Consider the following 57671-nt stretch of genomic DNA (forward strand, 5'->3'; position numbering starts at 1 on the left):
GGGTTCGGGGGAGTCGGTGGGGTGAAGGCCTTGGCAAAAGGATCGTAAGACTATACGGTCGGACGAGGTCCTGTCTGTTCAGTCATCGTGTGACTGGTTCGCGGATGGGGCCTTGGCCTTCCAACTCGGATCGTCCGGCACGTTCCTGCCGGTTGAAAGGGTGTACCTCACCATGGCTGGTGTTACTTACGAAGCTGCGTCCTGCATCTACCCGGGCGCCGAGCGCCCCGCGGTCGATCAGCTCAACCTCGACATCCAGGACGGCGAGTTCCTCGTGCTCGTCGGTCCGTCCGGATGCGGCAAGTCCACCTCGCTGCGCATGCTGGCGGGCCTCGAGGAGGTCACCTCCGGCGAGATCCGCATCGGCGAGCGGGACGTGACGAACCTGCCGCCGAAGGACCGCGACATCGCGATGGTCTTCCAGAACTACGCGCTCTACCCGCACATGACCGTGGCCGACAACATGGGCTTCGCGCTCAAGATCGCGGGCGTGCCGAAGGCCGAGATCCGGACCAAGGTCGAGGAGGCGGCGAAGCTGCTCGAGCTGACCGACTACCTCGGCCGCAAGCCCAAGGCCCTGTCCGGCGGTCAGCGCCAGCGCGTCGCGATGGGCCGCGCCATCGTGCGTGAGCCCAAGGTCTTCCTCATGGACGAGCCGCTCTCGAACCTCGACGCGAAGCTGCGTGTGCAGACGCGTACGCAGATCGCCTCGCTCCAGCGCCGTCTGGGCATCACCACCGTGTACGTCACGCACGACCAGGTCGAGGCCATGACCATGGGTGACCGCGTCGCGGTGCTCAAGGACGGCCTGCTGCAGCAGTGCGACACCCCGCGCCACATGTACGAGCGGCCGGCGAACGTCTTCGTGGCCGGATTCATCGGCTCCCCGGCGATGAACCTGATCGAGGCCTCGGTCGTCGACGGCGGCGTGGACTTCGACGGCGCCGTCGTGGCGGTCGACCGCGACGTGCTCAGCCGGGCCGAGGGCGGCACGGTCACCGTGGGCGTGCGGCCGGAGTCCTTCGACTTCGTCGCCGACGGCTCCCGCGGCGGCATCAAGGTCCAGGTCAACGTCGTGGAGGAGCTGGGCGCGGACGCGTTCGCCTACGGCACCACCAAGACCAACGGCAAGGACGTCGACGTGATCGTCCGCGTGGACGCGCGCAACACCCCGGCCAAGGGCGAGGACCTGTACGTCGTGCCGAAGGCGGGCGAGACCCACGTGTTCTCGACCGAGAGCGGCCTGCGCATCTCCGAGTGAGATAAGAAGCGCTGAACACACCGGCGGCGCCCCTTCCGAGGAATCGGGAGGGGCGCCGCTGTGTGTCGGTCAGGTGCCGCTGGGCTGCGCGGGGTCCGCAGTCCGCCGAGAGGTCAGAGCCGGCCGGCCCGCTGGCGGCGCTGGGCGACCTCGTAGAGTGCGATGGCCGCGGCCACGCCGGCGTTGAGCGACTCGGTCGCCGCGGCGATCGGGATGCGCACCGTCAGGTCGCAGGTCTGCTGCACCAGCCGGGAAAGGCCCTTGCCCTCCGAGCCGATGACCAGCACCAGCGGGTCGGTGCCCGCCTCGAGCTCGGCCAGGTCCATCGTGCCGCCGGCGGCGAGGCCCACGACCACCAGGCCCTGCTTCTGGTACGACTCGAGCGTCCTGGTCAGGTTTCCGGCCTGGGCCACCGGGATCCGCGCGGCGGCGCCGGCGGAGGTCTTCCAGGCTCCGGCGGTCATGCCGGCGCTGCGCCGCTCCGGGATGACGACGCCGTGGGCGCCGAACGCGGCGGCGGAACGGATCACGGCGCCGAGGTTGCGCGGATCGGTGACGCCGTCGAGGGCGGCGATCAGCGGGGTCTCGGATGCGTCCTCGGCCAGCCGGAGCAGGTCGTCGGGGTGCGCGTAGTCGTACTGCGGGATCTGCAGCGCGACGCCCTGGTGGATGGCGCCGTCGGTGAGCCGGTCCACCTCCTGGCGGGTGACCTCGAGCACGGGCAGACCGCGCTGGGTGGCCAGGGTGATCGACTCGCGCACCCGGTCGTCGATGTCGATCAGCGCGGCGATGTAGAGGGTGGTGGCCGGGATCTGCGCGCGCAGCGCCTCCACCACCGAGTTGCGGCCGGCGATCAGTTCACTGATCTGCCGGTTGGCCTTGTACGGCACCTTGGGACGGCTCGTGCCGCGCCCGCCGGTGGTGCCCTGGGTCCGGCGGGTGGCCGCCACGGCCCGCTTGGCCGCCGGGTGCTTGGCCCGCTCGGTCGCCTTCGGGGTTGGGCCCTTGCCCTCGAGGCCCTTGCTGCGCTGTCCGCCCGAGCCCTTCATCGCGCCCTTGCGCGAGGAGCCCGACTTGTTGCCGCGTCCACCGAGGCCGCCGCCTTTTCCGCCTGCCATGTCAGCGGCCTTTCCGTGTCATTTGCGTGTGGGTCTTCGTCTCGCCACGTGTGTACGTGTCGTGCGTGGAGCTGCGCCGTCCGCGGGTGCGTCCGGTCGGCTCCGGGTCAGCTCAGGTTCCAGCGCGGGCCGGCCGGGGTGTCCTCGATCAGGACCCCCGCCTCGCCGAGCCGGGTCCGGATCTCGTCGGCTGCGCCGAAGTCCTTGCGGGCGCGTGCGGCCTGCCGCTGCTCGAGCGCGACCGCGACCAGCTTGCCGACGGTCTCGCGCAGCTCGGCCGCGTCGCCCGCGCCGGCCTCGGTCGTCCACGGCTCGGTGAACGGGTCGAGGCCGAGCACACCCAGCATCGCCCGGGTCTCGGCCAGCCGCGCACCGGCGGTCTCCTTGTCCCCGGCCGCCAGGGCCACGTTCCCGGCCCGCACCGTCTGGTGCAGCACCGCGATCGCCTGCGGAACGCCGAGGTCGTCGTCCATGGCCTCGGCGAACGCGTCCGGCACCCGCTCGTCCGCCGGCACCGGGCCGGCCAGCTCCACCGCGCGGGTGAGGAACTGCTCGATCCGAGCGTACGCCGTCCCGGCCTCCTCGATCGCCTCCTCGGAGTACTCGACCATGGAGCGGTAGTGCGGGCTGGCCAGGTAGTAGCGCAGCACGACCGGACGGTGACGCTTGGCCACCTGCTCGACGAGCAGGGCGTTGCCGAGCGACTTGCCCATCTTCTCGTTCTTCACCGTCACCCAGGCGTTGTGCAGCCAGTACTGGGCGAACGCGTCGCCGATCCCCTTGGACTGGGCGATCTCGTTCTCGTGGTGCGGGAAGATCAGGTCGAGTCCGCCGCCGTGGATGTCGAACGCCTGGCCGAGGTATTTGTGCGTCATCGCCGAGCACTCCAGGTGCCAGCCGGGACGGCCCGGGCCCCAGGGGCTCTCCCAGTACGGCTCGCCCGGCTTCGCACCCTTCCACAGGGTGAAGTCGCGCGGGTCGCGCTTGGCGTTCTTCGGGTCGGCGTCGTCGGCGCTGAGCATCTCGACCAGGCGCTGGCCGGAGAGGGCGCCGTACTCGGCGAAGGAGCGCACGTCGTAGTAGACGTCGCCGTGCGCCGCGTAGGCGTGGCCGCGCTCGATCAGCTCGGCGGTCATCGCGATCATCTCCGGGATGTGCCCGGTGGCGCGCGGTTCGACGGTGGGCGGGATGCATCCGAGCAGCGAGTAGGCCTTGGTGGCCTCGCGCTCGTACCTGCTGGCCACCCGCCAGTACTCGACGCCCTCGGCCGCGGCCTTGCGCAGGATCTTGTCGTCGATGTCGGTGACGTTGCGGCAGTAGGTGACGTCGAACCCGCGGTAGGTGAGCCAGCGCGTGAGCACGTCGAAGACGAGGCCGAAGCGAATGTGCCCGACGTGAGGCGCGCCCTGGACAGTCAGCCCGCAGCCGTAGATCGAGACCTTGCCCGGGACCAACGGGACGAAGTCGCGAACGCTGCGCGTGGCGGTGTCATAAAGGCGGAGAGTCACAGTCATAAGGCTACCGGGAGATCACCGCTGCTTTCACTCGAAATGGTGCGCACAGGCGCGCGAGGGGCCTACGGCAGGCGGTAGCGGCTGTCCGCGGTGCGCACTGCGAGGCCGTCGGTGAGCAGACCCTGCAGGGCGCGGCCGCGCTGGGCCTCGTCCGGCCAGGCGGCGAACAGGGTTTCCGCCTCGACCGGAATGTGCGCGGCGCGCAGGACGGCGAGCAGGGCGCCGCGGCACTGGCGGTCGGTTCCGGCGTAGGACTGGCCGCGGCGGGCCGGGCCGGTGTGCTCGGGGTAGCCGGACTCGCGCCACTTGCACAGCGCGGCCACCGGGCACTGCTCGCAGCGCGGGGCCTTGGCCGTGCAGACCAGCGCGCCCAGCTCCATCGAGGCGGCGGCCCAGGCCGCGGCGTCGGAGGCCTGCTCGGGCAGTATCCGCTTGGCCAGCTCGCGCTCGGCGGCGCTGACCGTGTTGGCCGGGTACTGCGCGCCGGAGTACGCGCGGGCCAGCACCCGGCGCACGTTCGTGTCCAGGACGGCGTGCCTGCGGCCGTAGGCGAAGGAGGCGACGGCGGCCGCGGTGTAGTCGCCGATGCCGGGCAGGGACCGCAGTTCCTCGTAGGACGCGGGCACCACGCCGCCGTGCCCGGTGGCGATCGCGGTGGCGGCGGCGTGCAGGCGCAGCGCCCGGCGCGGGTAGCCCAGCCGTCCCCACGCGCGCACGGCCTCGCCGCTCGACTCCGCGGCCAGGTCGCCCGGCTTGGGCCAGCGGGCGAGCCAGAGTTCGTAGACGGGCAGGACGCGGGAGACCGGGGTCTGCTGGAGCATGAACTCGCTCACCATCACGCCCCAGGCCCCTGCTTCGGGGTGGCGCCATGGCAGATCGCGCTTGTGGTCCCGGTACCATCCGACGGTGAGTTCGATCACGGACATGACCACATTGTCCCATTGTCGAACACGCAGGCCGACCAATCCTTCGTAGTGTGTCTCCGATGCCTTAAGGTGACGTCCCGTGGGTACCTTCCGCCACCCGGTAGGTCCGCTGCCTTCCTCGGTGTACTGGCGGCGGCGTCTCGTGGTGCTCGGGGTGCCCCTGTTCGTCGTCCTGCTCGTCGCCTACGCGTGCAGCGGCAGCTCCGGGTCTCCGCAGAACACCTCCGGGGCCATAGGGACGCACGGCACTGCGAGCCCGAGCGGTCCCGCGATCATCACACCGGCGCCGAACCAGACCGAGTCGGGCCCGGCCGAGGGCTCCTACCCGGGCGCCGGCCCCGGCGGGAACACCTCGGGCGGGAGCGCGACCGGGACGGCCGGCGCGACCGGCTCGGCGGCGGCCGGGTCCGTCGGCGGCGCCGCGGGCGGTACGGGCGGCAGCACGGCCGCCGGGACCGGCGGCGGTGGCAGCGGCTGCGTGCTCACGCTGAGCATCGCGCTGGACCGCACCTCGGCCTCGGGCCCGGTGACCTACCCGGCGGGCACCTTCCCGACCTTCAAGATCATCGCGACCGACTCCGGCACGGCCAACTGCACGGTGGACGTCTCCGGGCGCACCCTCGTGGTCACGGTCGCGGCTCAGGGTTCGAGCAACTCCGAGTGGACCTCGGCCACCTGCTCGGGCCAGAGCGATCTGCGTGTGCTCGGGCCGAGCGACGCGGCGACCTTCCCGGTGCAGTGGAAGCGCTGGGAGTCGCAGGGGCAGACCTGCCCGGTCTCCAAGCTGCCGACGGTCTCCCCGGGCGGCTACACGGTGAGCGCGACGGTCGACGGGGTGTCGGCGACGCCGGTCTCCTTCGTCCTGGATTGATTCCCACCGCCCCAAACCACTTGTATGACGACCTCGTCATAGGTCTATCGTGTCGGTGTCTACGCACGTTGGTAGGCCATTGAGTACACCGACATAGGGTTGGGGAACGGGTGTCCAATACGCGCCGCTCAGCGGCGGCCGGCCTCGCGCTGGCTATTTCAGGAACCTTCATCGCAGTGCCGGCCCAGGCCGACGCCGCCGCGACATCCGCGCACGTGGTGGCCAAGACCGCCACGACCAGCGCGCGGGCCACGCCCGCCGAGGGCGCGGTGCAGTCGAACTACAAGTCCTTCAGTTCCACCGCCAAGACCCCGGGGCAGACCCGGACCGCCACCGGCGGACGGTCGATCAAGGCGAACGCCTCGTCGAGCTCGACCATCTACGTCGTGGCCGACCCGGACCACTGCACGTCGGAACTCGGCACCGGTACCGCGGCCGACCCGTACTGCCTGCTGCAGTCGGCCATCAACCACGCCGTCTCCGGTGACACCATCGAGGTCTCCCAGCAGGACGACGAGCGGACCGCGTACGACGAGGTCCTGAGCATCACCGGCAAGTCCAACATCACCATCGTCGGCGTGGGCGACGGGGTGGGCGACTACGGGGACATGGCCTACGGCAGCGCCCTGTCCATCACGAACTCCTCGAACATCACCATCCGCAACATGATCTTCGAGACGTACGAGGGCAGCACGCTCGCTCTGACCGGCGGCGACAAGAACATCACGCTCGACGGCGACTACGTCCTCGAGGACTACGGCACGGCTCCCACCTTCGAGGTGACCGGGGCCAACTCCGGGATCGACATCACGCACACCTCGATCTCGGGCGGAAGCAGCGGCTCCTACGGCCTGCAACTCGCCGCGGGCTCCTCGAACGTCGTGCTGGCCTCGGACATCATCTCGGCCTACCTGGGTGTGTCCACGGCCGGTGACACGAACGTGGACATCGTGGGCAACACGATCCAGGCCAACTGTTTCGACGTGTCCGTCACGGGCACCTCGACCGGATCCTCGGTCGAGAACAACGTGTTCGAGCCGGCTCTGAGCTCGGCCGCCAACTGCACCGGTCAGGCCACGGCGGTCGAGCCGGACGTGATCGTCGACGCGACCGCGGCGGCCGGCGTCACGTCGGGCTACAACGACTTCACCTTCGCCGCCGGCAGCACCGCCGCCTACTCCTGGGCGGGCACGCCCTACGCGACGCTGGCCGATTTCCAGGCCGCCGTCACGCAGGGAGCGCACGACGCGGTCGACCCGACCGCCGACGCCAAGGTGTTCCTGGCCCCGGCGAACGTCAACGGTTCCGGCACCGCTCTGACCATGGACGCCCAGCCGGTCAGCACCTCGCTGTCCATCGGCACGGCGAACACCAGCGCTCCGGGCGCGCTCGCCACGGACTACTACGGCCAGGGTTCGTACACCGACCGCGGCGCGATCAAGTATGTGGCTCCCGCACTGGTCGCGGCGCTGGAGGTCTACCAGACCGGCGCGCGTACGGTGGAGGCCTATGCCGAAGGCTCCGTGGCTCGCAACGCGTACGCAACCTACACGTACAGCTGGGGTGACGGCACGACGACGGCTTCGACCACGGATGCCATTGTCACGCACGTCTACGCGCACCCGGGCACCTTCAGCGTGTCCGTCACGGTGACGGACGTGTTCGGTGACACCTCCACGGCGACGGTCTCGGCTCCCACCGGCGGCAGTGACTACGTGCCGGTGACCCCGACCCGTGTCCTCGACACCCGCAAGGGCCTGGGCACCGGTGGCAATGTCGCGGCGATCGGCCCCGGCAAGACGCTGGCGCTGACGATTGGCGGCGTGGGTTCGATCCCGAAGGCGGCGACGGCGGTCGCGGTGAACATCACCGCCACCGATGCCACCGCCGGCGGTCACATCAACGCCTATCCGGCCGGAAGCACCGCGTCCATCGCGTCGAACCTGGACTTCACCAAGGGTAAGAACGTGGCCAACATGGCCGTCGTGACGCTCAGCACCACCGGCGTGGTCGATTTCCTCAACGGCAGCGCGGGTACGGTCGATCTGATCGTGGACGTCTCCGGGTACTTCGTCACCGCGCAGGCTGACGGCTACAAGCAGATGGTTCCGTCGCGGATCCTGGACACCAACACCAGCACCGGCGGGCACAAGGGCGCGTTGACCCCGAGTGCCCCGATCAAGCTGAAGGTCGCCGGAGTCGGCGGGGTGCCCGCGGATGCGAAGGCGGTGGAGGTCAACCTGACGGTGGCCGGGCCGACGAAGTCCTCGCTGGTGGTGGCCTACCCGGACGGCGGCAGCGAGCCGACCGTCTCGAACGTCAACTTCTCCTCCGGCCAGACCATCGCCAACGCGGCGATCGTGCCGATCGGATCCGACGGCTACATCGACATCCGCACGCCGGTCGGCTCGAACCGGATGGTCGTGGACGTGGACGGCTACTTCAGCGCCAACCTCACCGAAGCCCCCTCCGCCTATGAGCCCTCGTATCCGTTCCGGGACCTGGACACCCGTGAGGGCGGCGGTCCCCTGCCGGGCTACTACTACGAGTGGCTGCCGCTCGGCCTCGACTGGTGGGGCAACCTGTACCCCTCGCCCGTGACCGGCATCGTCACGAACGTCACGGTCACCCAGGTGCTCGCGAACGGGGTCCTGACCGCGTTCCCTGACAACACCATCAACGGCTACCTCGACGTCCCGAACGCCTCCTCGCTCAACTTCACCAAGGGCTCGACCGTGGCGAACCTGGTGTTCTCCACGCCGGGCGGCGACGGCAAGGCCGACTACCTGAACAACAGCCCGAACAGCCTCCAGCTGATCGTGGACGTGTTCGGGTACTTCCAGTCCTCGTGATGCCGCGTCACCTGCACGGATAAAGCGCACAGACAGACAGCGAGGCGCCCGCCGGATCCACCGGCGGGCGCCTTCGCCTGTCAGGCCGTCAGACCGTCAGGTCGTCACGTCCTCGACGTCGGAGCGTCAGACGTAGCGCTCGAGGATGGAGGACTCGGCCAGCCGGGACAGTCCCTCGCGCACGGTGCGGGCGCGGGTCTCGCCGACGCCCTCCACCGCCTGCAGGTCGGCCACCGAGGCGGCCAGCAGCTTCTGCAGGCCGCCGAAGTGCTCGACCAGCCGGTCGATCACGGCGCCGGGCAGGCGCGGGACCTTGGCCAGCAGCCGGTAGCCGCGCGGCGAGGCGGCGCTGTCCAGGGCCTCGGCGCTGCCGGAGAAGCCCAGGGCGCGGGCCACGGACTGCAGCTCGAGCAGGTCGTTGCGGTCGAGCGCGTCGAGCTCGGCCAGGGTCTCGGGCACGGTGCGGGACTTGCGGCCGCTGCGCTCGATCAGGTAGTCCCGGGCGATCAGCTCGCGGTCCGTGTCCACGCCCGCGACCAGCTCGTCCAGCTGGAGTTCGAGCAGCCGCCCGTCCACGCCCAGTTGCACCACGTAGCCCTCGATCTCCACCGCGATCCGGCGGACCATCTCCAGGCGCTGCGCCACCTGGGCGACGTCGCGCACGGTCACCAGGTCCTCGATCTCCAGGGCGGAGAGGGTGCCGGCCACCTCGTCCAGGCGCAGCTTGTAGCGCTCGAGGGTGGCCAGGGCCTGGTTCGCCTTGGACAGGATCGCGCTGGAATCCTCCAGCACTATCCGCCGGCCCTGGTGGTAGAGCGCGATCAGCTGCATGGACTGGCTGACCGAGACCACCGGGTAACCGGTCTGCTTATTCACTCGTTCGGCGGTACGGTGCCGCGTTCCGGTCTCCACCGTCGAGATCGCCGGGTCCGGCACCAGCTGCACGCCGGCGCGTACGATCCGGGAGCCGTCCTTGGACAGCACCACGGCGCCATCCATCTTCGACAGCTCACGCACCCGGGTCGCGGAGAACTCCACGTCCAACACGAATCCGCCGGTGCAGATCGATTCCACCATCTTGTCGAAACCGAGCACGATCAGTGCTCCGGTGCGCCCGCGCAGGATGCGCTCAAGGCCCTCCCGCAGCGCGGTGCCGGGGGCCAGTCCGGCCAGCGTGGACCGGTGCAAGTCCTGGCCCGCGGGGTCGTTGGCTGCCATGCTCGACGCTCCGTTGCTTTCGGGCTTTTGCGGGTACGAAGTACTTTGCGGGTACGAAGTACCACGAGAGTCGGAAATTCTCTTCGGATTCTACCGGCTGATCATCTGATTCCGCGGGCCGGAATCCGCCGCGCGCCCCCGCTGCGCCCCGTCCGCCGTCGCGGTGAGGTCGTGCAGGGCCACGAGCGCGTCGGCGATGTCGGAGACCTCGATCACCCGCATCCCCTCCGGAGCCTTGGGCGACTCCCCGCCGGGCGAGGGCCGCGGCACGAGGGCGATCCGGAAACCCAGCCGGGCCGCCTCGGAGAGCCGGCGGCCGAGCCCGGAGACCGGGCGCACCTCCCCGGCCAGGCCGAGCTCGCCGAACGCCGCCACCGTCGGCGGCAGCGGGGCGTCGATCGCGGCCGTGGTCATCGCCAGCGCCACGGCCAGGTCCGCCGCCGGATCCACCAGCCGCACCCCGCCCACGGTCGCGGCGAACACGTCGTTCTTGGCCAGCGGCACCCGGCCGCGGCGTTCGAGCACGGCCATCACCATGGATACCCGCGAGCCGTCCAAGCCCGAGGTGGCCCGGCGCGGCTGCGGCAGCGGGGAGGGCGCGACCAACGCCTGCACCTCGCACACCAGCGGCCGGCGGCCCTCGAGCGTCACGGTCACGCAGGTGCCGGGCACCGCCTCGCTGCGCTGGGACAGGAACAGCCCGGACGGGTCGGGCAGGCCCTTGATGCCGGACTCGCGCATCTCGAAGCAGCCGATCTCGTCGGTCGGGCCGTAGCGGTTCTTCACCGCGCGCACCAGCCGCAGCGTGGAGTGGCGGTCCCCCTCGAACTGCAGCACCACGTCCACCAGGTGCTCGAGCACGCGCGGTCCGGCGATGTTGCCGTCCTTGGTGACATGCCCGACCAGGATGGTGGCCAGGTCGCGTTCCTTGGCCACCCGGATCAGCGCCGCGCACACCTCGCGCACCTGCGTGATGCCGCCGGCCACGCCGTCCACCTCGGCCGAGGCCACGGTCTGGACCGAGTCCAAAATGAGCAGGCCGGGCTCGACCGCATCGATCTGGCCGAGCACCGCGGCCAGGTCGGTCTCCGCGGCCAGATACAGCTCGTCGTGCAGCGCGCCGATCCGGTCCGCCCGCACCCGCACCTGCGCGGTCGACTCCTCTCCGGTCACCACCAGCGCCGGGCGGGACGAGCCGGGCCGCCCGGTCGCGGCGTACGCGGCGGCGACCTCGAGCAGCAGGGTGGACTTGCCGACGCCGGGCTCACCGGCCAGCAGCACCACGGCGCCCGGGACGAGGCCGCCGCCGAGCACCCGGTCGAGTTCGTCCACGCCGGTCGGCCTGGCCTTGGCCATCGTCGCGTCCACCTGCGCGATCGGGCGCGCCGGGGCGCTGACCGGGCCGGCCTTGACGGTGCGCGGCTTGGGCACGCCGAGCTCCTCAAGGGTGCCCCAGGCCTGGCACTCGGGACAGCGGCCGAGCCATTTGACCGTGGAGGCGCCGCACTCCGCGCAGCGGTAGCCGGGGCGGGCGGACTTGGTCGAGTTGGCCATGGCCGACACGGTAGCGGCAAGGACCCACAGCGCGGGGCGGGGCCTGCCGTGACGGACTCCACCGAATCTTTCTGGGCAAATCAGTGCGAATCAGGCGAGCGCGGTAACAGTTGGCACCGCTCAGTGGATTTCCAATCTGGTGATGGCTTAGCGTCCTGTGCCGTGAGCGACCGGGATTTGGTAGCCGCCCTTCGGGCGGGAGACCGGCTTGCCGCCGGGCAGGTCTACGACATTTACGGCACGAGGCTGTACGCGTACTGCCATGAACTGCTCGCCGATCCGAAACTCTCCGCGGACGCGTTGCGAGACACGTTCATCGTCGCGGTCAGCCGGATCCGAGAACTGGGTGAGCCCGAGGAGTTCGGGGCCTGGCTTTACGCGTTGGCACGCAACGAGTGCATACGGGTCGGTATCAGTGACGACGCCCCCGCCGACGCGGCCGGCGCGGCCCGTGGCGACCGGCTGGCCCGGCTCGCGCTGGACTGCTACTCGATGCTCGAGCCGGACGAGCGCGAGCTGCTCGACCTGGCCTACCGCCACCGCCTGGTCGACTCCGACCTGGCCCTGGTGCTCGGCCTCGACGAGTCGCAGATATCCAGCAAGGTGACCACGGCGCAGGCCGGCCTCGAGACCTCGCTGCTGGTGGTGCTGGCGGCGCGGACCGGGGACCCGAAGTGCGCCGAGGCGGCCGAGTTCGGCCGCCGCTTCGACGACATCGACGGCAAGGGCGTGCCCGGCTGGCTGCAGGGCGCCGCCCGCCACGTGGAACGCTGCACCATCTGCGGCGACGCCGTGCGCAACCGGCGTCCGCTGCGCCTGTTCGAGGAGCTGCCGCACTCGTTCATGCCGCCTGGCGTGCGCTCCCGGGTGCTCGAGGCGCTGCGCGACCCGGCCGGCACCGCCTTCGCCGAGCAGATCGCCGAGCGCGGCGGACGCTTCGACGAGGCGGGCTTCCCGACCGCCGGCGGCTCGAAGATCTCGCGCGGGCGCAAGTGGGCGCTGCCGCTGGGCGGAGTGGTCGTGGCGGCCGCCGCCGTGGCCGCGATCATCATGTTCCTCAACGGCAAGGGCCACCCGGCCGACGCCGCGGACACCATCCCGACCGGCACCTCCACGGTCAGTACGCAGGTCTCGGGCACCACGAGCGCGACCTTCAGCGAGCTGAGTCTCCCGAGCTCGAGCGCGTCGGGCAGCGCGTCGGCCTCGGTGTCGGCGAGCTCGTCCTCGCCGGTCGCGCAACAGCAGCAGAGTTCGAGTGCGCCGCAGCAGCAACAGAGTTCGAGTGCTCCCGCGCAGAAGACGACCCCGCCGACTCACACTCCCACGCCTACGCATTCGACGACCCCGCCGCATTCGGCGACTCCTTCGCCGCCTGCGTCCACCAGTTCGTCTCCGGCGGCGAGTGCGACACCCAGCTCTTCATCTTCTTAAAGCATTTCCGGATTTCCGGGGTTACGCCTCAACGGCGTCTTTCACTCGAACTGATGAGACGTCACCCCGGGTCCGGTCACTCGTGCGGGTGATTGCCGGTTAATACGGACGCGTATGTTCTTGACCCCGGCCTAGCGTCGGTCGGGTGAACGCTGACACTACTGGTAGAGGGCGTGCCGTCCTCGGCGGCGTGCTCGGCGGGACCGCGGGCGACGGGTGGGGTCGGGCCGCCGCGTACGACGCCTACGCGGACGGGCTGCACACCTACGGGCTGTGGTACCTGCGGGACCACGACGCGGCGGCGGACGCCGTCTACTGCGCCTTCGTGGCGGCCGACCGCAACCACACCACCCTCCAACAGCCCGAGCAGATCCAGCCGTGGCTCTACGCGCTGCTGCGCCGGGAGTGCCGGCTGCGCGCGGCCGAGCCGGACTCGCCGACGCCGGCCTCCGGGCGGCTGCGGCCGAAGGCCGACGGGCTCGGCGACTCCGGGGTCGGCGCCTCGCTGCTCCAGCTCGAGGGCAACCTGCGGCGGGCCGAATTCCACTCGCTGGCGTGGCCGGACGCCGAGGGGCTGGCGCCGGCGCACCGCGAGGTGCTGGAGCTCACCATCCGGCACGGGCTCGACAGCCGCGGGCTGGCGCTCGTCCTGGGGCTGCGCGAGGGGGCGGCGGGACTCGCGTCCACCCGCGGATTCGGGCTGCTGGCCGACGCCTGGCGGGAACTCGAACGTTCACTCGCCGCGGCGGCGGTGGCCGGCTCAGGGCGGGACAACTGCGCCCAACTGGCCGAGCTCACCTTCGGCTGGAGCGGGAGGCTCAACGCGACGCTGCGGGCGCCGTTGACCGAGCACGTGGACCGCTGCTCGCGCTGCCAGCACTACCTGCACACGGTGATCGGCACCCCGTCCGCGCCGACCATCCTGCCCTTCGTCGCGGCGCCGCGTGCGCTGCGCGACATGCTGCTCGGCGAGCTGTCGGACACCGACGCGGCCGCGGCGGCGGGCGTGGACCTGGTCGCGCTGGGACGGCGCTGCGGCTCCTTCGGCCCCGAGGGCTTTCCGGCCCGGGTCGATCTCTCCTACCACTCCGCGACGGCCGCCGGGGGGACGGCCGCCGCGGGGACAGGCGCTGCGGGGACGGGCGCAGGGTCGGTGCGCCCGCCTCGACGGCGGCAGGCGTCGGCACGTCCGCACCGGGCTCCGCGTGTGAGCCCGGCGGCGGACGTGCCGACGAAGGGCGCGGGCGACGCGCGTCGTCCCCAGCCTGTGGACGACGCGGCACGATCGGGCGGGCAGCAGGAGGCGGCGCAGACCAGGGCCAGGGTCGAGGCTGCGTCCCGGCCGGGCTCGCAGCCCCAGCAGCAGCCCCTGCCCCAAGCGCAGTCTCAGCCCCAGTCCCAGCCGCAGCCGTTTCCGGAGCCTCGGCCGACCTCGTCGCTCACGCCCATGCCCGGCACCCGCTCGACGCCGCGGCCCCCGGACGCCGAGGACCTGTTCCGGGCCAGCGGCAGCTGGGCCGAGCGGGTGCTGCCGCCGCGTGGCGGCCTGGGGCAGCGGTCCGAGGAGACCGGGCTGTGGCGTCCCGAACCCCCGGCCGTGGAGCGCGCGGCCGGGTTCGTCCAGACCGCCTCGGGCCGCTTCGCCACCCGGCTGCCGCTGCTGCCGCCGCTGAACCCGTCGAGACCGTCGAACCCGCAGAACCCCGCGAACCCGACGGCTCCGACGCCTCCGACGGCAGCGCCCGACGCCACCGGCGTCGACGCGGCGGCGACCGCGTCCGAGCCGGCCAAGGCCCGCCGCGCCCACCCCGGCGCGAACCGGCTGCCGCGTTACGCCAGGAACGGCGGCGGGTCCGCCGGGGCGCGGGCGCGGCACAAGGCGAGGCCGATGCGCCAGGCGGTCGTCTCGGCCATGGCACTGGGCGCGATCGGCGCGGTGGCGGCCGCCGCGGCCGCGCTGCTCGGCGCCGGCGGCGATCCGCACACGAACGCCGCGGCCCTGGACAACACCCAGCCCAACGAGGTCGTCGGCGGCGTCGGTACGCCCTCCGCGGCCGGGAGCGCGAGCCGCAGCGCCCTGTCGGTCACCGTGGCCACGAACGGCGGCGGCGCGGACCGCTCCGCCGGGCTCGGGCTGCCCGGCTCGCCGCTCGGCACCGGGTCCTCGCCGGCCGGTGCGGCCTCGCCCACCGCGGCGGCCGCGGGCGGCTTCTACGTGTCCGTGAACGAGCGCGACGGCGACCCGTACAGCGTGCAGATCCTGCTGCGCAACGCCGGGACCGCGCCGCTCGACTGGTCCGCCGCGCCGAGCGTGTCCTGGCTGACGCTCAGTCAGCGCTCCGGCACCCTCGCGCCCGGGCAGAGCCTGTCGGTCACCGCCACGGCCACCTCGGCCGCGCCCAGCGGGCAGTGGACCGCGCAGATCACCTTCCAGCCCGGCGGGATCGTCGTCACCGTGCACGGCGGCGTCGCGGCCGCGTCCTCGAGTACGCCGACGGTCGTGCCCAGCGGGGCCTCCTCGTCGAGCACGTCGGGTACGTCGGGCGCGTCCAGCTCGCCGAGTACAAGTGCGAGCGCGAGCGCGAGTGCCAGTGCGAGCCCCAGCGCCGGCGCCACGACGGCGCCCACCGGCTCCGCGTCCACGTCCTCGGGCACCTCGGCCGCGCCCGCGTCCGCCTCCGCCAGCGCGGCGACCTCGGCGTCCTCAGCCTCGGCTTCGGCCTCGGCCGGTTCCCCGAGCGCGTCGGCCCCGGTCCATCACCCTCGTCACTCCAGGACGCGGTAGAGCACGAAGGTGTCGGCCGCGGCCACCTGCTGGGCCGGGAAGCCGGCCGGCAGGGTCTCGTCGGACAGCAGCAGGACCCAGGTCACGTGGTACCGGGAGATCAGGGCCGTGCGTGCGGCCGCGGTCGTGTTCGGGCTCAGCAGCGCCTTCATGGCCGACGCGCGGACCTCGTCCTGCGACTCGGTGATCTCGGGCAGGTACCACGGGCTCGAGACGTTGTACGCGCCGTGCGCGGCGACCTCGGACTGGGCCAGCGGAATGTCCGCGAGCACCACGTCGGACGGCTTGAGGTAGCCGTCCAGCCAGGCCGCGTGCGGCAGCTGCTCGAGTCCGGCGTGCTGGCCTATCACCTTGACCGCCTCGTTGCGCACCGCCGTCGGCATCGCGGCCAGGAGTATCCCGGTCTGCGCCCACAGTCCCATCGCCGTCGCCAGGGCCACCGGCGCCATCCAGGCCGTCCGGACGCGGCCGCGCGGCAGCTCGGCGACGTGGATGGCCACGGCCGCCTGCGCGGTGAACATGACCATCGGCCAGCTGCGGCCGAAGGACCAGTGGCCGCTGAGCCAGCCCAGCACCACGACCGCGGCGACGCCGGCGAACATCAGCACCAGCGGGTCGGTCCGGTTGCGCCGCAGCCGCAGCGCGAGCGCCAGCAGGCCGGGGGTGGCGTACAGGTACCAGGTGTCGATGTGCGTGTAGAGCACGTGGTGGATCGGGTCGAGCAGGTGCAGCTGACCGCCGCCGACGCTCCACAGGTGGTAGTACGGCCAGATCGCGATCACCACCGCGCACACCGCGAGGGCGAGCGCCACGCCCCGCAGCGCGGCGCGCTCACGCAGCTCGCGGTGCCGGGAGACGAGGATCGCGGCGCAGCCGACCGTGGCGCTGATGCCGGTGAACTGGTGCACCAGCAGCAGCACGCCGAGCAGCGCGCCGAGGCCCGCGAGCCGGCGCGGCCGCAGCGTGCCCTTGTTCAGCCCGGCCCACAGGTGCAGTGCCAGCGCGGTGCCGATCGTGCTCGGATACGCCGCGCAGTCGCAGAACGAGTCCAGCGACAGGTAGCCGCTGAAGGTGATGGCGGTCGTGCCCCACCACAGCAGCATGCCGATCAGCGCCAACGGCGGCGCCCACCGCGCCTGGCTCAGGGTTCGAATGAACCGGTAGAGCCCGGACATCAGCAGCAGGCCGTTGGCGAGCATGGCGAAGCGGTACAGCGCGATCGGGCCGAGCCCGAACGGCTTGCCCAGCAACGCCAGCAGGACCGTGTAGGGGCTGTAGTAGGCGCTTCCGCCGCCCATCTGCACCACCGGGTTGCCCGGGTGCAGCGGGTTCGCGAGCAGCCGCCGCAGTACGGCGATGTGCAGTGTCAGGTCGTCGCCCCACGGCATCGGCCGCATCACGGCCAGCAGCAGGCCGGTCAGCAGCGCGCAGCCGATCACGTAGGGACGTTCCCGCTGGACGAAACCCGAGACCCGAGCTGTTATTCGAGGCCTGGGATCGGTGTCGGCGGGCGGTACCGGGGGCTGGGTGGCGGTCGACGTCGAAGAGACGGTGGTGGTCACTAGGGCGTACCCATCGGTGCGTCGGCTGCGGCCGTCTCCGGGCAGCACGACGGCAGCGGGCGCGCGGCCTCCCGGAGGCGTTCTGGATTGGGGCAGCCTACTACCGGCACCTGGGTCGCGATGCTCGGGTTCTGTATCGACCTCGTTACCGATCCCACCGGTCTCCGGCATGTCGCGCTCCCCTCCGGCCTCAGGCCTCGGGGTCCGCCGGGTGCACGGCCAGCGGCCGCGGCCGGGCGGCCAGGTACGCCTCGCACAGCTCGGCCAGCTGGTCGTAGGCCGGCTGCCCCATCAGCTCCACCAGTTCGGGCCGGTAGGAGAGATAGACCGGTTCGAACGCGGTGTGCGCCTCGGTGTTCCCGGTGCACCACCAGTTCAGGTCGTGGCCGCCCGGGCCCCAGCCGCGCCGGTCGTACTCGCCGATGCTGATCTGCAGCACCCGGGTCTCGTCCGGCCGCTCGATCCAGTCGTAGGTGCGCCGGATCGGCAGCTGCCAGCACACGTCCGGCTTGGTCTCCAGCGGGTGGCGCCCCTCGCGCAGGGCCTGGGCGTGCAGCGCGCAGCCGGCGCCGCCGGGGAAGCCCGGCCGGTTCAGGAAGATGCAGGCGCCGTCCACGACCCGGGTCTGGCGCTCGCCGTCGTCGTCGGTCTCGACCACCGCGAGCCGCCCGCCGCGGCGCACCCCCTGGGCGTGGAACTGCCAGGTCTCCGAGGTCAGCTGCTTGGCCGCCTCCTTCACCCGCTTCTCGTCGTCGGTGTCGGAGAAGTGCGCGCCGAGGGTGCAGCAGCCGTCGTCGGCACGGCCGGGCCGGATGCCCTGGCACCCGGACCCCCAGACGCACTGCCAGCGGGAGCACAGCCAGGTCAGATCGCAGTGATAGATCTGCTCGGAGTTGTCCGGGTCGGGAAACTCCACCCAGGCGCGGGGAAAATCGAGGGCTACTTCAGGCACAGCCCTAGAGCATAGGGGGCCTTGCGGCCAAAGGACCCCAAACCTCCGCGCGCGCCGGGTATACGCCACTGGTCGGCGGCCGTGGACCCGGCGGGTCGCGGCCCGGTGCACTAGTTTCGTGAGCATGCGATTGGGAGTGCTGGACGTCGGCTCTAACACCGTGCATCTGCTCGTCGTGGATGCCCATCAGGGTGCCCGCCCGCTGTCCGCGTCGTCACACAAGACCGAACTGCACCTGGTCGACCTGATCGACCAGGACAACCGGATCGTGGACGAGGGCCGCGAGCGTCTCGAGGCCTTCGTGCTCGAGGCGCTGCGCATCGCCGAGGACAAGGGCGTGCAGGAGCTGATCGCGTTCGCCACCTCGGCCGTGCGCGACGCGGAGAACGGCGAGGAGGTGCTGGCCGGCATCCGGGCTCGCACCGGGGTGGAGCTGAAGGTGCTGCCCGGACAGGCCGAGGCGCAGCTGACCTTCCTGGCGGTGCGCCGCTGGTTCGGCTGGTCGGCCGGGCGGCTGCTGGTGCTCGACATCGGCGGCGGCTCGCTGGAGATGGCCTCCGGCTTCGACGAGATGCCCGAGGTCGCCCGTTCGCTGCCGTTCGGCGCGGCCCGGCTGACCAAGGAGTGGTTCCTCACCGACCCGCCGGACGAGACCGCGGTGCGGGCGCTGCGGCGGCACGTGCGCGCCGAGATCGGCAAGGTGGTCGGCGACCTGGTGCGCTACGGCCGGCCGGACCGGGTCTGCGCGTCCTCCAAGACCTTCAAGCAGCTGGCCAGGATCGCCGGGGCGGCGCCGAGCACCGAGGGCCTCTACGTGCCGCGGCGGCTGTTCCGGGCGGACCTGTCCGAGTGGATCGGCAAACTGGCCCGGATGTCGAGCGCCGAGCGCTCCCAGCTGCCCGGAGTCTCGGTCGGCCGGGCCAAGCAGCTGCTGGCCGGGGCGATCGTGGCCGAGGCGGCGATCGACCTGTTCGAGTCCGAGGTGGCGGACATCTCGCCGTGGGCGCTGCGCGAGGGGATCATCCTGCGCCGGCTCGACGGGCTGCCGGAGGAGTGGATCTGACCGGGCGGATGTGATCTTGGACACGGCTCGGACGTCGGAGCGCACCTGAGCTACGCTCAGAGCGTGACATGGGCAGTGAGCGGCAGCGGCGCGGTGGAGCAGGTGTCCATGCCCAAGGTTGCGCTCTCCACCATCTCGGTCTACCCGGAGAACACCGCCACCGGCTTCGCCACCGCACAGCGGCTGGGCTACGACGGGGTCGAGGTCATGGTCACGAACGACCCGGTGAGCCAGTCCATCGACTCGCTGCGGCGGCTGCGCGACGGACTCGGAGTGCCGATCCTGGCCGTGCACGCGCCCTGTCTGTTCTGGCTCAACCTGCAGCGGGTCTGGGGTACCGACCCGTGGGGCAAGCTGGTCAAGGCCCGGATGGTGGCCGAGGAGCTCGGCGCCTCCACCGTGGTGGTGCACCCGCCCTTCGTCTGGCAGGGCAAGTACGCGAACGAGTTCGTCACCGGACTCAAGCGGATGCAGACCGAGACCGGCATCAGGTTCGCCGTGGAGAACATGTACCCGTGGCGGGCGAGCGCGCCGCTGGTGGGCGAGCGGCGGGTGGAGGCCTACTCCCCGGGCTGGGACCCGACCGAGGAGGACTACCCGCACTTCACCCTGGACCTGTCGCACTCGGCCACCTCGCGGGTGGACACGATGGGCATGCTGGGGCGGATGGGTTCGCGCCTGGCGCACCTGCACCTGGCCGACGGTTCGGGCTCGAACGCGGACGAGCACCTGGTGCCGGGCCGCGGGCGCCAGCCCTGCTCCGCGGTGCTCGGCCTGTTGGGGCGCAACGGTTTCGACGGCAACATCGTGCTCGAAGTCAACACCCGCAGAGCGGTGGACCAGGAGGCCAGGGACGCCGACCTGCGCGAGGCCCTGGTGTACGCGCGCCGGCACCTGGTGCTCGGCGGGGTGGGCGACGGGCGCGAAGCGAAGCAGATCACTGTTTAGGGCAGGCCGTAGCCGGACGGCCGCGCACGGCCGCCGGGACGAGGACGAACGGGAGCGGTACATGGGTCAGCGGATCGCCGTGCTCGGCACCGGGAAGATGGGCGAGGCCCTGGTCTCCGGCGTGCTCCGGGCGGGCAAGCCGGTGGACGAGGTGCTGGTGACCACGCGCCGGGCCGAGCGGGCGGCGGAGCTCACCGCGCGCTACGGGGTGGCCGCGGTGTCCAACCGCGAGGCGGCGAAGGAGGCCGACACGCTGATCCTCACGGCCAAGCCGCAGGACATGGGCGCGCTGCTGGCGGAGCTGGCCGGGCACGTCCCGGCCGACCGGCTGGTGATCTCCGGCGCGGCCGGGATCACCACCGGGTTCGTCTCGCAGCACCTCGGGGTCGAGGGCGCGGCCGTGGTGCGGGTGATGACCAACACGCCGGTGCTGGTGGACGAGGCGATGTCGGCGATCTCCGCGGGCCCGCACGCCGGCGAGGAGCACCTGGCGCGCACCGAGGAGATCTTCCGGCTGGTCGGCAAGACGATCCGGGTGCCCGAGGCGCAGCAGGACGCGGTCACCGCACTCTCCGGCTCGGGACCGGCGTACTTCTACTTCCTGGTCGAGGCGATGGTGGACGCGGGCATCCTGCTCGGCCTGCCCCGGGCCACCGCGCACGAGCTGATCGTGCAGTCGGCCGTGGGCGCGGGCGTGATGCTGCGCGACTCCGGCGAGCACCCGGTGAAGCTGCGCGAGGCGGTGACCTCGCCCGCGGGCACCACGATCGCGGCGATCCGCGAGCTCGAGCGGCACGGAGTGCGCGCGGCCCTGCTCGAGGCGCTCGAGGCGGCGCGCAACCGCTCGCAGGAGCTGGCCTCCGGCAGCTGAGGGCCTCGTGCGGGGCCCGGTGGCCTGGCCCCGCGAAGGTCAATATGAACCAGGGATCACATTTGGATGAAGCCTCTTCCGCCTGGTAGCCCAACGTGCGTACGCTGACGCGACCGGCGAGCAAGGAGGCACGAAGGTGGCGAAGACGGAGGCATCGGCGTCGACGCCGAGCGCGGGGGCGATCGCCCCGGTGCTGCGGCGCGCCCGAGTGGCCGGGTTCGTGGCCTTCGGGGCCCAGGGGTTCGCGTTCTCGCTGCTCACCAGCGAGGTCGCCAACATCCAGAGCAGGCTCGGGATCGACGACGGGACGCTCTCGATCCTGCTCGCCGTGGTCCCGGTGATCGCCGGGGTCGGCTCGGTCACCGCCGGGTTCCTGGTCGGGCGCTACAGCTCCTCCACGGTGCTGCGGGTGGCCCAGGTGCTGGTGCCGTTTTCCATACTGCTGGCCGGCTACGCCTCCTCGTTCGGCGTCATGCTGCCGGTGCTCGCACTGTTCGGACTGACCGTCGGCGCGGTGGACGCGACCACCAACATGCAGGCGGTGGCGCTGCAGAAGCGCTACGGCCGCTCGATCATCCTGTCCTTCCACGGCTGCTGGGCGCTCGGCGCGTTCGTCGGCTCGGCCGCCGCCTCGCTCACCGCGCGCTTCGACGGCAAGGTCTACAGCAACCTGTATCTGGCCTCGACCATCCTGGTGGTGCCGGTGCTGCTGGCCTTCGGGCCCCGGCTGCTGCGCGGCATCGGCGACGAGACGCTCACCGCCGAGGCCAAGACGATCAAGATCCCGTGGAAGCCGATGGGCGCGATCTGCGTCGTCATCGCACTGGCCTACCTGGGCGACTCCACCGTCTCGAGCGCGGGCGGGGTGTACATGGAGAAGGAGCTGATGGCGCACGGCTGGCAGTACACCGCCGTCTACGCCGTCTACTCGGTGCCGCTGATGATCGGCCGCTTCTCCGGTGACAAGCTCACCGACCGCTTCGGCGGGGTGCTGATCGCCCGGATCGCCGCGGTCTGCGCGGTGCTCGGCTTCCTGCTGGTGTGCGTGGCGCCGGACGCCTGGGTGGCGCTGGGCGGATTCGCCGTGGTGGGCCTCGGCATCTCGGTCATGGCCCCGCTCACCTTCGCCGCGGCCGGCCGGCTCGACCCGCACGAGACCGGGATCGCGGTGGCCCGGCTGAACGTCTTCAACTACGTCGGCTTCCTGCTCGGCGCCCCGCTGCTGACCAGCCTCTGGCAGGCCGGACTGCCCTACCGCCCGGGCTGGTTGATCCCGGCGGTTCTCGCGGTACTGATGTTCGTGTTCGCCTACGGCTTCGACACGCGGCGCACGGTGGCGTAGCCCACAGTCCGGCTTCCCCGGTCATCCCGCCGCGCCGCGCGCGCGGCGGCTACAGTCGGAAGCATGGACACCGTGGACCGCCCCGACCTGGTCCGGCACCTTGTGCACAGCCGGATCGCGGGCGAGGTGGCCACGCCGCGGGAGAACAACCTGCTGCACTACCGCCTGATGGCCGACCGCGATCCGCACTACCTGCTCGGGCTCGACCCCTCGCCCGGCTGGAGCGCCGAGTCCGTACTCGAGCTGATGGTCCGCCGGGTGGGCGTGGGCGCAGACCCGCGCCGCCGCTTCGGCGTGGACACCATCGACCCGGAACTGGTGGCGGACGCGCTCGAGCGCTACGCCGACCGGCTGGCCGGCGCGGCGCTGCGGCGCGAGACCGTGCTGCTGGCCACCGGGCACCCGGCCAGCCTGGCACGGGCCTACCAGAGCTTCGCCGACGCGCTGCGCGGCTACGGCTGCCGGATCCTGTGCGCGGGCGCCGGCTGGTCCTACGAGGCCCCTGGACGCTACGGCCCGCGGCGGCTGACCGTCGGCTACACCGGCGACGTGGCCGCGCTCGAGGACGCCGAGGGCCCGGTGCACAGCCACTCCCCGCGCCCGATCCGGGCCACCTTCGCGGCCCTGGCCGAGGCTGGGCACTGCCTGCCGGACCTGGTCATCGCGGACCACGGCTGGTGCGGCGGGGCGGCGCAGGCGGGCGCCGACGCGGTCGGGTTCGCCGACTGCAACGACCCGGCGCTGTTCGTGGGCGAGGCCGAGGGCGTGGTCCGGGTGGCGGTGCCGCTGGACGACGGACTCGCCCCCGAGCTCTACGACCCGCTGGCCGACTATGTGCTCGCCCGGGTGGCCCGCGCCGTACGCGTCGTCACAGGATCCTGACCAACCAGACGCCCACGAAGGGTGCTGAGATCGGCTCCGGCAACACCGATTCGCCGGTAGTGCAACGGTTTCACCTGATTGCCGCTCTGCCGAAAACCTCCCTTTTTCTGCCTAAGGCCTCCCCTTCCACACCTGACCCAACTACGCTTAGGAACGACGCGCACACGTGGGGGTCACCGCCCTCCGGTGCGGATTGCGCAAGTTCTGCGATGCCTACGACGACAGCCACGAATGTGGAGCCCCTATGACCGATTCAGACACAGCACGCACCAACCGGCCGATCCTCGGCGGCGACATCGACCTGAGCGACATGGCCTTCCTCACGGTGGCCGAGGTGGCCGGGGTGATGCGGGTCTCGAAGATGACGGTCTACCGGATGGTCCACTCCGGCGAACTCCCCGCGGTGCGAGTGGGCCGATCCTTCCGAGTGCCGGCCAAGGCGGTGCGGGAGTACCTCTCGGCCGCCTACGTCGAGACCTCCTGAGCGGTTCGGAAGGAAGCTCCCTCGAGCTCTCTCCCCTCTTTCTGACCTCTTCCTGAGCTCTCGCTTTCCCAGCAGTGGCTGCGGACGGGTACCCTGGTCTCCCTGTTCCATGTCCGCAGCACCTGCTGCTCGAAGTTAAGAAGTGAGCGAGGGACCCCCGTGGGCTCTGTCATCAAGAAGCGCCGCAAGCGTATGGCCAAGAAGAAGCACCGCAAGCTGCTGAAGAAGACGCGCATCCAGCGTCGCAACAAGAAGTAGCCCGGCGCTCGGCGCACGATGACGGCCGCACGCACACTGCTGGTGACCGGAGCCGCCCGGCGGCTCGGCACTGCGGTGCTGCGCGACCTCGCCGCCCGTGACGGCGCGAACCGCATCCTCGCGGTGGACCTGGTCGACCCTCCCTCCGAGCTTCGGGTGGACGGGGTCGAGCACGTCCACGTGGACCTGCGCGCCCCGGCCATCGCCACCCTGATCGCCAAGGCCCGGCCGGAGACCGTGTTGCACCTCGACGTGCTCGCCGCGCCAGGCCTGGCCGGCGGGCGTACGGCGATGAAGGAACGCAACGTCATCGGCACCATGCAGCTGCTCGCCGCGTGCCAGCGGGCGCCGTCGGTGCGTCGGCTCGTGGTCACCTCCTCGGCCGCGGTCTACGGCTGCGCCCCGAGGGACCCGGCCCACTTCAGCGAGGACACCCAGCCGCACCGCCCGCCGCGCGCGGGCTTCGGCAAGGACTGTGTCGAGGTCGAGGAGTACGTGCGCGGTTTCGCCCGGCGCCGTCCGGACGTGTCCGTGACGGTGCTGCGCTTCGCCGAGCTGCTCGGCCCCGGGGTGACCGGGCCGATGGCCGACTACCTGGCACTGCCGGTCCTGCCGGCCGTGGCCGGGTTCGACCCCAGGCTGCAGTTCCTGCACATCGACGACGCGGTACGGGCACTGCGGGTGGCCGCCGACGGCTCCCATCCGGGCGTCTACAACGTGGCGGGCGCGGGATCGCTCACGCTCTCCCAGCTCGCCCGCCGACTCGGCCGGCCCACCGTGCCCGTGCCGCGCTTCGCCGCGCCCTGGCTCGGCCGGGGGCTGCGCTCGCTCGGGGTGGCCGATCTGACCGCCGAGCAGTTCGAGCTGCTCACCTTCGGCCGGGTGCTCGACCTCGCCCGGATGGCCGAGCACCTCAGGTTCCGCCCGGCCCGCTCCTCGGCCGAGGCGGCGGCCGACCATGCCCGCGCGGCCGAGATCAGCCCCTTGATCGACCCGGACCGGGTACGCTCGGCGGAGCGCGGGCTCAGGGAGCTGCTCGACCGGTACGCGGCGACCGCGCGGGAAGCCGGAGGCGGCCATGGCCCGGGTGCAGCGCGCTGAGGTCGACGGTGTCTGACACACCCGAGTGGGAACGCCGCGCGGCGCGCGGCCTGGCCTTCCTGCGCCGCCGGATCACCGGTGAGTACGAGGTCGACGAGTTCGGCTTCGACGAGGACCTCACCCACCACGTGCTGCTCAACCTGGTGCGCCCGCTCTACGAACGCTACTTCCGGGTCGAGGCCCGGGGCCTGGAGCGGGTGCCGGCCGAGGGCGGCGCCCTGATCGTGGCCAACCACTCCGGCACGCTGCCGCTCGACGCGCTGATGACCCAGGTCGCCCTGTGGGACCACCATCCGGCCGGGCGGCACCTGCGCATGCTCGCCGCCGACGTCGTGTTCACCATGCCCTACGTCGGCGAGTACGCCCGCAAGGCCGGGCACACCCTGGCCTGCAACCCGGACGCGCAGCAGCTGCTCGCGCAGGGGGAGGTGGTCGGGGTGTGGCCGGAGGGCTTCAAGGGCATCGGCAAGCCCTTCGCCGAGCGCTACCGGCTCCAGCGCTTCGGCCGCGGCGGCTTCGTCTCCGCCGCGCTGCGCACCGGCACGCCGATCATCCCGACCGCGATCGTGGGCGCCGAGGAGATCTATCCCAAGATCGGCGACCTCAAGCCGCTGGCCCGGCTGCTGAACCTGCCCTACTTCCCGCTCACCCCGACCTTCCCCTGGTTCGGGCCGCTCGGCCTGGTCCCGCTGCCGTCCAAGTGGTACATCGTGTTCGGCGAGCCGATCGACACCTCCGGCTACGACCCGGCCGCGGCCGAGGACCCGATGCTGGTGTTCAACCTCACCGACCAGGTGCGCGAGACCATCCAGGACACCCTCTACCGGGTGCTGCTGCAGCGCCGGTCCGTGTTCTTCTAAGCCTTCTTCCGGACCCGGGTGGACCGGGTGTGGACCGGGTGCGACCGAACCGGTGTGGTGGAGCATCATCCGGGTGTGAGATTACTGTCGAGCCCGACTGCGGAGCTGTCGGCCGTGGACACCGAGGACTTCCAGGCCTTCGTGCTCATGCGGGGAACGCATCTCTATCGGACCGCCTGTCTGCTCACAGGCGGTGACAAGCACCTGGCCGAGGATCTCGTGCAGGAGACCCTCGGCCGCATGTTCGCCAAGTGGGGCAAGCGCGACCGGATCCAGAATCCGGCCGGGTACGCGCAGACCGTGCTGGTGAACACCTTCATCGCCAATCGGCGCAGGAAGTCGAACGCCGAGCGCCCCACGGCCGAGTTCCACGAACTCGCGGCCCGCGGCACAGACCAGGACCTGCGGCTGACCCTGTTGGCCGCGCTCGCCCGGCTCGACACGCGCGACCGCGCCGTGTTGGTGCTGCGGTACTGGGAGGACCAGAGCGTGGAGGAGACCGCCAGGCTGCTCGGCCTGTCCATATCCGCGGTCAAGTCCCGTTCGCTGCGGGCGCTGGCCCGGCTGCGCGAGCAGCTCGGCCCCGACTTCCTCGCCAGCCCAGAGAGCTGAGGTGTCCATGTCCATCCCCAATGAGGAAGAGGGCTTCGCGGCCGCGCTGCACCAGACCGCGGCCACGATGCCGGTACCGAACCCGGAGTTCCTGTACGAGGGCGCGGTGCGCCGCGGCCGCACCATCCGGCGCCGCCGCCAGGTCGGCGCGGGCGCGGGCGCGGCCTTCGCGCTGTGCGCCGCGGTGACGCTGGCCTTCACCCTGCCCGGCTTCGACTCCGGCGGCCGGGCCCTGTCCGTGGCCGCCACGGTGAGTCCGTCGACCGGGCCGAGCGAGGCGGTGACGGCGGCGGCGAGCCCCGTCCCGTCGATGGCGACGGCCTCGGCGCAGCCGGGCAGCCCGAGCCCGTCGACGGTCGCGAGCGGCAGCGCGTCCGCGAGCGCGTCGGCGAGCCCGTCGGTGAATCCGAGCACGACCGGTGCCGCCGGAGCCACCGGCGTGACCGCGGCGCAGCTGCTCCAGGACTTCGAAGGCATGCTGCCGTCCGGCGCGGTCGTGCTCCAACGCGGCGGCGACGGCGGCCCGAGTGCCACCACGCCGGCGAAGGACCTGGTCAGCGGGCTGTGGGACACGCAGATCGAGGTGACGCTGCAGAGCCCGGGTAACGGCAGCTACGTCATCTTCAGCCTGTACGACGGGGCCTGGGCGCACTCCTGCGCCACGGCCGAGAACCGGACGGGGGTGAGCGGCTCGTGCACCACCACGTCGGTGGCGGGCGGCTCGCTCTACACCATGACGCAGTCGGGCACCTCGGGCATGAACCCGGGCGTGTGGTACGTCTGGCTCAGCCCGAGCGGGTACTGCACGGAACTGTCGATCTCGGACAAGTCCACGGCCGACTTCCAGCTGACGCTCACTCAGGTCGAGGGCATCCTCACGGCCTCGACCTGGGGTCCGCTGGCCCCGCGACTGGCCGGCTGAACGCCGGGCCGGCCGAGGCCGGTCCCCACCACACGGGCCCCGACGCCGCGGCGTCGGGGCCCGTTCGCGTGCTGCCGATCGGCGGCTACTGCCCGGCCGTCGGGCTCGAGCTGTCGTCGCCTATCCCCAGATCGATCGCGGGCAGGCCGAGCAGACCGGGGACGGTCACTCCTATCGTCGGCAGCGGCAGCGGGACGCTGACCCCTATGGTCGAGCCCGCACTCGCCGAGGCCGAGGCCGCCGCGCTGCCCGAGGACTGCGCCGCCGCGCTGCCGCTGGCCTGCGGGGCGGGCGTGCCGCTCGCGGTCGCGCTCGCGTCCGGGCCGGCCGCACCCGTCGTGGCCGTGTCCTGACTCCCGGCCGGGCCGCCCGCGCCGGCCCCGCCGGTCTGCGCGCCGGCGCCCGGGCCCTGGGCGTTGTGCCCGGCCTGGGCCGCCTGCTGCGCCGCGGCCTGCTGCAGCTGCCGGTTGAGCCGGTCCATCAGAGCCACGATCTGCGGGGGCTGCGACTGCAGGAACGGCGGCAGCCGCCAGCTGAGGTCGGCCACCCGCTGACGCTCGGTCAGCAGGAAGTCGGCCAGGGCGTGCAGGGCCGTCTGGTCGCCGTCCGCGCGCACCTGCCCGATCAGCAGGTTGCCGCCGTTGGCGATCATGGTGCGCAGCTCGTTGACCGTCTGCTGCAGGTACGCCTGGGTGGGCGAGCCGGCCAGGTCCACGTCCGGGCGCTGGAGCAGCGAGTCGATCTCGCCGAGCCGGATGTCGGCCAGGCGCAGATAGTCGCGCCCCTGGTCGGTGGGCGAGCCGGAGAGCGAGAGCTGCAGCGACTCGAAGATCTTCTTGGCGTTGTACAGCGGGTCGCCGGGTTCCGCGCCGGCCGAGGCGATCGCGATGCCGCCGACCGAGCCGGTGGCCACCGCCACCCCGACCCCGGCCGCGAGCAGCCGCCGCCGCCAGGCCGAGGAGAGGCTGCCGAAGCCGGGCCTGGTACGTCCCTCGCCCGAGCCGTGTCTGGCTCCGGACCGCCCGCCGCGCCCGCGTTGCGCCGGCACCGTGGCCGGGCGTGCGCCGGCCACCTCGGGCGCGAGCGCCACCAGCCGGGCGCGCAGCTCGGCCCGGAACTCGGCGCCCGGCTCGGGCAGTGCCCGGCCCGCCTGACCCAGTCGCTCGGCCAACGCCACCATCAGCGTGCCCTCGCCGCCGCCCTCGCCGCTGCCCGCGTGATGCCCGGCGCGGGTTCGGGGGCTCGGCCCGCCGCCCGCCGAGCCGGCGAGCGAAGCCGCGAACTCCTCCGCCGCCTGCCGCTCGTTCATCGCGCCTGCCACCTCCTCCACTGCTCCGGATCGGTCCCGGGCTCCGGCCCCGCCCGGCCGTCACCGCGTTCGACGCGTGCCGGGCGGGAATGGTTGTGCCCGGCTCGCCCGCCACCAGTCCCAGGCCGGTCCTTTTCACTCGTTCGAGTGGATCTCGGGATTTCGGCCTGAGCGCGGGGGCGCGTCGTCCTGAGCAACGACGGCGGAGGGTCCTGAGTTACGGACGGCACCCCCACACGGGCGTGCCGTACCACGCCGTCCAGACCGGTCGGCCTCGTCAGGGGGTGGATACGTAGGCGTATCCGACCGGGTCTGCCGCTCACCGCAGGTCCGCCGGGAGCAGCCGGGCCAGGGTACGGATGGCACGGTACTGCAGGGTCTTGATCGCGCCGTCGTTCTTGCCCATGATCTGCGCGGTCTCGGCCACCGAGAGCCCGTGCAGGAAGCGCAGCGTGACGCACTCCTGCTGCTGGCTGTTGAGCTGTTTGACCGCGTCCAACAGGGCCCGGTTGGACAGGTACGCGAGCACCGAGTCCTCCGGGCTGGCCTCGGTCTGGTCCGAGTCGAGCATCTCCCCGGTGGGCACCTCGAGCCGGTGCCGGCTGGACTTGAAGTGGTCCGCCACCAGGTTGCGCGCGATGGTCACGAGCCAGGCCCCGAAGTCACGGCCCTGCCAGGTGAAGGTGGAGATGCGCCGCAGCGCCCGCAGGAAGGTCTCGCTGGTCAGGTCCTCGGCCAGGGCCTTGTTGGACACCCGGTAGTAGACGTACCGGTAGACCGTGTCCACGTAGGCGTCGTAGAGCTGCCCGAAGGCCTCGCCGTCGCCGGACTGGGCCCGCTCGACCAGGGCCAGCATCCGGGCCGACTCCGCGTCGGGGCGCGGCGGCTCCGGCGGCGCGCCGGGCCCGGCCGGGCGCGCGGAGGTGACGGCCTGGCCCGCGCCGCCCGGGCGGGGCGGGATGGGGGCCGCTCCGGCCGTCATCGCGAGCACGGCCGCACGCAGGCCGCTCAGGCCGGTGCGATCGGCGCTGACGTGTCGGTGCACAAGGCTCCAGGTGCTCGGGTGCGCCGACGTTCGAGCACGGCATGCATTCAGCCGCGCGGGTTCCGGTGCGCACTGCCCTCGTGGCCGCACCGCCGCGCCGCGTGGGCTGCGGACGACGGGCGGGTCGTTCCGCTCGTGGTCGCTCGTGGTCGTTCGTCACGTGGACCGCCGCCCGTCGCGGCGATCCGATCACCCATAGTAGGCGGACCGGACCCCGCTGTGTGCGGCTTTGACGACTCTGCTTGACGAGCCGTCAGGACGAGACACGAGGATACCCCTTGGTGACGGCGTCACTACAGCACGTCGCTACGACTTCGCCTTCGCGCGGCGCGCCAAGGCCACCCCGGCCGCCACGGCCCCGGTGGCCGCACCGGTCAGCGCGGCGCCGGGCAGTCCGGCCCGCAGCATCCGCACGCCGGTGCGGTAGTCGGTGATCGGCCAGCCCTCGTACTCGGCCCGGGCGCGCAGCCGGTGGTCCGGGTTCACCGCGTGCGGGTGGCCGACGAGGGTGAGCATCGGCAGGTCGTTGGCCGAGTCCGAGTAGGCGTGGCAGACGGACAGGTCGTAGCCGCGGCGCTCGGCCAGCTCCCGCACCGCGGTCCCCTTGGCCTGGCCGTGCAGTATCTCCCCGACCAGCCTGCCGGTGTAGGTGCCGTCCACCGCCTCGGCCTCGGTGCCCAGCGCGCCGTCGAGGCCCAGGCGGCCGGCGATGATCTCGGCCAGCTCCGTGGGGGCCGCGGTGACCAGCCAGACCGGCTCGCCGCGGCGGCGGTGCAGCTCGGCCAGGGCGCGGGTGCCCGGCCAGATCTTCTCGGCCAGATAGTCGTCGTAGATGTGCCGGCACAGCTCCACCATCTCCTCGACGGTGTGCCCGCGGGCGAAGGACAGCGCCCGCTCCCGGGTGGTGGCGACCTGTTCGGTGCGCTCGCCGCGGATCCGGAAGGTCAGCTGGGAGCAGGCGAACCTGGCTATCTCGCCCGAGCTCAGGAAGCGGCGGGCGGCGAGGCCGCGGGCGAGGTGGAACAGCGACGCGCCGCGTATCAGAGTGTTGTCCAAGTCGAAGAACGCGGCGGCGGTGGGCCGGGGTGCAACGGCCGCGTCGACGGCGCGTTTGTCGGCGGCCGCGCTGGGGGCAGGGCGCACTGTCACCCTCTAGACCCTACCGGCTGCGCGCATCGTGTACGCCTCCGCGAACCGACCGGCCGGGGTCCGGGCGGCAAACGCAGGGAAGGCGGGCGCACCGCCCCGCCTGCGCGGTGAGAGGCTTGGACCCATGCAGACGCGAATCACGCTGATCGGGAAGGCCGGCTGTCACCTGTGCGACACGGCGCGCGAGACCGTGGCCAAGGTGGCCGCCGAGCTCGGGGTGGGCTGGGTCGAGTACGACATCAACGACGACCCGCGGCTGAAGGAGGACTACTGGGACACCATCCCGGTCACCCTGGTCGACGGTCGCGCGCACGACTTCTGGCGGGTGGACGAGAACCGGCTGCGGGCGGCTCTGACGGCCTCGGAGCCGGGTCCGGAAGCTGGCAGCGACCTGTGACTTGGGTCGCACACCGGGCGCGGGAGGGCCGGAGAACCGGTATCGTCGCAGGTGAGATCGGGCGAAGCGGACAATAACCGGCAAATCGCCAAGGTGTCACGATTCGGTCATGAACTTTGTGCGCGCCTTCACAAAGTCCTACGCTGCCTGGTGAGTGCTAAGGCAGTGATAACAACAGATCACTCGGGTCGCCCCATCCGTCCGGGACGCGCCCGCGGGTCGCGAGCTCACCGCCCGGGCACGACAGTCTCAGAGAAGTCCAGCGAGCGCGACCGGGAGCAGCATGGCCAGCATGAGCAGTCCTGGTATGGCCGCCATCCCCGAGGCGACCGTGGCGCGGTTGCCCGTCTACCTGCGTGCGCTGCGGACCCTGCAGGACCGCGGTACCGCCACCGTCTCCTCCGAGGAACTCGCCGCGGTGGCCGGGGTCAACTCGGCCAAGCTGCGCAAGGACCTGTCCTTCCTCGGCTCCTACGGCACCCGCGGCGTCGGTTACGACGTCGAGTACCTGATCTACCAGATCTCCCGCGAGCTCGGCCTGAGCCTGGACTGGCCGGTGGCCATCATCGGCATCGGAAACCTGGGGCACGCGCTGGCCAACTACGGCGGCTTCGTCAGCCGCGGCTTCCGGATAGCTGCTCTGTTCGACGCCGACCCGCGCCTTTCCGGCAACCGCGTGGCCGGGCTGGTCATCCGGCACGTGGACGAGCTCGACGAGGTGATCGCCGACCTCGGTATCTCGATCGCGGTGATCGCCGTGCCGCCGACGAACGCGCAGGCGGTGGCCGACCGGCTGGTGGCCGCCGGGGTCACCTCGATCCTGAACTTCGCCCCGACCGTGGTCACCGTGCCCGAGGGGGTGGACCTGCGCAAGGTGGACCTGTCCGTGGAGCTGCAGATCCTCGCCTTCCACGAGCAGCGCAAATCGGCCGAGGGCAAGGGTGCCAGGGGCGGGCGTACGGTCCGTAGGTCCATGCGGGAGGATCCAGTGAACCCGGATCCGGACCAGGCCCAGGCGCCCGAGCGCCCGGCCGAACCCCCGATCCGGCAGCACCGCTCCGCGCCCGACCTGAATGAGGTGTTGCCGGCATGAGCCTGCTCGTGATCGGAATCTCCCACCGCACCGCACCCGTTCGCCTGCTCGAACAGACCTCGCTGACCGAGGAACTCGTGGTCAAGCTGCTCGGCGACGTCGCAGGCTCCGAACACGTCACCGAGGCGGTGGCCGTGGCCACCTGCAACCGCCTCGAGGTCTACGCCGAGGTGTCCAAGTTCCACGGCGCCCTCGGCGAGATCTCCGAACTGCTCGGCCAGTACACCGGGGTGCCCCGGGACGTGCTGACCGGCCACTTCTACGTGCACTACGACGACCGCGCCGCCTGGCACCTGTTCACCGTCGCCTGCGGCCTCGACTCGATGGTCCTGGGTGAGCCCCAGATCCTCGGCCAGCTGCGCTCCGCGCTCGCCGTGGGCCAGCGGGTGGGCACCGCGGGGCCGGTGCTCAACGAGCTGGTCCAGCAGGCCCTGCGGGTGGGCAAGCGCGCGCACAGCGAGACGGCGCTGGACCGGGCCGGGCAGTCGATCGTGACCGCGGCGCTGGACCTGGCCGCCGCCGACTCCGCCGCGGACCCGGCCCGGGTGGTCGTGGTCGGCGCCGGCTCGATGTCCGCGCTGGCCGCCACCACCCTGCGCCGCCGCTACCCCGAGTCCGCAATCACCGTGGTCAACCGGACGCCCGAGCGCGCCTCCCGGCTGGCCGAGACGATCGGCGCGGTGGCCGCGCCGCTGGCCGAGCTGCCCGCGCACGTCGCCGCGGCCGACCTGCTGCTGTCCTGCACCGGCGCCACCGAGCTGGTGCTGACGGCGGATCAGTTCGCCGCAGCCCGCGGCGGATCCGAGTCACCGGTCACCCTGGTCGACCTGGCCCTGCCGCGCGATCTGGACCCTGCGATAGCCGAGCTGCCCTTCGTGCGCGTGGTGGACCTCGAGCGCATCGCCCAGGACCAGCGCGAGACCGAGGAGCGTCCCGGGCGCGAGAGCGTCGAGGAGGTGTCCCGGATCGTGGAGGCCGAGGTCGAGGCCTACCGCAAGCTGCGTACCGCCAGCGCCGTGGCCCCGACCGTCACCGCGCTGCGCTGCATGGCCGCCGAGGTCGTGGCGGCCGAGCTCGACCGGTTCCACGGGCGCACCGCCGGGCTGGACGAGCGCACTCGCGCCGAGGTCGAGCAGACCGTGCGCCGCGTGGTGGACAAGCTGCTGCACGAGCCGACCGTACGGGTCAAGCAGCTGGCCGTCGGCGACGACGGCGTGAGCTACGCGCAGGCCTTGCGCGAACTGTTCAACCTCGAGCCGGGAACCGCGGTCGCGGTCAGCCGGGCCGAGGCGGCGCCGGGCGAGGACCACATCGCGGTCCCGGCCCCGGCCGAGCGGAGGCAGGAGAAGCGATGACGAGCACGCTCAGGCTCGCCACCCGGCGCTCTGCGCTGGCGACGGCGCAGTCCGGGATGGTGGCCGAGGCCGTGACCAGGGCCACCGGCCGCCCGGTCGAACTGGTGGAGATCACCACCTACGGCGACACCACCCAGGCCACCGGCGAACTGATGTCGCAGATCGGCGGCACCGGGGTCTTCGTCAACGCGCTGCGCGAGGCGCTGCTCGCGGGCGAGGCCGACTTCGCCGTGCACTCGCTCAAGGACCTGCCCACGGCCGAGCCGGCCGGACTCGCGCTGGCCGCCGTGCCCGAGCGCGAGGACGTGCGCGACGTGCTGGTGGCCAGGGACGGGCACAAGCTGGCCGATCTGCCCCACGGCGCCCGCGTCGGCACCGGCTCCACCCGCCGCGCGGCCCAGCTGCGGCTGCTGCGCCCCGACCTCGAGGTCGTGGCCGTGCGCGGCAACGTCGACACCCGGGTGGGCTTCGTCGCCTCCGGCCGGGTCGACGCGGTCGTGCTCGCCTACGCCGGCCTTAACCGGCTCGGCCGGATCGGCGAGGCCACCGACTTCTTCGACCCGGCCGAGTTCCTGCCCGCCCCGGGCCAGGGCGCGCTGGCGATCGAGTGCCGGGCCCAGGACGCCGAGCTGATCGAGATCCTGGCCACGCTCGAGCACGCGCCCACCCGGGCCGCGATCGCCGCCGAGCGGGCCCTGCTGGCCACGCTGGAGGCCGGCTGCTCCGCGCCGGTCGGCGGATACGCCCTGGTCGGGCCCGAGGACGGCGGGGAACTGACGCTCAGCGGCGTCGTCGCCGAGGTCGTCGGGCCCGACCATGCCGGTCCGCCCGCCTCGGTGCGCGCCGCCCTCAGCGGCCCGGCCGCGCAGGCGGCCCGCATCGGCGCGGAACTCGCCACCCGGCTCCTGGCCCAGGGCGCGGACGCGCTCATGGGCGCCACGCGCCGGACCTCGGCATGACCGCCACCCGTACCACCCTTCGCACCACCCTTTGCACGACCGCCACAGCCCGGCCGCGCGCAGCGCGCGCCGATTCAGGTATGGCATTGATGGGAGCTTCGCTGTGACCGCCGTACGAACGATCGCCGACGCCGCGGCCGCGACCCTCGTCGCGGGCCCCGCGCTCACTCCGCTGGAGAAGATCGAGAGCGCGCTCGAGACCGTGAGCCTGCCCGGCCCGCGGCCGCGCCGCGCCGCCGAGTCACTCGGCGTCGGCTCCGAGCCGGCCGAGGGCGCCGAGGGCGAGCACGCCGCCGAGGCGGGCGAGTCCGAGCGCCCCGCGCACCGGGCCAGGGTCAGCTTCGTCGGCGCCGGGCCAGGCGACCCCGACCTGCTCACCCTGCGGGGTGCGGCCGCGCTGGCCGAGGCCGACATGCTGGTGCTCGACCGGCACCTGATCGAGCGCTTCCGCCCGCTGGCCCGCCCAGACGTGCTCCTGGTCGAGATCGGCTCCGAGCTCGCCGCGCCCGCGGTGCCCGTGGCCAAGGGCGTGGTGCTGCCGGCCTCCGCCTTCGGCCACCCGATCTCCTGTCCGGAGCCGGTGCTCGCGGCCATGGCCGAGGCGGTCGCCTCCGGCCGGCACGTGGTGCGGCTGCTCGACGGCGACCCCGGCCTGTTCAGCCCGCTCGAGACCGAGGCCGCGGCCTGCGCCCGCGCCGCGGTGCCGTTCGAGGTCGTGCCGGGCCTGGCCCGGGCCACCGCGGTGCCGATGTTCGCCGGGATTCCGCTCAGCCGCGGCTCGATCGGCGACGTGCGGCTGCTCTCGGCCCCGCACCCGGCCGCGGGCGAGAACTTCACCGCCTGGTCGGACTGGCACCGCCAGCTCGGCGAGGCCGGCGCCAGCGCCTCCACCCTGGTGCTCCAGGGCGTGGGCGACCGGATCGAGGAGGTGGCCGCCGAGCTGCTCGCGGCCGGCCGTCCCGGCTCCACCCCGGTGGCCGTGACCGTGGACGGCTCGCTCACCTCGCAGCGCACCGTCACCGGCACCCTGGACAAGATCACCGCCGCCCTCAAGGCCGAGCGCGTCTCCTGCGCGGGGGCCGGCACCGTGGTAGTGGTGGGTGCCGTGGTCAATCAGCGCGCCGAGCTGTCCTGGTACGAGAGCAAGCCGCTGTTCGGCTGGCGGGTGCTGGTGCCGCGCACCAAGGAGCAGGCCGGGGCGCTGTCCGAGCAGCTGCGCCGCTACGGCGCGGTGCCCACCGAGGTCCCGACCATCTCGGTCGAGCCCCCGCGCACCCCGCAGCAGATGGAGCGCGCGGTCAAGGGCCTGGTCACCGGCCGGTACGAGTGGGTGGCCTTCACCTCGGTGAACGCGGTCAAGGCGGTGCGGGAGAAGTTCGAGGACTACGGCCTCGACGCCCGCGCGTTCGCCGGGATCAAGGTGGCCGCGGTCGGCGAGGCGACGGCGAAGGCGCTCAAGGCCTTCGGCGTGGTGCCCGACCTGGTGCCCGCCGGCGAGCAGTCCGCGGCCGGCCTGCTGGCCGAGTTCCCGGCCTTCGACCCGGCCTTCGACCCGATCGAGCGGGTGTTCCTGCCGCGCGCCGACATCGCCACCGAGGTGCTCTCGGCCGGCCTGGTCGAACTCGGCTGGGAGGTGGACGACGTGACCGCCTACCGGACCGTGCGGGCCGCGCCCCCGGCCGAGGCGATCCGCGAGGCGATCAAGGGCGGCGGCTTCGACGCGGTCCTCTTCACCTCGAGCTCCACCGTGCGCAACCTGGTCGGCATCGCCGGCAAGCCGCACTCCGCGACCGTGATCACCTGCATCGGCCCGGCCACCGCGGCCACCGCCAGGGAGCACGGTCTGCGGGTGGACGTACTGGCCCCGACGCCGAGCGCCGCGGCCCTGGCCGAGGCGCTGGCCGCCTTCGGGGCCTCGCGCCGCGAGGCGCAGATCGCCGCCGGCGATCCGGTCACGCGTCCGTCGGAACGTACTCGGGCGCGTCGGCGCCGGGCGTAGAGTGGATGCGCCCGCGCGGTCAGGACAGGATCCACGCGGGCGCGGTGGGAGAAGGTAGATGGCAATGGATCTGACGTACCGTCCTCGGCGGCTGCGCACCACGCCCGCGATGCGCAGGCTGGTGGCGGAGACCCGGATCGACCCGGCGAACCTGGTGCTGCCGCTGTTCGTCAAGGAGGGCCTGGACGATCCGGCCCCCATCGCGTCGCTGCCCGGCGTGGTCCAGCACACCCTGCCGAGCGTGCGCAAGGCGGCCCGCGAGGCGGTCGAGGCCGGGGTCGGCGGGCTGATGCTGTTCGCGGTCCCCTCGCATCGGGACGCGATCGGCAGCGCGGGCACCGACCGGGACGGGATCTTGCAGCGCACCCTGCGCGAGGTGGCCGACGAGGTCGGCGACGAGACCGTGCTGATGAGCGACCTGTGCCTGGACGAGTTCACCGACCACGGCCACTGCGGCGTGCTGCGGGCCGACGGCACCGTGGACAACGACGCCACCCTCGAGCGCTACGGCGAGATGGCCCTGGCCCAGGCCGAGGCGGGCGCCCACCTGCTCGGCCCGAGCGGCATGATGGACGGTCAGGTCGGCTACGTCCGGCGGGTGCTGGACGAGGCGGGGCTGCAGGACACCGGGGTGCTGGCCTACTCGGCCAAGTACGCCTCGGCCTTCTTCGGCCCGTTCCGCGACGCGGTGGAGTCCCAGCTCGAGGGCGACCGCAAGACCTACCAGCAGGACCCGGCCAACGCCATCGAGTCGCTGCGCGAGGTGCGCCTCGATGTCGAAGAGGGCGCGGACCTGGTCATGGTCAAGCCGGCCCTGGCCTACCTGGACATCATCAGCCGGGTCGCGGCCGAGGTGGACGTGCCGGTGGCGGCCTACCAGGTCTCCGGCGAGTACGCGATGGTCGAGGCGGCCGCGGCGAACGGCTGGATCGAGCGGGAGCGGGCGATCCTGGAGACGCTCACGGCCATCCGCCGGGCCGGCGCGAGCGTCATCCTGACCTACTGGGCCGTCGAGGCCATCAGGCTGCTGGGCTGAGCCCGGCCGGCCGCGCCAGGCCCTCGCGCAACTCGTAGACCTCGTCGCAGACCTCCGCGACGAGGTCTAGGTCGTGTTCGATCATCAGCAGGGCGAGGCCGTCCGCGCGCAGCGCCCGCAGAGTCGCGGCGAACTCGGCCAGCTCCCCGGTGCCCATCCCGGACGAGGGCTCGTCCAGCAGCAGCACGCGCGCCCCGCCGGCCAGCGCCCGCGCGATCTCCACCAGCCGGGCCACGCCGGTGGGCAGCTTCCCGGCCGGATACGCGGCGAAGTCCGCCAGGCCCAGCCGCCGCAGCGTATCCGCCACGGCCTGCGCGGGATCGCCGGAGCCCGCGGCCCGGGCGGCGACGAGCAGGTTCTCCGCCACGCTGAGCGAGCCGAACACCTCGAGCCGCTGGTAGGTGCGGCCGAGACCGAGCCTGGCCCGCCGGTGCGTGGCCGCGCGGGTGACCTCCCGCCCCCCGAGCAGCACCCGGCCGTGGCTCGGCCGCAGCCGCCCGCACACCACGTCGAACAGGGTGGACTTGCCGGCGCCGTTGGATCCGATCAGCCCCGTCAGCCGTCCTGCGGACACCTCGAGGCTGATTCCGCGCAGCACCGGAACCCGCGGATAACCGGCCGTGACCTCGCGTACTTCCAGTTCGACGGGCATCGGCCGGGGCCTTTCGTTGGGCCGTTCGTGCAGGAGCGGGCGCACTGCGCACGTGATACAAAGCAAACTCAAGGGAGTGCCTGTTGTCGAGACGAAGGACCGGGACGCGTGGAGATCGAAGACCGGATACCGGAGGGCGTCGGCGCACCGGCCGCGGCGGCAACACGACAACCTCAGCGGATCGGCCTGCCCCGCGCGCTCGGTGAGATCCTCGCGGTCTACGTGCCGTCCTTCGGCCTCGGCGTGTTCACCGCGCTGGTGCTGCTGGCGAACCCGAGCCTGGGCAACAACGACGAGATCACCGGGTGGCTGCCCGCGCTCGAGGAGATCCTGCAGTACGTCATGCAGGCGAGCGTGACGATCTTCGGCGTGGCGTTCTTCTGTTCGCAGCGCGGGGTCACCCTGCCGATGCTCTTCGGCAAGCTCAAGCGGCCGCCGGAGCAGGCCCCGCCGGCCGGCGGCTGGTACGGCGGCTACGGCTACTCCCCGTACGGCTACCCGGGCCAGGTCCCGCAGCCGCTGCCCGAGGGCGGCCCACAGCAGCCTCCGACGGGGCAGTGGGGCGCGTGGGGCCAGTGGACCCAGCAGGGCCAGGCCGGCCCGCCGCAGCAGCCCTCCGCGCCGCAGCAGGCCCCGCAGTGGGGCGAGCCGGAGCAGACCGCGCCCATCCCGGCGCCGGCGCCCACCGCGCCGCTGTCCGCCGGACCGCCCGCGCCCGCGGCGCCCGGGGTCCCGGCCTGGGGCGCTCCGCCGCAGCAGCACCCGGTGCCGACCGCGTACGGCTTCGGCGGCGGCGATCCGGCGCCCTTCGCGGGCGTGCCGCAGCCGCCGCAGGAGCGCAGCCGGGGCTGGCAGTTCACCCGGGCCTACTTCGTCTCGATGGCCGGGGTGCTCGGCTTCCTGATCTCGGTGATCATCTACTCCAACGTGACGAACCAGACCACCGGCGCACCCGACCAGGGCAGCAGCCCGTGGCTGGTGCTGGTGGGCCTTTTCGTCGCGCTCGCGGCCGGGTTCGGCGAGGAGATGCTGATCACCGGCCTGGTCACCAACGCGCTGGAGAAGGCCGGGATGACCGGCAACCGCGCCTGGGTGATCTACCTGGTGGCCATCTGCCTGCGCATCCCGTTCCACCTGTACTACGGCTGGGCCTCGCTCGGGGTGATCATCTTCACCATGGTCAACATCTGGGTCTACCGGCGCTGGCGGCTGCTGTGGCCGATCATCCTGGCCCACGCGACGTACGACTTCTTCGAGTACCTCGGCAGCGTGGTGCCCACGGCGGCCGGGGGCCTGCTCATCCTGGCCCTCGCGTTCGGCACGCTGGTGATGGTGGTGGTGATCGTCAGCGTCGAGAACTCGGACCGGGTCGCCCGGCGCCGCTACGCCCGCTTCACCGAGGAGCAGGCGCTGGTCCAGAACGCCGCGGCGGCGTAGGCGGCCTAGGCGCCGAGGTGGCGCGGGCGCCGCGTTCAAGAACCTGCGCCGCGCCGCCCGCCTCGGCCCTCGACCCGTTCGCAGCCGGCCGCACCGCGCAAAGGCCCGCCCCCCGTATCCGATACGGGGGGCGGGCCTTTGCGGGTGGTGCTTGCGGGCTGTTACGGGGTCGGCTTCTTGCCGGTCACGCCCCAGCTGACCAGGCGGATCAGCGCGGCGCGCAGGTCCTTGTCCTTCACCGCCCAGGACTCGAAGGTCTTGGGGTGCGCGGCGGAGGCGGCCAGCATGGTGACCAGGGCGCCGGCGGTGGCGGCGGCCGGGACGTCGGACTCCACCTTCCCGCTCTTCTGCAGTTCGCCGATGGCCGAGCTCAGGGCCTTGTGCACGGCGTCGAGCACCCGCATCCGGTGCTTGGTGAAGCGCTTGTCGCCCTCGGCCGCGGCCAGGTCGACCACGCGCAGGATCGAGTCGTGCTCCTGCCAGAAGTCCATCAGGCCGTTCACCAGCTCGGTGGCCGAGACGGTGCCGGCCCGCCCGGCCCAACTGCGCTCGCTCGCCAGCTCCTTGAGCTCGGCGGCCTCCCGGACCACGTCCGCGGCCAGTTCGAGGATCGCCGCCTCGATGTCCGGGAAGTACTGGTAGAAGGTGGCCGGAGAGGTTCCCGCGTCACGTGCCACGTCGATGACGGTGACGTCCCGGTACGACCGGGCCGCCAGCAGTTCGGCGAGGCACTCGAGGAGGCGGGCCCGGGTCTCCTGGCCACGCCGGCCGGCTATCCGTCCGTCGACGGTACGTACTTGTGTCATACCGTCAGCTTATCTACCTATGATCAGTTAGATAATGTGATGGACCGTCTACTACGCCGTTCGGGTCGGCTCAAGTCGCACCACGATCGACTTGGAGGTGGGCGTGTTCGAGGTATCGGCCGTGGAATCCAGCGGGACCAGCACGTTCGTCTCCGGGAAGTACGCGGCCGCGCAGCCGCGCGCGGTCGGGTAGCTGACGATCCGGAAGGCCTCGGCCCGCCGGGCCACCCCGTCGGACCACTCCGAGACCAGGTCGACCATCTGAGCGTCCGTCAATCCGAGCTCGGCGATGTCCTCGGGGTGCACGAACACCACCCGGCGGCCCTGGTGCACACCGCGATACCGGTCGTCGAGTCCGTAGATGGTCGTGTTGTACTGGTCGTGCGAACGGACCGTCTGCAGCAGCAGCGCCCCGGCCGGCACGCGCAGCACCGCGAGGTCGTTGACGGTGAAGTTGGCCTTGCCGGTGGCGGTCGGGAAGGTGCGCGAATCGCGCGGGCCGTGCGGCAGCTGGAAGCCGTCGGGCTCGCGCACCCGCCGGTTGAAGTCGTCGAATCCCGGTATCACGCGCTGGATGTGGTCCCGGATCAGGTCGTAGTTCCCGGTCAGCGCGGGCCAGTCGACCAGGTCTCCGGCGCCGAACAGCGCGGCCCCGATCCCGGCCACCACGGCCACCTCGCTGCGCAGGTGCGCCGAGGCCGGGCGCAGCCGCCCGCGCGACCTGTGCACCATCGACATCGAGTCCTCGACCGTGACGAACTGCTCGGCCCCGGCCTGCTCGTCGCGCTCGGTGCGGCCGAGGCAGGGCAGGATCAGCGCCGCCTCGCCGGTCACCGCGTGCGAGCGGTTGAGCTTGGTGGAGACCTGCACGGTCAGCCGGCACCGGCGCAGCGCCGCCTCGGTCACGGCCGTGTCCGGCGTGGCCGCGACGAAGTTGCCGCCCAGCGCCAGGAACACCCGGACCCCGCCGTCGCGCATCGCCCGGATCGCCTCGACCGTGTCGTAGCCGTGCTCGCGCGGCGGCTCGAAGGAGAACTCGGCGCCCAGCGCGTCCAGGAAGGCGGTGCCCGGCTTCTCGTAGATGCCCATGGTGCGGTCGCCCTGCACGTTCGAGTGCCCGCGCACCGGGCACACGCCCGCGCCCGCCCGGCCCACGTTGCCCCGCAGCAGCAGGAAGTTGACGACCTCGCGGATCGTGGGCACCGAGTTCTTGTGCTGGGTCAGGCCCATCGCCCAGCACACGATGATCCGCTCCGACCGGCGCACCCGCTCGGCCAGCGCCTCGATCTGCGCCCGCTCCAGGCCGGTGGCGGCGAGCACGTCGTCCCAGGAGGTCGCCCGGACGTCCTCGGCGAACTGGCCGAACCCGTGCGTGTACCGGTCGATGAACTCCCGGTCGAGCACCGTGCCCGGCGCGGCGTCCTCGGCCTCCAGCAGCAGCCGGTTGACCCCGCGGAACAGGGCCAGGTCGCCGTTCAGGCGTATCTGCAGGAAGTCGTCCGCGAGCGGGGTGCCGGAACCGAGCACGCCGGCCGGGGTCTGCGGGTTCTTGAACCGGATCAGGCCGGCCTCGGGCAGCGGGTTGACCGCGACGATGGCCGCGCCGGCCTTCTTGGCCTTCTCCAGCGCGGTGAGCATGCGCGGGTGGTTGGTGCCCGGGTTCTGCCCCACCACCAGGATCAGGTCGGCCTTGTACAGGTCGGACAGCGAGACCGAGCCCTTGCCCACGCCCAGGGTCTCCACCAGGGCCGAACCGCTCGACTCGTGGCACATGTTCGAGCAGTCCGGCAGGTTGTTCGTGCCCAGCCGGCGCACCAGCAGCTGGTAGAGGAACGCGGCCTCGTTGGAGGTGCGGCCCGAGGTGTAGAACACGGCCTCGTCCGGGGCGCCCGCCTTCAGCTCCTCGGCGACCAGGCGGAAGGCGTCGTCCCAGCTGACGGGGCGGTAGTGCTGCTCGCCGGGGGCCTTGTACACCGGCTCGGTGAGCCGGCCCTGCTGGCCCAGCCAGTAGTCGGTGCGCCCGGCCAGCTCGTCCACCGCGTGCTCGGCGAAGAACTCCGGCGTCACCCGGCGCAGCGTCGCCTCCTCGGCCACCGCCTTCGCGCCGTTCTCACAGAATTCGAAATGGCTGCGCTCGGTGCCCTCCGGCCAGGCGCAGCCGGGACAGTCGAAGCCGTCCTTCTGGTTCACCTTCAGCAGCGTGAGCGCACTGCGGCGCACACCCATCTGCTGCTGCGCGATCTGCAGCGCGTGGACGACGGCCGGGGCTCCGACCGCCCAGGTCTTGTGCTTGGCGATGGCCAGGTCGGCCTCGTCCGGATCCTGGGCAGGTGGCTTCGACATGACAGAGACTCTAGCTCCGCTTCCCCCCGATGCCATGTTCATACCTTCGGGTGATTCGGTCAGGATTAGCCTTCGTCCGGCGTGTCGCTCCCCTGCAATGGAGGCGGTGCTTCATCCGCCAGCAGCTTTCAGAAAGGGAAGCGTCATGGGCTCGCATGCCAAGACCCGCACCACCGGACGCAAGACGGCCCTCGGCGCCCTCGCCGTCGGTGCGACGCTGACCGGGGTGGGCCTGACCGCGGCCGCGCTCGACCCGGCCACCGCCGTGCTGACCGCGGGCTCCGTCCCGAGCGGCAACGCGGCGATCCAGCTCTCCGGCCTGGCCACCCCGGTCGCCCTCAGCACGGATTCCACCTCCACCGACCCCGCCTCGCTCGCCGCCGCTCCGCTGACCGCCGCCGACTCGCTCAGCGCCGCCGCGGCGCGCACCACGCAGAGCACGATCCCGGCGGCCGGGACCGTCGGCCCCGGCGCGCCGGCCCCGCAGTCCGCCCCGGCCGCGCCCGCGCCCGAGTCGACCCAGCCGCCGCAGCCGCAGACGACGCAGCCGGCGCAGAGCGCCCAGGACGCGCCGAGCACCGGTCTCGACGCGATCCGCCCGATCCAGCAGGGCCTGAGCGCCCTGACCGACGGGTACACCGGCAAGCACCGGCAGACCCGCTCGGCCACCCCGTCCGACGCCACCTCCGCCGTCGGCTCGCTCGCCGCCCCCGGCACCGGCGAGGTCACCGGCCTGCTCGGCTCGGTGCCGGTGGTCGGCCAGCTGCTCGGCGGCTCGGGCGACGGCCAGTCAGACCTCGCCGTGCCCGGGCTCTCCTCGCTCTCCGGCCTCACCTCGCTCACCCCGCTGGGCTCGCTCACCTCGTCTCTGCCCCTCGGGCTGTAGGGCGCCGACGGGCGGGGCCTGGTCCGAGGTCCGTCCGTCGGTCCATCGGCGTGTTCACCGGATCGGGTGGTCCGCGTCGCCCGTTGTGATGATGATCACTGATATGCCGCCTCCGGACTGGCAGCATGGTCGGTCATGAGCAACGGCATGGAGTCGCTCATCCACCGCGACTACGCGGCCTTCGTCGCCGCCGTCCCGCTGATCGCGGCCGGCGCGCTGACGGCTTTCTCCGTGCGCGACCGGGGGGAACGAGCCGGGTCCGCGTCCACGGACGCGCCCGTGTCGGCGCAGCCGCTGGCCCAGGACGTGGAGTACGCGCTGATCGGCGTGCTGCTCGCGGTGATGGCCGATCAGCTCGAACACGACCCCGCGGCCTTCCCGGCGCTGGCCGACGCGGCCTCGAGACTGGTGCCGCCGGTGCAGCGGGAGGGTGCGGGGCCGCTGGTGTGGACGGGGCTGACCGAGCGGGCCAGGCGGGCCGCGGTCCAGGTGCTGCGGCCGGCCGCGCTCAGCAGCCTCGTGCGTGCCCTCACCTACGACTACCTGGGGGCGATGGGATGAGCGTGACCATGAGCGAGAGAGTGCGGCCAGAGGCCGACGACTATCTGTACCGGGTCGGCGCCGTGGCCGCGCCGCCCTACGGCGCGCTGCTGCCCGGCTGCGACGAGCCCGCGCCGTTCGTCGGCCCCTACCTCGGCCTGGTCTCCGGCGTGCTGTGTGCGCTGGTGGGCGCCTTCCTGCTGCTCGCGCCGTTCGCCTTCGACTACCGGCACGGCGCCGCGAGCCTGCCGCGCAGCGCCGTGCTCGACCTCGCCACCGGCGCCGCCGTGGTGGGCGTCGGCCTGCTGACGTCGGGTCTGTTCGGCCTGGCGCTGGTGCGCCGGCTCCGGGCGCGGCCCGCGGCGTCCTCGTTCGCACTCGGATCCGGGTACCTGCCGTCGGCCGACGACGAGTTCGACGAGGACGACGACCTGGACCTGTCCGAGCGCGTCGCCACCCCGATCCTGCTGCACCTGCTCGAGCAGGAGCCGGAACCCGAGCCCGAGTACGAGCCGGAGCCCGAGCCGCGACCCGCCGCGCCGACCCCCCCGCTCGACCCCAGCGGCGCCCTGCGCGACCTGCTGACCCCGCTGGTGGCCGCGCTGGCCGCGGACCTGCGGGCCAGGGACCGGGGCGAAGGCCTTGGCACCGACCGTGAGAAGGACTGACGCCGTGCCCTCCCAGCCCACCCACAGGCCCGCCGCGCCGGTCGCGGCGCTGCTCGGCCTCGGCCTGCTCGTGCTGCTCGGCGGCTGGCTGATCGCCGCGCCCTTCGTGCTCGGCTACCACGGCGCCGACGACCAGCGGCGCGGCGCGGCCTGGACCGCGGCCACCCGCGTCGACGTGAGCGCGGGCGCGGCCGTGCTCGCGGTGGCCGTCGCGGCGCTGCTGGGCTACACCGCCTCGTCCGCGGCGTGGCAGGCACGGTACCGTCGGGGGAATGACGGTGCATAAAGCCGTGTAGCCACAAGGTGGAGGGTGCGTCGGATGAACGCCGCCGGGGACCGTTTCGACGCAGACCGCACCGACTCCGCCTGCCAGGCCGGACGAGGCTGGATCCACGAGGCGATCGAGCGGGTCGAGGCCGACCGCAACCGCTCCGCCGACACGCACCTGATCCCGATCCCGCTGCCCCGGGAGTGGGGCGTGGACCTCTATCTCAAGGACGAGTCCACCCACCCCACCGGCTCGCTCAAGCACCGGCTGGCCCGCTCGCTGTTCCTCTACGCGCTGTGCAACGGCTGGATCCGCGAGGGCCGGCCGGTGATCGAGGCCTCCTCCGGCTCCACCGCCGTATCCGAGGCCTACTTCGCCCGGATGCTCGACCTGCCCTTCGTCGCGGTCATGCCGGCGAACACCAGCAGGGAGAAGTGCGCCCTGATCGAGTTCTACGGCGGCCGCTGCCACCTGGTGGACGACCCGACCACGGTGGTGGCCGAGTCCCGGCGGCTCGCGGCCGAGACCGGCGGGCACTTCATGGACCAGTTCACCTACGCCGAGCGGGCCACCGACTGGCGCGGCAACAACAACATCGCCGAGTCGATCTTCGGGCAGATGGCCCGCGAGCACCACCCGGTGCCGTGCTGGGTCGTGGTCGGCGCGGGCACCGGCGGCACCAGCGCCACCATCGGCCGCTACATCCGCTACCAGCGCTACGCGACCCGGCTGTGCGTGGTGGACCCGGAGAACTCGGCCTTCTTCGAGGGCTGGGCCACCCGCGACCCCGAGTACGCCACCGGGCTCGGCTCCCGGATCGAGGGCATCGGGCGGCCGCGGGTGGAGCGCTCGTTCATGCCCGAGGTGGTGGACCGGATGATCCGGGTGCCCGACGCCGCCTCCATCGCGGCGGCGCGCTGGCTGGCCGCGCACACCGGACACCACGCCGGCGGCTCCACCGGCACCAACCTGTGGGGCGCGTTCCAGATCATCTCCGAGCTGCGCGCGGCCGGGCAGCGCGGTTCCGTGGTGAGCCTGCTGTGCGACGGCGCCGAGCGGTACGCGCACACCTACAACGACGACGCCTGGCTGGCCGAGCAGGGTCTCGACCTGCGGCCGCATCAGGCCGTGATCGAGAACTTCCTGGCCACCGGCGTCTTCCAGGGCTGATAACCCGGCCGGCCCTCCGGCGGCGTCCGGCCGCCTCGCCGCGCATCCGGGTGCGCGAGGCCCCCGCGGACAAAACCGACACGGTGTCGGATCAGGTCATCAGACGGTCCCACGAGGGCTTTGAAAAGTTACATCGGCGCGGCCGATCCGCGCCGTGGGCAAAGGCATCCGGCGAGATGCGAGCCGCTCGTCGCGGCGCTGGTCCTCCCGGATTTCCGGCCGTGCGCCGACGAATACCGGTGATCGCCGCGCGATCCTTTTCCGTCACCGTTTCGGGCAATTGTAGGGGCGCGGTAACAGTTCACTGAAGTTACGCTGAGAACGCGATTGGCTTCACCTTGGTTTCAGCCTTAACTTTGAGACTCCCGGCCATGAAGTACTTTCGGTCCTCGCGCCGCGCGGCGCTGAACTCGGGCCTGGCCGTCGTCCTCGTCGGCGCCGGAGTCGCCGCGTATCTCGAAGTGGGGTCGGACACCACGGCCTCCGCGAGTTCGTTCACCCGCATGGCCACGGTGTCGCGGGGCACCGTGCTCGCGCAGGTCTCCGCCTCGGGCAACCTCGCCCTGGCCGCGCAGTCCTCGCTCGCCTTCGGCGCCTCCGGCAAGGTCACCGCGGTCGATGTGACCGTCGGTCAGACCGTCAAGGCCGGCCAGGTGCTCGCCACCGTCGATCCCACCGCCGCCAACCTCGCCCTCACCGAGGCCAAGGAGCAGCTGACGGTGGCCCAGGACAACCTGGCCAAGGCCCAGGACGGGCCCAGCGCCCAGCAGCAGGCCGTCAACAACGACCAGCTCACCTCGGATGAGAACGCGGTGAACACCGCGCAGCAGAACCTTGACAGCGCGGAGTCCGACAGCAAGTCCACGACCGCTCAGATCCAGCAGGACAAGAACTCCCTGAGCAACGCGGAAGACCAGTTGCAAAGCGCCCGGGACCAGCAGGCGCTGAGCAACTACGTCGACCCGGGCACGCTCGCGCAGGACCAGGAGTCGGTCACCCAGGCCCAGGCCTCGGTCAACACCGCGCAGACCGAGGTGGACGGCACCACCATCACCGCGCCGTCGGCCGGCACGATCCTGACCGTGGCCGGCCAGGTCGGCAGCCAGGTGAGCGCGGGCTCGTCCACCACCGGCGCGGCCAGCACCTCCTCCGGATCAGGCTCCAGCAGCACCGGTTCGAGCAGCACCGGGTCGAGCTCGAGCTCCTCCAGCTCCAGCTCCAGCGCCTTCATCACGATGGCCGACGTCTCGCAGCTGCAGATCACCGCGGACGTCTCGGAGACCGACATCGACTCGATCAAGGTCGGCCAGGACGCCACGATCACGCTCAACGCCAACAGCAGCAGCCCGCTCGGGGCCACCGTGGCGACCATCTCCCCGACCTCCACGGTCGTGTCCAACGTGGTGGAGTACGCCGTCACGCTGAACCTGACCGGTGACGCGCCGGCCGGCGTGCGGCCCGGGCAGTCCGCCTCGATCCTGATCACCACCGGCGAGGCCAGCAACGCGCTGTACGTGCCGAGCTCGGCCATCACCACCACCGGCTCCAACTCCTACGTGACCGTGGTCACGGCCGGCAAGGACACGCTGACCAAGGTCACCACCGGCGTGGTCGGCACCACCGACACCGAGATCAAGACCGGTCTGACCCAGGGCCAGCAGGTCATGCTGACCATCAGCTCCACCTCCGGCTCCTCCACCACCGGCCGCGGCTTCGGCGGCATCGGGACCGGCACCGGCGGCTTCGGCGGGACCGGCGCGTTCGCGGGCGGCCAGGGATGAGCCGGCGCGGCACGGTCCCGGCGGCGCGCTCGCGCGGCGGCTCGGGCCCGGCGAACCAGCGCCCGGGCGGCGCGGCCGAACGGGCCAGCGCCGTCCACATCAGCGCTCTGACCAAGGTCTACGGCATCGGGGACGCGGCCGTGCACGCGCTGCGCGGGGTCGACCTCGACATCCCGCACGGCGACTACGTGGCCATCATGGGATCCTCCGGCTCCGGCAAGTCGACGATGATGAACATCATCGGCTGCCTCGACGTGCCCACCACCGGCCACTACCGGCTCGACGGCATCGACATCGGCAGCCTGGACGAGACGCAGCTCTCCCTGGTGCGCAACCGCAAGATCGGCTTCGTCTTCCAGTCCTTCAACCTGCTGCCGCGCACCTCCGCGTTCGAGAACGTGGAGCTGCCGCTGGTCTACGGCGGGGTGCGCGGGCCCGAGCGGCGCCGCCGCGCTCTCGCGGCGCTCGAGCTGGTCGGCCTTTCCGACCGGGTCGAGCACCTGCCCAACCAGCTCTCCGGCGGCCAGCAGCAGCGGGTCGCAGTGGCCAGGGCCCTGGTGAACGCGCCCTCGCTGATCCTGGCCGACGAGCCCACCGGAAACCTCGACACGCACTCGAGCTACGAGGTGATGAGCCTGTTCGACCGGCTCAACGCGCTCGGGCGCACCATCGTGGTGATCACCCACGAAGAGGACATCGCCGAGCACGCCAAGCGCTTCGTGCGCCTGGTGGACGGGCGGATCGTGGAGGACCGCAGGCTCAGTCCGGTCGAGGGCCTGCCGCCCAAGCTGGGCGCGGCCGAGTCGAACCACTATCCCAAGGCGCGGGCGCCGCTGGCGCAGACCCAGCCGGGAACAGGGGTCTGACATGCGCGTACGCGAGGTCTTCCGGTTCGCGCTGCGCGGGCTGCGCGCGAACAAGCTGCGCTCGGGACTGACCACCCTCGGCATCCTGATCGGCGTCGGCGCCGTAATCCTGCTGATCGCGGTGGGCCAGGGCTCCGGGGCCGCGGTGCAGGCCAGGATCAACAGCCTCGGCTCCAACCTGCTGCTGGTCACGCACCAGTCCGGCGCGGTCGGCCGGGCCGCCTCCACCCGCGGCGGGAACCAGAGTTCGACCGCGAACCTGACCCCGGCCATCGCCCAGGACCTGGCCACCTCGGATCAGGACCCGGACGTGGCCGTGGTCGCGCCGGTGGCCTCCACCTCGGTCACCGCCACCTACCAGGGCGCCTCCACCACCATCTCCCAGGTGGTCGGCAGCTACCCGGCCTACCTGCCCATCTCCAACGACGTGGTGTCGCAGGGGACGTCGTTCTCCACCGACGACGTCGACCACGCGAACAAGGTCGTGGTGATCGGGCAGACCGTGGTGACCGACCTGTTCGGCTCGATCGACCCGATCGGGCAGACGATCCAGATGAACGACGTGCCCTACACCGTGGTCGGCGTGCTGGCGAGCAAGGGCGGCGGCAGCACCTTCAACGACCCGGACGACGTGGCCATCGCCCCGCTGAGCACCGTGCAGGACAGCCTCACCGGCTTCGGCTCGCTCAGCGAGATCGCGGTGCAGGCCACCACTTCCGGCGCCACCGGCGCGGCCCAGGCCGAGGTCACCAACCTGCTGCTGGCCTACCTGCACGAGACCGCCTCCACCGAGCAGTTCACGGTGACCAACGAGGCCTCGCTGCTGTCCACGGCGCAGTCCACCACCCAGACCTTCACCGTGCTGCTGGCCGCGGTGGCCGCGATCTCGCTGCTGGTCGGCGGAATCGGCGTCACCAACATCATGCTGGTCACGGTGACCGAGCGGACCCGGGAGATCGGCATCCGCAAGGCGCTGGGCGCGCCCAAGGGGGCGATCCTCGGCCAGTTCCTGATCGAGGCCGTGTTCCTGTCCGTGATCGGCGGTGCGTTGGGGGTGCTCGTGGGCATCATCGGCTCCCGCTTCACCATCGACGGCATCAAGCCCGTGCTCGTCCCCGCTTCGATCGCGCTGGCCTTCGGCGTGTCCGCGGTGATCGGCCTGGTCTTCGGTTCCCTGCCGGCCAACCGGGCGGCGAAACTGCACCCGATCGAGGCGCTGCGCCATGAGTAGGAGCGCGTCACAGAAGACTGCCAAGGAGGACCCCATGTCCCAGGCTCCCGCGGCCGAGCCGCACAGCCGGACCGAGACGGCGGAGACGGCGGAGATGTCGGCCGAGGAACTGCTGGCGATCCCGCCGCAGGCCGACCACCTCGCCGAGGAGCTCGCGGCCAGGCCCGTGCGGGCCAAGCTGCCCAGGGTCACCCTCGTGCTCGGCGGCGCGATCCTGGTCGCGGCCGGGTTCATCGGCGGGACGCTGGCCCAGAAGCACTACGGCACCTCCTCGGGCGGCACGGCCGCGCGGGCCGCGTCCTTCGCCTCCACCTTCACCCGCGGCACGGGTACCGGCGGTGCCGGGCGCACCGGTACCGGCACCGGCGGCTTCGGCGGTGGCAGCGGGTTCGGCGGCGGGGCCGGCGGCAGCTCGATCAGCGGCACCGTCACGGTGGTGAGCGGCGACACCCTCTACGTCACGGCCACCAACGGCACCGTCTACACCGTGAAGACCTCGGGGACGACCACCGTGTCGATCTCCTCGAGTGGAACGCTCAGCCAGCTCAAGCCCGGCCAGACGGTGACCATCGCCGGCAGCGCCGACTCCAGCGGCGACGTGACCGCCACCTCCATCACGGCGGCGACCAACTAACCGAACCGTCCCGAACTGACACGAACCCATACGTAGGCGGGGAAGACGATGAAGCGGATCTACGTCAGCACACTGGTATCGGTCGCGGCCGGCACGGCAGCGGTCGGCCTGATCGCGGGCTGCGCCTCGAACTCGGGCTCGAGCACCGCGGCGAGCGCCGGGAGCACGAGCAGCAGCGGGAACTCGGCGTACTCCGCGTACGAGTCCTGCCTGTCCGAGCACGGAGTGAAGCTGCCCAGCGGCGGCTACGGCGGCTTCGGCCGGCGCAGCGCGGGCGCGGGCGGATTCACCGCCAGGCCCACCGACCGGCCCTCCGGCGGCTTCGGCGGCGGGTTCGGCGGGGGCGGCTTCGCCTCGGCCGACCCGAGCATGGCCGCGGCCATGCAGGCCTGTGCCTCGGACCGGCCGACCGGCGGCTTCGGCGGTTTCGGCGGCGGCAACGGTGCCGCGGGCGGCACCCGGCTGGCCGCGTTCCGCAACTGCATGAGCCAGCAGGGCGAGGCGTTGCCGACCACCCGGCCCACCGATCTCGCCTCGGCTTCGGGCGACGCGCGCTACCTCGAAGGGCTGAGCACCGCGGACCCGAAGGTGGCCCAGGCACTCTCGGTGTGCAAGGCGTTGATCCCCACGGGTACGCCCACCGCGTCGGCGACCTCCGGCTGAGCTCGGACGCAGCCCCGTCACGACCCCGCGCCCCCGGTTCCGGCCGCCACACCGGCCCCGGGGGCGCGCTGCCGAGTCCATTCCGTGACATTGTTCTCAGCAGTCTTTTGGGCGGTTCGTCCAGACTGGTTCCGTGATGGCGACGGATGCTGCGGAACTACTGATCGTCGAGGACGACAGCGACGTGCGCGAGGCCCTGGGGCGCGCGCTCAAGCTCGAGGGCTACGGAATCAGCCTCGCGGCGGACGGGCAGCAGGCGCTCCACGCGGTCAGCCAGAGTCCGCCCGACCTGATCGTGCTGGACGTGTCCATGCCCGGGCTCGACGGCCTCGGCGTGGCCCGTGCCCTGCGCGCGGCGAACGACCGTACCCCGGTGCTCATGCTCACCGCGCGCGACGCGGTGCAGGACCGGGTGATGGGTCTGAACGCGGGCGCGGACGACTACCTGGTCAAGCCCTTCGCGCTGGCCGAGCTGGTGGCGCGGATCAACGCGCTGCTGCGCCGGGCCACCGCCGAGCCGCCGGCCGACCCCGGCCTGCTCAGCTGCGGCGACCTGGTGCTCGACCTCGGCGCCCGGCAGCTGCGGCGGGCCGGCCACACCGAGGACCTGACCAAGATCGAATTCGACCTGCTCGAGCTGCTGCTGCGCAACGCCGGCCGGGTGGTCACCCGTGAGCTGATCCGGGACCGGGTCTGGGGCTACGACGGGGTGCCCGGGTCCAACTCGATGGAGGTGTTCATCTCCGTCCTGCGCCGCAAGACCGAACCGGGGGGTGCGCCGCGGGTGATCCACACCGTGCGCGGTGTGGGTTACACGCTCCGGACACCTTCGTGAGGCTGCGGCTGCCGAAGCGGGCCCGGTGGGGGCTGTGGAACCGCTGGACCAAGGGCACACTGCGGACCCGGATCACCCTGGCCGCCACGGTCGCGGTGTCCGTGGGCATCGGCTTCGGCGTGGCCTTCGCGTACGTGGCGCTGCGCTCCGAGCTGCTCGGCAACCTCGACGACCAGCTGGCCAAGCAGGCCGGCAACATCTCCGCCTACGTGCGCCACTCCAGCGTGCTGGCCGAAACCGGCACCGAGCCGACCCGGCACTGGACCAACTACCAGCGCGTCTTCGGCGACTCGGTCACCGACACCCAGCTCGTCTACAGCGACGGGCACACCGGCCAGCTCCCGGTGGCCTCGACCTCAGGCCAGCTGGAGCTGCCGGTCTCCGGCCTCGACCGCGAGATCGCGTCGGGCGGGCAGGAGGCGAGCTACCGCGACATCAACGTGCAGGGCACCGACCTGATGCTCTACACGGTCCAGCTCACCCAGGGCGAGGCCCTGCAGGTCGCGCTGCCGATGACGCAGCTGGACTCGGAACTCGACGAGATAGGCCTCGAGCTCGGCCTCGCCGGCATCGGCGGCATCGCGCTCTCGGCCGTGCTCGGCTGGTGGGTCACCCGTACCGCGCTGCGCCCGGTGGCGCGGCTGACCGAGGCGGCCGAGCGGATCGCGGCCGAGCCGCGCGACCTGACCCGCGGCATCGACCTGGGCACCCGGGCCGACCGGGACGAGGTGGGCCGGCTGGCCAGCAGCTTCAACGCGATGCTGGCCGCGGTCCAGGACGCCACGGTCCGGCAGCGGCAGCTGGTCGCGGACGCCTCGCACGAGCTGCGCACCCCGCTGACCTCGCTGCGGATGAACGCGGAGGTGCTCGACAAGTTCGACCGCCTCGACGAACTCGACCGCAAGCGCGTCATCGACTCGCTGCTCGGCGGTATCGACGAGCTGACCGGCCTGGTGGCCGACACGATGGAGCTGGCCCGGGGCGAGGAGCGCGAGCCCGCGCTGGCCTACGTGCGCTGGGACGAACTGGTGCGCCGGGTGGTGGCGCGGGCCGAGGTGCACTGGCCCAAGACGGACTTCCGGCTCGACCTGCGCACGTGCACCGTGCTGGCGGCGGCCGACCGGCTCGAGCGCGCGGTGGGCAACCTGGTGAACAACGCCGCGAAGTTCTCCGGCGGCGAGGGCGTGGTCGAACTGGCGCTGGGAGCCGAGGGCAGCCTGACCGTGCGCGACCACGGCCCCGGCATCAGCCCGGAGGACCTCCCGCACGTCTTCGACCGCTTCTACCGCGCCGCCGCGATGCGCGACCGGCCAGGATCCGGCCTCGGCCTTGCCATCGTGGCGCAGGTCGCCGAATCGCACGGCGGCTCGGTCACCGCGGGCAACGCCGTACCCGGCCCCGGCGCCGTGTTCACCCTGGCGCTGCCGATGGTGGCCACGGCGCGGTACTGAGGCCGCCGCGCCCCGGCTCCGGCTGCCGCCTGCCGACTACCGCTGGACCAGGTCGAACAGCCGGTCCCAGCGCTCGCCGATGACCGTGGGGGAGTAGCGGGCCACCGAACCGGGCGCGGCCGCGGCCATCTCCCGGCGCAGCGCCTCGTCCTGCATCAGCCGGCCGAGCTGGAGCCCGAAGGCCTCGGTGTTGCCCGGCGTGACGAGCACGCCGTTGACCGTGGTCGTGCCGTCGCCGCCGGCCTCCTCGCCGCGCAGGATCTCGTGCACGCCGGGCGCGCAGTCGAACGCGATGCACGGCAGGCCGCAGGCCAGCGCCTCGAGCAGGGTCATCGGGAAGCCCTCGGCCCGCGAGGCGCTCAGGAACAGCGAGCCGCCGAGCAGCGCCTCGCGCACCTGGTCGGTGGCGCCCTCGAAGACCACGGAATCGGCCACGCCCAGCCGGGCCGCCTGCGCCTGCAGCTTCGCGCGGTCCGGGCCGTCGCCGTAGAGCCGCAGCCGCCAGTCCGTCTCCGGCCGCGCCGCCACCGCCCGCGCCCAGGCCTCGAGCAGCAGGTCGTAGCCCTTCTCCTGGCTCAGCCGGCCGAGTGCCACACAGGTGTGCGCGGCCGGGTCGGCGCCGCCTTCGGGCGGCAGCGGCAGCGGGTTGGGCATCGAGGTGACGTTGTTCATCTTGCCCGAGATGGTCCAGTCGACCGCGTCCCGGCCGGTCAGCGCGACGAACCGGGGCAGGTTCCGGTAGAGCTTCTGCACCCGGCGCCCGCGCGAGGAGCTCATCGACGCGGCGTAGGACTCGTGGCTCATCCCGATCACCGGGATGCCGCGGGTGTCCGCCTGCGCGAGCCACTCCATCGCGAACACCTGCACGCACACCACGACCGCGTTGCGCGGGTCAAGCGGCGCGAGTATCCGCGACAGGGCCGCCGCGCCGTGGCGCTGCAGCCGGTTCCACTGGGACCGGCGCACGCTCACGCCCGGGTGGGCGACCCGCTGCGGCAGCGTCGGGGCGGCGACGGCGTGCAGCGGGCGCGGGTGCAGCACCGTGCTCTGATACGGCAGCGGGCCGCCGTACTCGCCCGCGTAGTCGTGCGCCTTGGCCACCCCGGCCACGCCCACCAGGTGCACCCGGTGGCCCCGCGCGCTCAGGATCTCGCCCATCGATCTGGCCCAGCGCTGCGCGCCGCCCGCCTCGTCGATGTTGTTGGCCACGATCACCACGTCGCGCGGGGTCTGCGCCCGCGTGCTCGCGGCCGCCGTCACCTCCGCGCCGGTGCTCACCGTCATCACTTCCCGCCCTTCGCGAAGAAGCGCCGGTAGACCTGCTCCGCCGCGTCGCCGTGCTCGTATTCGCCGTACCGCTGCGCGAAGGCGCGCCTGGCCTCGGCGTAGCGGTCCTCGGCCGTGAGGGTCCTGATCTCCTTGAAGAAGGCGCCCACGTCCGTGGTGTAGGGCCCCGGCGCCTCGGCCGCGAGGTCGAAGTAGGTGCCCCGGTCGCGGGAGTAGCCGGCCTCGTCGGCCGCGAAGAACAGGATCGGGCGGTCCAGCAGCGAGTAGTCGAAGATCACCGAGGAGAAGTCCGTGATCAGCGCGTCCGCGGCCAGGAAGAGCTCGCTGACGTCCGGATACTTCGAGACGTCCTGGACCGCGCCGCGGGCCGAGGCCGGGACCGAGACCGTGTTGAGGTAGTGCGCCCGCACCAGCAGCAGGTGGGTGTCGCCGAACTCGCGGGCGAACTCCTCGAAGGAGAAGCCCGGCTCGAAATTCCCGCTGCCCTGCCGGAAGGTCGGCGCGTACAGCAGCACCGTGCGATCGGTCGGGAAGCCGAAGCGGGCGCGCAGCGCGGCCGAGTGCTCGGCCACGTCCGGGGCCAGCAGGATGTCGTTGCGCGGATAGCCGGTGCGCAGCGGCTCGGCCCGCATCTCGAACGCCTCCACCAGGGTCCGCACGTCGTACTCCGAGCGCACCAGGAACGCGTCGAACCGATTGACCGCGCGAATCAGCTCATTGCGCTGGTCGGTGAGCATCGCGCGCACCTGCGGGGTGTTGACGCCCATGGTCTTGAGGGCGGTGCCGTGCCAGGTCTGGATGTACGTGGTCTGCTTGCGCTTGTTGATCCAGCGCGGGAAGCCCTGGTTGTCCACCCAGAACTCGGCCCGGGCCAGTGCCCAGACATACCCCCAGGACAGCCGCTTGACCAGCGCCGCGTCCTTGGGGAAGCCGTTGGTGTTCTCCTCGTACGACCAGTACATCCGGCCCGCGTACTTGTGCCGGCGCAACGCCTCGTAGATGTACTTGGGGCTGTCGCTGTAGGACAGGCCCATGTGCGACTCGAACACCACGGAGCCGCGCTTGACCGGCAGCCGGCTGAACAGCTTCAGACCCCTGCGCTTGACCTGGAGCCGGTTCGCCTTCTGCGCGGCCCGCATCACCTTGCGCACCACCCGCAGCACCCGGCCGCCGCCGGTGCCGGTCGCGTTGGCCTCGAAGGCGGCGTTGACCTTCCGGGCCACCGCGTTGCGCGCGGCGATCTGCAGGGTCAGCACACCGCGGTGGTTGATCCGCACCACCCAGCGGTCCCCGACCAGCTTCGTCAGCAGCGGCCTGGCCGGCAGTTCGAGATCGGCCGCGCCCGGCGGCAGTTCGATCGCGGTGACCCGGGTGGCCATCGTGCCCAGATCCCCGGCCTTGAGCCGGAAGCGGACCTCGAACATCGGGTCGAGCACGCCCAGCGGCCGCACCACGCGGCTCACGTCCACCTCGCCGGTCCATCGGATCCGGCTGCCCTCGTGGCGCACCTCGGCCACCTTCACCCGGTACTGGCGCACCGCGCGCTGGCCCGGCCGGAACTCCAGCTGGGCGCTCAGGGCCGCGTCCGAGGGCACCTTGCCCAGCGGGTTGACCGTCTCGCCGCTCAGGCGGATCTTCCCGCTCTTGCGTCCGGCCGAGACCACCTCGAGCCCGGTCAGCCGGGTGGCCAGGTTGGACTCGGCCAGCGAGCGCTGGTGGTAGCCGGCCTCGGTCACGTCCAGCGCGATCCGGCCGAGCTCGTCCTGCAGGTACCCGTCGTCGCACCAGTACACCCGGCCGTCGCGCTCCACCAGGTCCGTGGTCACCCGGGTGCGGTCGAGCAGGTTCTCGCTGATCGTGACGAGGTTCGGCCAGTCCTCGCGCAGCAGCAGGTACGCCCCGGCCACCGCGACCCGGTGCGGGCACAGCGCGAAGGCCTGCTCCAGCGGGAGAGTGGCCAGGTAGTCCCGGAACAGCGTCCGGCACTCCTCGATGTACTCCGGCGCCTGATACGGCAGCTCGCGCAGGTAGAGCACGAGGTCGTGCTCGAGGAACTTGACCGCCTTGGCCAGCCGGATCTCGGCCCGGCCCACCTCGTCCGGGAACCGGTCGAGCTCCGCGTCCACCCGGCGGTGGATGCCGATCCGGTCACGCACGTTCCTGATATTCGAACGCTGGTTGGAGATGGACTTGGCCGCGGCCCTGACCATCACCTCCCAGTAGTACACCGGGTTCGGGATCAGCACGATCCGCCGCGCGTTGAGGTACGCGGTGGCGGAGAAGAGCAGGTCCTCCCAGTGGAAGCCCTCGGGGAAGCGGATCCGGTGCGCGTTGAGGAACTCGCGGCGGTAGCACTTGTTCGTCGAGAGCGTGTCGCGCAACAGGTCGGGCAGATCGGCCACGGACTCGAGCACCCGGCGCTCG

49 protein-coding genes and 1 pseudogene (1 of these 50 running past the window's edge) are annotated in these 57671 nt (G+C 72.2%); 35 read left to right on the forward strand and 15 right to left on the reverse strand.

What is annotated here, in order from left to right; genetic code table 11:
• Nucleotides 1-172: 172 nt before the first annotated feature.
• Nucleotides 173-1261 carry an ABC transporter ATP-binding protein gene (locus KDL01_RS03340; RefSeq protein ID WP_212526814.1) on the forward strand — a complete coding sequence of 363 codons (1089 nt, stop codon included), beginning with the start codon at nucleotides 173-175 and terminating at the stop codon, nucleotides 1259-1261.
• 113 nt (nucleotides 1262-1374) lie between these two features.
• On the opposite strand, the gene rlmB is transcribed toward KDL01_RS03340, so the two are convergent.
• The 3 genes from rlmB to KDL01_RS03355 all read right to left on the reverse strand — a co-directional run bounded on the left by rlmB (nucleotide 1375) and on the right by KDL01_RS03355 (nucleotide 4819).
• Nucleotides 1375-2379, reverse strand: a complete 1005-nt coding sequence (gene rlmB, locus KDL01_RS03345) for a 23S rRNA (guanosine(2251)-2'-O)-methyltransferase RlmB (protein WP_212526815.1) — start codon at nucleotides 2377-2379, stop codon at nucleotides 1375-1377.
• A 107-nt stretch (nucleotides 2380-2486) separates the two neighbouring features.
• On the reverse strand, nucleotides 2487-3887 hold the full coding sequence (cysS, locus tag KDL01_RS03350; RefSeq protein ID WP_212526816.1) for a cysteine--tRNA ligase: 1401 nt from the start codon (nucleotides 3885-3887) through the stop codon (nucleotides 2487-2489).
• Nucleotides 3888-3955: 68 nt separating this feature from the next.
• On the reverse strand, nucleotides 3956-4819 hold the full coding sequence (locus KDL01_RS03355; RefSeq protein WP_246575897.1) for an iron-sulfur binding domain-containing protein: 864 nt from the start codon (nucleotides 4817-4819) through the stop codon (nucleotides 3956-3958).
• Nucleotides 4820-4898: 79 nt separating this feature from the next.
• On the opposite strand from KDL01_RS03355, the gene KDL01_RS03360 reads away from it, so the two are divergent.
• Entirely contained in the window at nucleotides 4899-5690 is a 792-nt protein-coding gene (locus KDL01_RS03360) for a hypothetical protein (RefSeq protein ID WP_212526818.1), read from the forward strand.
• Between the two features lie 110 nt (nucleotides 5691-5800).
• Nucleotides 5801-8542, forward strand: coding sequence for a PKD domain-containing protein (locus tag KDL01_RS45070; protein ID WP_212526819.1), 2742 nt, complete (start codon nucleotides 5801-5803; stop codon nucleotides 8540-8542).
• Nucleotides 8543-8668: 126 nt separating this feature from the next.
• On the opposite strand, the gene disA is transcribed toward KDL01_RS45070, so the two are convergent.
• Entirely contained in the window at nucleotides 8669-9760 is a 1092-nt protein-coding gene (gene disA / locus KDL01_RS03370) for a DNA integrity scanning diadenylate cyclase DisA (RefSeq protein ID WP_212526820.1), read from the reverse strand.
• Nucleotides 9761-9850: 90 nt separating this feature from the next.
• Nucleotides 9851-11314 carry a DNA repair protein RadA gene (gene radA, locus KDL01_RS03375; protein ID WP_212526821.1) on the reverse strand — a complete coding sequence of 488 codons (1464 nt, stop codon included), beginning with the start codon at nucleotides 11312-11314 and terminating at the stop codon, nucleotides 9851-9853.
• A 162-nt stretch (nucleotides 11315-11476) separates the two neighbouring features.
• Here radA and KDL01_RS03380 point away from each other — a divergent pair, with 162 nt between their 5' ends.
• Both KDL01_RS03380 and KDL01_RS45075 read left to right on the forward strand, forming a co-directional pair.
• Complete coding sequence (locus tag KDL01_RS03380; RefSeq protein ID WP_212526822.1) at nucleotides 11477-12745, forward strand: RNA polymerase sigma factor; 1269 nt, start codon at nucleotides 11477-11479, stop codon at nucleotides 12743-12745.
• Between the two features lie 190 nt (nucleotides 12746-12935).
• Complete coding sequence (locus KDL01_RS45075; RefSeq protein WP_212526823.1) at nucleotides 12936-15530, forward strand: BACON domain-containing protein; 2595 nt, start codon at nucleotides 12936-12938, stop codon at nucleotides 15528-15530.
• Here the strand turns inward: KDL01_RS45075 and KDL01_RS03390 are convergent.
• Nucleotides 15512-16969: a putative glycosyltransferase family protein gene (locus KDL01_RS03390; RefSeq protein ID WP_212526824.1), complete on the reverse strand. Its 1458-nt coding sequence runs from the start codon at nucleotides 16967-16969 to the stop codon at nucleotides 15512-15514. The two genes, KDL01_RS45075 and KDL01_RS03390, sit on opposite strands and share 19 nt — an antisense overlap.
• 313 nt (nucleotides 16970-17282) lie before the next feature.
• The gene (locus KDL01_RS03395) at nucleotides 17283-18044 is read right to left on the reverse strand and encodes a DUF3109 family protein (RefSeq protein WP_212526825.1); all 762 of its coding nucleotides are present in this window, start codon (nucleotides 18042-18044) and stop codon (nucleotides 17283-17285) included.
• Nucleotides 18045-18168: 124 nt separating this feature from the next.
• Here KDL01_RS03395 and KDL01_RS03400 point away from each other — a divergent pair, with 124 nt between their 5' ends.
• The 11 genes and pseudogenes from KDL01_RS03400 (at nucleotide 18169) to KDL01_RS03450 (ending at nucleotide 27387) form a co-directional block, all read left to right on the forward strand.
• Complete coding sequence (locus tag KDL01_RS03400) at nucleotides 18169-19107, forward strand: Ppx/GppA family phosphatase (protein ID WP_212526868.1); 939 nt, start codon at nucleotides 18169-18171, stop codon at nucleotides 19105-19107.
• Between the two features lie 108 nt (nucleotides 19108-19215).
• Nucleotides 19216-20055 (forward strand): sugar phosphate isomerase/epimerase family protein, encoded by an 840-nt coding sequence (locus tag KDL01_RS03405; RefSeq protein ID WP_212526869.1) that lies wholly within the window; start codon nucleotides 19216-19218, stop codon nucleotides 20053-20055.
• A gap of 61 nt (nucleotides 20056-20116) precedes the next feature.
• Nucleotides 20117-20926, forward strand: a complete 810-nt coding sequence (gene proC, locus KDL01_RS03410; protein ID WP_212526826.1) for a pyrroline-5-carboxylate reductase — start codon at nucleotides 20117-20119, stop codon at nucleotides 20924-20926.
• Nucleotides 20927-21062: 136 nt separating this feature from the next.
• The gene (locus tag KDL01_RS45080; protein WP_212526827.1) at nucleotides 21063-22268 is read left to right on the forward strand and encodes an MFS transporter; all 1206 of its coding nucleotides are present in this window, start codon (nucleotides 21063-21065) and stop codon (nucleotides 22266-22268) included.
• Nucleotides 22269-22331: 63 nt separating this feature from the next.
• Complete coding sequence (locus KDL01_RS03420) at nucleotides 22332-23150, forward strand: phosphatase (RefSeq protein ID WP_212526828.1); 819 nt, start codon at nucleotides 22332-22334, stop codon at nucleotides 23148-23150.
• A gap of 310 nt (nucleotides 23151-23460) precedes the next feature.
• Complete coding sequence (locus KDL01_RS03425; RefSeq protein WP_211244738.1) at nucleotides 23461-23634, forward strand: helix-turn-helix domain-containing protein; 174 nt, start codon at nucleotides 23461-23463, stop codon at nucleotides 23632-23634.
• A gap of 159 nt (nucleotides 23635-23793) precedes the next feature.
• Nucleotides 23794-23892: a 30S ribosomal protein bS22 gene (locus tag KDL01_RS03430; RefSeq protein WP_018654693.1), complete on the forward strand. Its 99-nt coding sequence runs from the start codon at nucleotides 23794-23796 to the stop codon at nucleotides 23890-23892.
• A gap of 18 nt (nucleotides 23893-23910) precedes the next feature.
• Nucleotides 23911-24603 (forward strand): annotated as a pseudogene (locus tag KDL01_RS45820) (NAD-dependent epimerase/dehydratase family protein); the annotation flags it as partial.
• 92 nt (nucleotides 24604-24695) lie between these two features.
• Nucleotides 24696-25853 carry a lysophospholipid acyltransferase family protein gene (locus KDL01_RS03440; protein ID WP_368861505.1) on the forward strand — a complete coding sequence of 386 codons (1158 nt, stop codon included), beginning with the start codon at nucleotides 24696-24698 and terminating at the stop codon, nucleotides 25851-25853.
• Nucleotides 25854-25928: 75 nt separating this feature from the next.
• On the forward strand, nucleotides 25929-26465 hold the full coding sequence (locus KDL01_RS03445; protein ID WP_307846052.1) for a SigE family RNA polymerase sigma factor: 537 nt from the start codon (nucleotides 25929-25931) through the stop codon (nucleotides 26463-26465).
• A gap of 7 nt (nucleotides 26466-26472) precedes the next feature.
• A complete protein-coding gene (locus KDL01_RS03450; protein ID WP_212526830.1) occupies nucleotides 26473-27387 on the forward strand; it encodes a hypothetical protein in 915 nt (304 codons plus the stop codon).
• An 85-nt stretch (nucleotides 27388-27472) separates the two neighbouring features.
• Here KDL01_RS03450 and KDL01_RS03455 read toward each other — a convergent pair whose 3' ends face one another.
• From KDL01_RS03455 to KDL01_RS03465, 3 genes are all read right to left on the reverse strand, one after another.
• Nucleotides 27473-28696, reverse strand: coding sequence for a DUF5667 domain-containing protein (locus KDL01_RS03455; protein WP_212526831.1), 1224 nt, complete (start codon nucleotides 28694-28696; stop codon nucleotides 27473-27475).
• A gap of 319 nt (nucleotides 28697-29015) precedes the next feature.
• Nucleotides 29016-29741 carry an ECF subfamily RNA polymerase sigma factor, BldN family gene (locus KDL01_RS03460; protein WP_307846055.1) on the reverse strand — a complete coding sequence of 242 codons (726 nt, stop codon included), beginning with the start codon at nucleotides 29739-29741 and terminating at the stop codon, nucleotides 29016-29018.
• 306 nt (nucleotides 29742-30047) lie between these two features.
• A complete protein-coding gene (locus KDL01_RS03465) occupies nucleotides 30048-30890 on the reverse strand; it encodes an HAD family hydrolase (protein WP_307846057.1) in 843 nt (280 codons plus the stop codon).
• Nucleotides 30891-31014: 124 nt separating this feature from the next.
• On the opposite strand from KDL01_RS03465, the gene KDL01_RS03470 reads away from it, so the two are divergent.
• The 6 genes from KDL01_RS03470 (at nucleotide 31015) to hemB (ending at nucleotide 37729) form a co-directional block, all read left to right on the forward strand.
• Nucleotides 31015-31287 carry a glutaredoxin family protein gene (locus tag KDL01_RS03470; RefSeq protein WP_212526832.1) on the forward strand — a complete coding sequence of 91 codons (273 nt, stop codon included), beginning with the start codon at nucleotides 31015-31017 and terminating at the stop codon, nucleotides 31285-31287.
• 283 nt (nucleotides 31288-31570) lie between these two features.
• Nucleotides 31571-32380 carry a redox-sensing transcriptional repressor Rex gene (locus KDL01_RS03475; RefSeq protein ID WP_212526833.1) on the forward strand — a complete coding sequence of 270 codons (810 nt, stop codon included), beginning with the start codon at nucleotides 31571-31573 and terminating at the stop codon, nucleotides 32378-32380.
• Nucleotides 32377-33735 (forward strand): glutamyl-tRNA reductase, encoded by a 1359-nt coding sequence (locus KDL01_RS03480; protein ID WP_212526834.1) that lies wholly within the window; start codon nucleotides 32377-32379, stop codon nucleotides 33733-33735. Before KDL01_RS03475 ends, KDL01_RS03480 begins: the two co-directional genes overlap by 4 nt.
• Nucleotides 33732-34694, forward strand: coding sequence for a hydroxymethylbilane synthase (gene hemC, locus KDL01_RS03485; protein ID WP_212526835.1), 963 nt, complete (start codon nucleotides 33732-33734; stop codon nucleotides 34692-34694). The genes KDL01_RS03480 and hemC overlap by 4 nt, the downstream gene beginning before the upstream one ends.
• A gap of 103 nt (nucleotides 34695-34797) precedes the next feature.
• The gene (locus KDL01_RS03490) at nucleotides 34798-36693 is read left to right on the forward strand and encodes a bifunctional uroporphyrinogen-III C-methyltransferase/uroporphyrinogen-III synthase (RefSeq protein WP_307846058.1); all 1896 of its coding nucleotides are present in this window, start codon (nucleotides 34798-34800) and stop codon (nucleotides 36691-36693) included.
• 64 nt (nucleotides 36694-36757) lie between these two features.
• Entirely contained in the window at nucleotides 36758-37729 is a 972-nt protein-coding gene (gene hemB / locus KDL01_RS03495) for a porphobilinogen synthase (RefSeq protein WP_368861507.1), read from the forward strand.
• On the opposite strand, the gene KDL01_RS03500 is transcribed toward hemB, so the two are convergent.
• Entirely contained in the window at nucleotides 37713-38381 is a 669-nt protein-coding gene (locus KDL01_RS03500; RefSeq protein WP_212526837.1) for an ATP-binding cassette domain-containing protein, read from the reverse strand. The two genes, hemB and KDL01_RS03500, sit on opposite strands and share 17 nt — an antisense overlap.
• A 108-nt stretch (nucleotides 38382-38489) precedes the next feature.
• Between KDL01_RS03500 and KDL01_RS45085 the strand changes: the two genes are divergently transcribed.
• The gene (locus KDL01_RS45085) at nucleotides 38490-39818 is read left to right on the forward strand and encodes a CPBP family intramembrane glutamic endopeptidase (RefSeq protein ID WP_212526838.1); all 1329 of its coding nucleotides are present in this window, start codon (nucleotides 38490-38492) and stop codon (nucleotides 39816-39818) included.
• Nucleotides 39819-39979: 161 nt separating this feature from the next.
• Here KDL01_RS45085 and KDL01_RS03510 read toward each other — a convergent pair whose 3' ends face one another.
• Both KDL01_RS03510 and KDL01_RS03515 read right to left on the reverse strand, forming a co-directional pair.
• Nucleotides 39980-40624 (reverse strand): TetR family transcriptional regulator, encoded by a 645-nt coding sequence (locus tag KDL01_RS03510; protein WP_212526839.1) that lies wholly within the window; start codon nucleotides 40622-40624, stop codon nucleotides 39980-39982.
• A 51-nt stretch (nucleotides 40625-40675) separates the two neighbouring features.
• Nucleotides 40676-42967, reverse strand: a complete 2292-nt coding sequence (locus KDL01_RS03515; protein ID WP_212526840.1) for an FdhF/YdeP family oxidoreductase — start codon at nucleotides 42965-42967, stop codon at nucleotides 40676-40678.
• Nucleotides 42968-43112: 145 nt separating this feature from the next.
• Here KDL01_RS03515 and KDL01_RS03520 point away from each other — a divergent pair, with 145 nt between their 5' ends.
• The 12 genes from KDL01_RS03520 to KDL01_RS03575 all read left to right on the forward strand — a co-directional run bounded on the left by KDL01_RS03520 (nucleotide 43113) and on the right by KDL01_RS03575 (nucleotide 53960).
• On the forward strand, nucleotides 43113-43853 hold the full coding sequence (locus KDL01_RS03520; RefSeq protein ID WP_212526841.1) for a hypothetical protein: 741 nt from the start codon (nucleotides 43113-43115) through the stop codon (nucleotides 43851-43853).
• 135 nt (nucleotides 43854-43988) lie between these two features.
• Nucleotides 43989-44414, forward strand: a complete 426-nt coding sequence (locus KDL01_RS03525; protein ID WP_212526842.1) for a hypothetical protein — start codon at nucleotides 43989-43991, stop codon at nucleotides 44412-44414.
• Nucleotides 44415-44422: 8 nt separating this feature from the next.
• Entirely contained in the window at nucleotides 44423-45061 is a 639-nt protein-coding gene (locus tag KDL01_RS03530; RefSeq protein WP_212526843.1) for a hypothetical protein, read from the forward strand.
• Nucleotides 45062-45065: 4 nt separating this feature from the next.
• The gene (locus KDL01_RS03535) at nucleotides 45066-45347 is read left to right on the forward strand and encodes a hypothetical protein (protein WP_212526844.1); all 282 of its coding nucleotides are present in this window, start codon (nucleotides 45066-45068) and stop codon (nucleotides 45345-45347) included.
• A 33-nt stretch (nucleotides 45348-45380) separates the two neighbouring features.
• Nucleotides 45381-46499 (forward strand): L-cysteine desulfhydrase Cds1, encoded by a 1119-nt coding sequence (gene cds1 / locus KDL01_RS03540; RefSeq protein ID WP_212526845.1) that lies wholly within the window; start codon nucleotides 45381-45383, stop codon nucleotides 46497-46499.
• A gap of 371 nt (nucleotides 46500-46870) precedes the next feature.
• The gene (locus tag KDL01_RS03545; RefSeq protein WP_212526846.1) at nucleotides 46871-48280 is read left to right on the forward strand and encodes an efflux RND transporter periplasmic adaptor subunit; all 1410 of its coding nucleotides are present in this window, start codon (nucleotides 46871-46873) and stop codon (nucleotides 48278-48280) included.
• Nucleotides 48277-49146: an ABC transporter ATP-binding protein gene (locus KDL01_RS03550; RefSeq protein WP_212526847.1), complete on the forward strand. Its 870-nt coding sequence runs from the start codon at nucleotides 48277-48279 to the stop codon at nucleotides 49144-49146. Before KDL01_RS03545 ends, KDL01_RS03550 begins: the two co-directional genes overlap by 4 nt.
• Before the next feature lies 1 nt (nucleotide 49147).
• The gene (locus tag KDL01_RS03555) at nucleotides 49148-50377 is read left to right on the forward strand and encodes an ABC transporter permease (RefSeq protein WP_212526848.1); all 1230 of its coding nucleotides are present in this window, start codon (nucleotides 49148-49150) and stop codon (nucleotides 50375-50377) included.
• A gap of 34 nt (nucleotides 50378-50411) precedes the next feature.
• Nucleotides 50412-51011, forward strand: coding sequence for a DUF5666 domain-containing protein (locus KDL01_RS03560; RefSeq protein WP_212526849.1), 600 nt, complete (start codon nucleotides 50412-50414; stop codon nucleotides 51009-51011).
• Between the two features lie 48 nt (nucleotides 51012-51059).
• Nucleotides 51060-51674, forward strand: a complete 615-nt coding sequence (locus KDL01_RS03565) for a hypothetical protein (protein ID WP_212526850.1) — start codon at nucleotides 51060-51062, stop codon at nucleotides 51672-51674.
• A gap of 136 nt (nucleotides 51675-51810) precedes the next feature.
• Nucleotides 51811-52509, forward strand: coding sequence for a response regulator transcription factor (locus KDL01_RS03570; protein ID WP_212526873.1), 699 nt, complete (start codon nucleotides 51811-51813; stop codon nucleotides 52507-52509).
• Nucleotides 52506-53960 carry a sensor histidine kinase gene (locus KDL01_RS03575; protein ID WP_212526851.1) on the forward strand — a complete coding sequence of 485 codons (1455 nt, stop codon included), beginning with the start codon at nucleotides 52506-52508 and terminating at the stop codon, nucleotides 53958-53960. Before KDL01_RS03570 ends, KDL01_RS03575 begins: the two co-directional genes overlap by 4 nt.
• A gap of 36 nt (nucleotides 53961-53996) precedes the next feature.
• Here the strand turns inward: KDL01_RS03575 and KDL01_RS03580 are convergent, their stop codons facing one another.
• Both KDL01_RS03580 and KDL01_RS03585 read right to left on the reverse strand, forming a co-directional pair.
• Nucleotides 53997-55244, reverse strand: a complete 1248-nt coding sequence (locus KDL01_RS03580; protein WP_212526852.1) for a glycosyltransferase — start codon at nucleotides 55242-55244, stop codon at nucleotides 53997-53999.
• Nucleotides 55244-57671, reverse strand: partial view of a bifunctional glycosyltransferase/CDP-glycerol:glycerophosphate glycerophosphotransferase gene (locus KDL01_RS03585; RefSeq protein WP_212526853.1) — the 3' portion only. Its footprint extends 449 nt past the window's final position; 2428 of the gene's 2877 nt are visible here — the last part of the coding sequence; the start codon falls outside the window, past its right edge; its stop codon occupies nucleotides 55244-55246. The genes KDL01_RS03580 and KDL01_RS03585 overlap by 1 nt, the downstream gene beginning before the upstream one ends.

Origin of the sequence: Actinospica durhamensis (assembly GCF_018139695.1) — a bacterium.
Lineage (GTDB): Bacteria > Actinomycetota > Actinomycetes > Streptomycetales > Catenulisporaceae > Actinospica > Actinospica durhamensis.

Coding starts and splice junctions, on each gene's coding strand:
- KDL01_RS03470 (WP_212526832.1), top strand. CDS start 31,015: ATGCAGACGCGAATCACGCTGATCGGGAAGGCCGGCTGTCACCTGTGC.
- KDL01_RS03565 (WP_212526850.1), top strand. CDS start 51,060: ATGAAGCGGATCTACGTCAGCACACTGGTATCGGTCGCGGCCGGCACG.
- KDL01_RS03545 (WP_212526846.1), top strand. CDS start 46,871: ATGAAGTACTTTCGGTCCTCGCGCCGCGCGGCGCTGAACTCGGGCCTG.
- KDL01_RS03420 (WP_212526828.1), top strand. CDS start 22,332: ATGGACACCGTGGACCGCCCCGACCTGGTCCGGCACCTTGTGCACAGC.
- KDL01_RS03515 (WP_212526840.1), bottom strand. CDS start 42,967: ATGTCGAAGCCACCTGCCCAGGATCCGGACGAGGCCGACCTGGCCATC.
- KDL01_RS03530 (WP_212526843.1), top strand. CDS start 44,423: ATGAGCGAGAGAGTGCGGCCAGAGGCCGACGACTATCTGTACCGGGTC.
- radA (WP_212526821.1), bottom strand. CDS start 11,314: ATGGCCAACTCGACCAAGTCCGCCCGCCCCGGCTACCGCTGCGCGGAG.
- KDL01_RS03525 (WP_212526842.1), top strand. CDS start 43,989: ATGAGCAACGGCATGGAGTCGCTCATCCACCGCGACTACGCGGCCTTC.
- KDL01_RS03550 (WP_212526847.1), top strand. CDS start 48,277: ATGAGCCGGCGCGGCACGGTCCCGGCGGCGCGCTCGCGCGGCGGCTCG.
- hemC (WP_212526835.1), top strand. CDS start 33,732: ATGACGAGCACGCTCAGGCTCGCCACCCGGCGCTCTGCGCTGGCGACG.
- KDL01_RS03405 (WP_212526869.1), top strand. CDS start 19,216: ATGCCCAAGGTTGCGCTCTCCACCATCTCGGTCTACCCGGAGAACACC.
- KDL01_RS03355 (WP_246575897.1), bottom strand. CDS start 4,819: ATGTCCGTGATCGAACTCACCGTCGGATGGTACCGGGACCACAAGCGC.
- KDL01_RS03580 (WP_212526852.1), bottom strand. CDS start 55,244: ATGACGGTGAGCACCGGCGCGGAGGTGACGGCGGCCGCGAGCACGCGG.
- KDL01_RS03570 (WP_212526873.1), top strand. CDS start 51,811: ATGGCGACGGATGCTGCGGAACTACTGATCGTCGAGGACGACAGCGAC.
- rlmB (WP_212526815.1), bottom strand. CDS start 2,379: ATGGCAGGCGGAAAAGGCGGCGGCCTCGGTGGACGCGGCAACAAGTCG.
- hemB (WP_368861507.1), top strand. CDS start 36,758: ATGGATCTGACGTACCGTCCTCGGCGGCTGCGCACCACGCCCGCGATG.
- KDL01_RS03475 (WP_212526833.1), top strand. CDS start 31,571: ATGGCCAGCATGAGCAGTCCTGGTATGGCCGCCATCCCCGAGGCGACC.
- KDL01_RS03450 (WP_212526830.1), top strand. CDS start 26,473: ATGTCCATCCCCAATGAGGAAGAGGGCTTCGCGGCCGCGCTGCACCAG.
- KDL01_RS03500 (WP_212526837.1), bottom strand. CDS start 38,381: ATGCCCGTCGAACTGGAAGTACGCGAGGTCACGGCCGGTTATCCGCGG.
- KDL01_RS03425 (WP_211244738.1), top strand. CDS start 23,461: ATGGCCTTCCTCACGGTGGCCGAGGTGGCCGGGGTGATGCGGGTCTCG.
- KDL01_RS03480 (WP_212526834.1), top strand. CDS start 32,377: ATGAGCCTGCTCGTGATCGGAATCTCCCACCGCACCGCACCCGTTCGC.
- KDL01_RS03340 (WP_212526814.1), top strand. CDS start 173: ATGGCTGGTGTTACTTACGAAGCTGCGTCCTGCATCTACCCGGGCGCC.
- KDL01_RS03520 (WP_212526841.1), top strand. CDS start 43,113: ATGGGCTCGCATGCCAAGACCCGCACCACCGGACGCAAGACGGCCCTC.
- proC (WP_212526826.1), top strand. CDS start 20,117: ATGGGTCAGCGGATCGCCGTGCTCGGCACCGGGAAGATGGGCGAGGCC.
- KDL01_RS03510 (WP_212526839.1), bottom strand. CDS start 40,624: ATGACACAAGTACGTACCGTCGACGGACGGATAGCCGGCCGGCGTGGC.
- KDL01_RS03560 (WP_212526849.1), top strand. CDS start 50,412: ATGTCCCAGGCTCCCGCGGCCGAGCCGCACAGCCGGACCGAGACGGCG.
- KDL01_RS03455 (WP_212526831.1), bottom strand. CDS start 28,696: ATGAACGAGCGGCAGGCGGCGGAGGAGTTCGCGGCTTCGCTCGCCGGC.
- KDL01_RS03400 (WP_212526868.1), top strand. CDS start 18,169: ATGCGATTGGGAGTGCTGGACGTCGGCTCTAACACCGTGCATCTGCTC.
- KDL01_RS03555 (WP_212526848.1), top strand. CDS start 49,148: ATGCGCGTACGCGAGGTCTTCCGGTTCGCGCTGCGCGGGCTGCGCGCG.
- cds1 (WP_212526845.1), top strand. CDS start 45,381: ATGAACGCCGCCGGGGACCGTTTCGACGCAGACCGCACCGACTCCGCC.
- disA (WP_212526820.1), bottom strand. CDS start 9,760: ATGGCAGCCAACGACCCCGCGGGCCAGGACTTGCACCGGTCCACGCTG.